We start from the raw sequence: 54150 nt of genomic DNA on the forward strand, positions 1-54150 counted from the left end.
GGTGCATGCATCTAGCGCGCGTCGGTGGCGGACGCGGCGCTCCTTGCTGAGCGACGGCCATCTGCGCGAGATAGGGCTCGACCGCCGACATGATGCCTCGCGAGGCGCCGCCCAACCGCTCGACGGTTTCCGCCGCGGCGCGCCCCATCTTGCGCATGCGCGCGGGTTCGGTGAGCAGATAATGCGCGGCCCGCGCCACAGAGGCGGCGTCGGTCACGCGCGCGGCTGCTTTCGCAGCGGCAAGCTCGCCGTAGACTTCGGTGAAGTTCTCGACATGCGGGCCGTGGAGAATGGCGCAGCCGAGCTTCGCCGGTTCGATGGGATTTTGGCCTCCGCCGGGCAGCAGCGATTTGCCCATCAGGACCACCCCCACGCTTCTGAAAACGAGTCCGAGTTCGCCGATGCTGTCGACGACATAGACGTCGACGTCGCGTCGCGGCTCGCTCTCCTGCGAACGCAAGGCGGCGGTCAGTCCTCTGGCGCGCGCGGCTTCGACGATCTCGACGGCGCGCTCCCAATGGCGCGGCGCGATGATGGTCAGCAGCGTCGGCGATTGCGCGGCGATTTGGAGATGCGCGTCGAGCACGATCTCCTCTTCGCCGGGATGGGTGGAGACCGCCGCCCACGCCGGCCGCGCGCCGATCGCGCCGTTGAACTCCGCGAGCTTCGCGGAATCGACTGGCGGCGGCGGCACGTCAAATTTGAGATTGCCGGCGATGCGCACGCATCGCGCGCCGAGCGCCAGGAAGCGGGCGGCGTTGTCCGAATCCTGCGCGAGGCAGAGATCGATGGCGCCGAAGACGGATTTGGCCGCGCCGGGGATCGCGCGCCAGCGCTCGGCCGATCTGCGCGAAATGCGGGCGTTGGCCAGAACGAGCGGCGCGCCGCGCGCGCGCACTGCGGCGACGATGTTTGGCCATAGCTCCGACTCGGCGAAGACCGCGATGTCGGGCCGCCAATGATCGAGGAATCGTTCGACGAATCTGGGCGCGTCGAGCGGCGCATATTGATGGAGCGCGCCTGCGGGCAAGCGCGCGCTGAGAACATGCGCGGAAGAGACCGTGCCGCTCGTCACCAGCACGTTGAGGCCGCGCTGAACGAAACGGTCGATGAGCGGCAGCAGGGAAAGGCTTTCCCCGAGGCTCGCGCCATGCAGCCAGACCAGCCGTCCGCGCGGGCGTGGGCGATGCGATTCGCCCATACGCTCAGCCAGTCGTACGGGGTCTTCCTTGCCAAGTCGTGCGCGCCATTCGAGCAGAGCGCCGGCGAAGGGCGTCGCCGCAATCGTCGCCAGCCGGTACAATTTCAAGAGCGACATGGTTCCCGTCTATCAAGGGTCCGGTCCGAAGCGGCCATCTGACTGCGCTCTTCTCCGCGCGGTCGATTCGACCGGACAGAAATTCTTTCCTTGTAAAACCGGCAAATTTTGGAAGCGGCTATAGCTCCTCCACGTCCGGATCGAGCAGCCGATACAGGTGCACGACGAAATAACGCATGTGCGCATTGTCCACGGTCGACTGCGCCTTCGCCTTCCAGGCGGCAAGCGCGCTGTCATTGTCCGGATAGATGCCGACGATGTCGAGCTTGCTCGGATCCCGGAACGACACGCCGTCGAGCGTCTCGAGCTCGCCGCCAAAGACAAGATGCAACAGCTGTTTTTCCTTTTTCGCCGAAGGCGCCTGCGTCGTCTTGTTCATAATTTCCCTTCCAGGACCTCGCGCGCCAGCGCGAGGCTTTCGTCGAACAGCGAATGCGGAGCCGCGATGAGCATGTCGCGGGCGAGCGAAGCGCGGTTATAGGTGAGCGCAACCCCCTCTGGCTCGCTCAACATGGCGCCCGCTTCGGCGAGGAGGACGTCCGCGGCGGCGATGTCCCAGTCGCGTGAATTGGGCGCGGCGACGACAATATCATGCCGGCCCGAGGCAATGTCGGCAAGGCGAAGCGCCAGAGAGGGCGTCCGCGGCGCCATCACGAATTCCTGCGGACAGGCCGCCAGCCGGTCCTGCATTGCGCGCGGCGCGACGAGAGCGGCGCCGGCGATCCCGGCGCGCTGCGGCGCGACAAGCGGGGAGCCGTTCAGAAAGGCGCCGAGCCCGCGAGCGCCCACATAGGTCTCGCCCAGCGCCGGCGCGTGGATGACGCCGGCGACCGGCCGGCCGCGAACGACGAGCGCGATGGAGACCGACCAACGTGCGTCGCCACGCGAGAACGCCTGCGTTCCATCGATCGGGTCGACGATGATCAGGGCGTCGCGCGTCAACCGGTCGGCGGTGTCGGCGCTTTCCTCGGAAAGCCAGGCCGCGCCCGGCGCGATCCGCGCCATCTCCGTGAACAGGAAGCGATCAACGGCGAAATCCGCCTCGGTGACCGGCGAGCCGCCGCCCTTATAAGACACTGCGGCCGTCGTCCGCTGCCCGGCGCGGAAGTAGGCCATGGCGATGTCGCCGGCCCTGCGCGTGACGCTTTCGAGTTCTGGGAGGAAAACGGCGAGGTCTGCCTGTGTGGCCATCATCAGGAGGAGTAGGTGAGCCGTCGCCGGGCCGCAAGCCGGCGCTTTGCGCAGAATAGGAACAATTTGAACGAATCCCTTTTCGCGGATTTCACCCTCGCTGCCGAAACCATACGTAAAAGCAACGATTTACGAGCTGTTCACCGAGCTTTTTAGCGCCTTCGCGGGGAGCCTGCGGCAAGATGGGCGTCGAGATGAAATTCAAGCCCTAAGGAGCGAATCGATGGTTCAGGCCGATATTGCGCGCAGGATCGAGGACAGCATCTACGTTCAACGCGATCGGCGCGCCGACGGCGGCGCCCGCCGCATCCGGATGACCCGGGAAGATGTGCTGATCGCCCGTCGCATGAGCGGCGTCGCCATGGTGATTTCGGTGCCCGTCAGCGCCTATTGTGGCGTCGCCCTCGACGTGCAGCCCGCCGACGATGGATCGCCGCGCTACGTCCTCTCGCTGGCGCACAGCGACCCCGACCTCGACATTCTCCTTGGCGAAACCCAGGACGGCGGCGCCGTCGCGTCCGACTGGCGGCATTGGGCGACTTGGCTTGGACTGCCCCGCGTCACCGAAGAGGACGGCGAATTGCGCGCCCTCGAAGGCGGGGAAGAGATCAACGCCGCGCCTGCGCGCCGGCGCGCCGACGCCAATGTGCGCAAGCGCCGCCCCCGATTTCTCATTCGCCGCAAGGCCGGCGAGCCGAGCCGCACGAAGATGGTCTACGCCGAAGAACGGGAGATCGTCTGCTATGAGTGACGCGTCTCCGGCTATGCGGACCCGCCGAGAACGATCTTTTCGAAGCCCTCGCGGATGTCCTGCTCCTTCAGCTTCCTGCCGATGAAGACGAGGCGCGACTCGCGCTTCTCGTTTTCCTTCCATTCCCGCTGCAGGTCGCCGTCGAGGATCTGATGAACGCCTTGAAACACGAACCGGCGCGGCTCGTTGGTGAAGGCGATAATTCCCTTGCTGCGCAGGATGTCCGGCCCTTCGCGCTGGATGAGGTCGTTCAGCCAGGGAACGAAGCGCTCCGGATCGACGGCGCCTTCGTGGCGAATGGAGATGGAATGCATTTCATCGTCGTGGAAATGCTTGATCCCGCCGTGAGGCGCATGACGCTCCTCATGGCCGCGATGTTCATGGCCGTGATCATGGCCATGGCCGTGATGTTCGTGGCCGTGATGTTCATGGCCGCAATTGGGCCCGCATTCATGGTCGTGATCGTGGCCGTCGTCCTCGGCTTCGAGGAACGCCGGTTCGATTTCGAGAATCCGATCAAGGTCGAAGGCGTTGCGCTCCAGGACCGCCTGCAGGGGCACGTCAGATCTCACCGTTCTATGCAGCGCAGCATAAGGATTGATCGCGCGGATGCGGCCTTCGACCTCCGCGAGTTCGTCGTCTGAAACGAGATCGGTCTTGTTGAGAACGATCACGTCGGCGAAGGCGATCTGACTCTTCGCCTCGGGCGCGTCCTTGAGCCGTTCGCCCAGCCATTTGGCGTCGGCGACCGTCACCACCGCATCAAGCCGCGCCGACTCCTTGACGTCGGCGTCCATGAAGAAGGTCTGCGCGACGGGCGCGGGATTGGCGAGGCCGGTCGTCTCGACGACGATCGCGTCGAACTTGCCCCGACGGCGCATCAGCCCTTCGATAATGCGGATCAGATCGCCGCGCACGGTGCAGCAGATGCAGCCGTTGTTCATCTCGAAGACTTCTTCGTCGGCGCCGACGACGAGGTCGTTGTCGATGCCGATTTCGCCGAATTCATTGACGATGACGGCGTAGCGTCGCCCATGCTGCTCGGTGAGTATGCGGTTGAGAAGCGTCGTCTTGCCGGCGCCGAGATAGCCGGTGATCACGGTTACGGGGATTTTATCGGTCAAGTTCCACTCCTGCGGCGAACGGCAGTGGGAAGGCGGCTTTCGGCGGCCACGTCCGGAAGCTCGAACGGCGACCGCCCAAACCCGCCGCCGCTCTCATTGCGCTAAAGCTTTGGCCAATTCTCTTACATTATGGCGCATCATGTCGATATAGGTTGCGCCATCGCCTTTTGCGTCGGACAGGGCGTCGGAATAGAGCACGCCGCCCATCTTGGCGCCGGTCTCGCTGGCGATCCGTCTGGCGAGGCGCGGATCGGCGATGTTCTCGATAAAGACCGCCCCGACCTTATGCGCTCTTACCGCATCGATGATTTTCGCGACGTCGCGCGCGCTGACTTCAGCTTCGGTCGACACGCCCTGCGGCGCGATGAATTCGACGCCGTAGCGGGCGGCGAAATAGCCGAAGGCGTCATGTGTGGACACGACGCGGCGACGCTCTTTCGGAACGGCGGCGATCGCCTGCTGGATCTCGGCGTCGAGGGCGTCGAGCTTTGCCAGATAGGCGTCGGCGTTCGCCTTGTAGGTCTCGGCGCCCTCCGGGTCCGCGGCCGTCAGCGCGTCCCGGATCTCCCGGACATAGATCTTGGCGTTGGCGACGTCCTGCCAGGCGTGAGGATCCTGCCCCTCTTCGTCGTTGCGGGCCGCGACGCCCTTGCCCAAGGTGACGACCTCGCCCTTGCTCTTGGCCGATCTGATCAGACGGTCGAGCCAGCCTTCGAAGCCGAGGCCGTTGACGAAGATGAGCCGCGCCTGCGCGATGCGGCGGCCGTCGGCGGGACTGGGCTGATAGACATGGGCGTCGCCGTCCGGGCCGACGATCGTCGTGACCGAAACCCGATCGCCCCCGACCTGACGCACGAAATCGCCGATGATCGAAAAACTGGCGACGACCGGCATTTTCTTTGCCTGAGCCGTCGCCGGCGTGACGACGGCGGCGAGGAAAAGCGCGAGCGCATTGCGGCGTGTGAGCATGCTCTATCCTTCGAGATGCCGGCGCGGTCGTTTCAGACGCAACACGCCGCCGGCGCGGCCAAAAATCATCGAGCCGAAATAGACGACGCCCGCCGCGAGGATGATGGCGGGTCCCGTCGGAGCGCTGGTCTCGTTCGAAAAGACGAGACCGCCGTAACAGCACAGAACGCCGATCGCCGCGGCGAGCGGCAAGGCGATGGCGAGATCGCGCGTCCACAGCCGCGCCGCGGCGGCGGGGAGCATCATCACGCCAACGGCCATCAATGTGCCGAGCGCGTGGAATCCCGCGACGAGATTGAGCACCACAAGCGCCAGGAAGAGGAAAGGCGTGAATTCGCCGAACGGGCTCGTCTGGCGCAGAAACAGCGGATCGAGCGTGTCCATCACCAGCGCCCGGTAGAAGACCGCCAGCAAGACAAGCGTGAGCGTCGAGACGCCGACCAGCATCAGCAGCGCAGCGTCGTCGAGGCCGACGACCGAGCCAAACAGCACGTGGAGGAGATCGACATTCGAGCCGCGCAGCGACACCAGCGTCACGCCCAGCGCCAGCGAGACAAGATAGAAGGCCGCGAGCGACGCGTCCTCGCGCAGCGTCGTGAATCTCGAGGCCGCGCCAGCGGCGAGCGCGACGACGAGGCCGGCGACAAGACCGCCAAAGGTCATCGCCGGCAAGGAGAGGCCGGCGACCAGATAGCCGACGGCGGCGCCGGGCAGGATGGCGTGGGACAGCGCGTCGCCGGCGAGCGACATGCGCCGAAGGATCAGGAACACGCCGAGCGGGGCGCCGGACAGGGCGAGCGCCAGGGAGCCGACGAGGGCACGTCGCATGAATTCATATTCGGCGAACGGCGTGACAAAGACGTCAGTGAACATGGAGCTTATCTTCGGCGCCAAACTCATCGCGGAGACAATCCCGCGCGCGCTCGTCGAAGGCTTCCGACATGGCGCGGGCGCGGGCGAGATTCTTTTCGCAAAGAGCGCTGTGCGTGTAACCCCAAAATATGCAGTCGCGGGCGAGCAGCAGCGTGCGCGGGAAGGCGCGGCGGACAATGTCCAGTTCGTGCAGAACGGCGACGACGGTGCGCCCTTCGGCGCGCCAGCGCGCGATCAGCGCAAGCAGATCGTCGATCGTCGCCTGATCGATCGCGCCAAACGGCTCGTCGAGAAGAATGATCGGCTGATCCTGAACAATGAGCCGCGCGAACAGCGCCCGCTGCATCTGTCCGCCGGACAGCGTGTCGAGCGTTCGCGACTCGAAGCCGACGAGCCCGACCGTTTCGATCGCAGCGGCGACCCGGGCGCGCTCGATCGCGTTCAGCGCCCCGAAGAGGCCGATGCGCGCCAGGGCGCCCATGCCGACGAAGTCGCGCACATTGATCGGAAATGCGCGATCGACTTCGACGACCTGCGGCAGATAGGCCGCCGCGCGCGGCGACAGGCCGCCGAAATCGACGCAGCCGCTCAGCGGCGCCAGCAGTCCGGCCAGTCCCTTGAGCAGCGTGGACTTGCCGGCGCCGTTCGGACCGCAGACGGCGAGGCCGTCGCCAGGCGCGATTTCGCCATCGAGGTGATGAACTGCGGGGCGACGGTCATAGCCGAGGGTCAGATTGACGAGCCGGATCGCCGGCGCCTGGACGGCCGCCGTCAATGCAGCGCCCAATAGGCGGCGGCCCATAGAGTAACGAGAAGCAGCGCCGCGACGCTCAGCCGGGCGCCGGCCGAGGCGCCGAGCGCCGAGGGCCGCGGCTCTTGAGCGTCGGCGTTCGAGGCGTCGGCGCGCGCCTGACGGGGCAGGGCGCGTTCCTGCGTGATCATATCGGACATCGCCAATCTAATAGCATGGCCAATGTTATATTGTAACGGCGAGACCGAACAAGTCGCCCGTGGAGGGGCTCTCCGACCGGCGGGCGCATCGCAGTGCCGGGCCGAAGCAGAGTTCCAGCAAAGTTCAAGCGCGTTGCGCCAATTGGCCGTGGACAGTCAAGGGCGACTCTGTTATCTGCTGCCGCACGGGTCAGGCGCTCCGTCAGCGCCCGAAGACCTATTCCCGATTCCGGCTGCTGACCGACGGCGACGTCGCAGCGAGCCCCAAACACAGGATGGATACGTGCAAGTTCTCGTTCGCGACAACAATGTCGATCAGGCGCTCAAGGCTCTGAAAAAGAAGATGCAGCGCGAAGGCATCTTCCGCGAAATGAAACTGCGCGGTCACTATGAAAAGCCCTCCGAAAAGCGCGCGCGCGAAAAGGCCGAGGCGGTCCGTCGCGCCCGCAAGCTGGCGCGCAAGAAGCTCCAGCGCGAAGGCCTGCTCCCGGTGAAGGCCAAGTCGACCGGGCGCTGAACGGCTGAGACGTCGAATTCTCGCCGGATTGCGGGCGCTTTTTAGAATTTGCGCATAGAGATACACCGGAACGACATATTGCCGCTGGGGAGGAGATGAAGCATGGGCTTTTGCCGTGCGGGGCGCCGAGCTTCACCCCTATCGCGCGAGGCCCTGGAGCGCGGCGTCGCTGCGCTCGCCATCCTCGCCTTGGCGGGCTGCGAAACCGCGAGCGGCATCCGCCCGCCGGGGCGCGGCATCGCCGAGATCTCTGACACCGATCCCAGATCCGCTTCGGCGAATATTGATTCGCTCAGCGAAGTGATTCGGCGCAATCCGTCGAGCGCCGGCGCCTACAACACGCGCGGCGTCGCATACGCGCGTGTCGGGCGGTTTCAGGAGGCGGTGGGCGACTTTACGCAGGCCGTCAAACTCGAGCCGAATAATGCGCCGGCCTACACCAACCGGGCGCTTGCGCTCCGTCAAATGGGCCAGAGCGAGGCCGCCCGCGCCGACTTCGACCGCGCCATCGAGGCCGACCCCAAACATGCGCCGGCCTATCTCGGCCGGGCCAATCTGCTGCGCGCGCACGACAATCTCGACCAGGCGCTCTCGGACCTCGACCAGGCCATCCGCATCAATCCCGAGAGCGCGCAAGCGTTCCACGCGCGGGGACTCATTCACCAGCGACGCGGCGACAATGCGCGCGCGGTGACGGATTTCGATAATGCGATCGATCGCGATCCCTTTGCGGCGGCGCCTTATCTGGCGCGCGGCGAAAGCCTCGTTGCGCTCGGCAAATACGACAAGGCCGTCGAGGACTTTAACGCGGCTCTCAACGTCGACAGCAAGAGCGCGCTCGCCTGGGCCTGGCTCGGAGTCGCCTATGACAAGAGCGGCAACAGATCGAAGGCGCAGGAATCCTACCAGCGCGCGCTCACGCTCGACCCGCAGCAGCCGATCGCCAAACAGGGCATGGGACGCGGTTAGCGTTTAGACGCTCTGGTCTTCGCGCCACTGTCGGTAGACCGCAATGGCCAGAGCCACCGCGAGGACGAGCCCGGCGCCGCCGATCGAAAGCCCAAATTCGAGCGCGCTGTAATCCATGACATGAACAAAGGTCGGCAGGGCAGGGTCGGCCGCGGCCATCTCGCCCGCGACCCATCCGAGAAGGCCTGCGCCCGCCCACACTAGCGCGGGAAACCTCTCCAACACCTTCAACAGCGCGCCAGCGCCGAACATCACGATCGGCACCGAAACAAGAAGGCCGAAGACAATAAGCTCAGTCGAACCGCGCGCCGCCGCGGCGATGGCGATCACATTGTCGAGCGACATCACCGCGTCCGCCATAATGATTGCGCCGACCGCGCTCCATAGATTTGGCTTCGCCTTGACGTCGGAATGCTCGGTCTCGTCGATGAGCAGTTTGATCGCGATGATCAGGAGCAGAGCGGCGCCCGTAACTTTGAGAAACGGAATCGCCATGAGCTGAACGATGACGAGCGTGAAGGCGATGCGCAGAATGACGCCGCCGAGGGCGCCAAGAAACACGCCCCAGCGCCGTTGATGCACCGGCAGCTGTCGGCACGCCAGCGCGATCAGGATCGCATTGTCGCCCGAGAGCAGCAGATTGATCCAGATGATCTCGAAGACTTCCCAGCCGATGGCGAATTCCGATGACATGCGCGTTTACCTGGCGGGCGAAGCCCATTGATGCGTGCTCGGGTGAGCGGAGCCGTTGCGTCAGCCCGCCGACACGGTCTTCCGCTCCGTATAAGGCGGGCGACTGTGGCGGCTCCAAGACTGAAGCTTTTCATCTGAAGCTTTTCATCTGACGCTATTCGGCCATGCGCCGGATTAGCGGCATTTCACGGAAGAAGAAAGACATCCTTAAGCTTGCGAGCAGCGTTTTTTCTTATCGATTTAGGAACAACGGGCTTCACTCGGTGTTCATTTCACACAGCGCGGCATGTTCGACAACGGGTCGGGCCGGCGCGCGCGGCAGGAGGCGACTATGGGCATGGCGCAGCCAAACGCCAACCTTATCTCGAGCGACAAGGTCGAAGGCACGGGTGTGTTTAATTCGTCCGGCGACAAGATCGGCGAGATCGACCATCTGATGATTGATCGCGTATCCGGCGTCGTTCGATACGCCATCATGACGTTTGGCGGTTTTCTGGGCATCGGGGAAGGCGAACATCCGCTTCCCTGGAAGTCGTTCCATTACGACACCAATATCGGCGGCTATGTCGCCGATGTGACGGAAGAGCAGTTGCAGAACGCGCCCGAATACGCCGGCGAGGAAAACTGGTCGGATCGCGACTGGGAAACGCGGCTGAACAAGAACTACGGGACTGCCCCCTATTGGGATGATGCGACCCCATCGGCGATGCGGTGACGTTACTGAGATCGCCATGAAAGGGCGGAGCCATCGGCTTCGCCCTTTTTGTTAGGCTATAATGCAACTCCATATCGAGATGATCGAGGGCTCGGACTCGATGCGCAGGACTGTCGCCGCATTCATCGCATGCTGGGCGCTGAGCTTCGGCGCCGCGGCGCAATCCGTCGATCAGAATCGCGCTTCGGCCGAAATCGACTCCATACTCAAACGCATCAAATTGCCGAAAGGCTTCTCGATTTCGCTGTATGCGATGGCCCCTGGCGCCCGCACGCTCGCCGTCGGCCGAGAGGGGAAAGCCATTTTCGTCGGCACGTCGGAGAAAAGCGTCTATGTCGTAACGCCCGGCGAGGAGAAGGCGGCTGCGGTCGAACGCTTCGCGCCGACGGGCATCACGTTCAGGATGCCGCACGGCCTCTGCTTTTCGAAGGACGGCGCGCTTTTTCTGGTCGAACGCAACCGCGTCTTGCGATTCGACGACGCTGAAAACGCCTGGCGCGACGCCGCCGCGAACGCGAAAGTCATCGTAAAGGCGGGCGATCTCATTCCGCGCAACGAGGAGAGCCGCGACCATACGTCCCGCGTCTGCCGCATCGGGCCTGATGACAAGCTCTACATTTCGCTTGGACAGCCCCACAATGTCGCGCCGCGCGACAAACTTCCGCTTTACGAGAAGACCGGCATCGGCGGGATCATCCGCATGAATCTCGACGGGTCGGGACGCGAGGTCTTCGCGACGGGCGTTCGGAATTCGGTCGGCATGACCTTCGACACGGACGGGTCGCTCTGGTTCACGGACAATCAGGTCGACTCGATGGGCGACGATCGGCCGCCCGGAGAAATCAATCGCGCCGACAAGGCCGGATTGAATTTCGGCTTTCCCTGGTATGGCGGCGGCCATGTGCGCACCAGGGAGTACGACGGAGTCGAACCGCCGAAGGACGTCGTGTTTCCTGTCGTCGAGACCGCGCCCCACGCCGCGGATCTCGGGGTCGCCTTCTATCGCGGCGACATGTTCCCGAGCAAATATCGCGGGGCGTTGTTTTACGCGCAGCACGGATCATGGGACCGCAGCGTCCCGATTGGCGCGCGCGTGATGATGACGCCCGCCGGAACGACCGAGAGCCTGCCGTTCGCCGAAGGCTGGAACGTTGGCGACGAAGCCTATCTTGGGCGGCCGGCGGACGTTGCGGAGCTTGCCGACGGTTCGCTGCTCGTCACCGACGACAAGAATGGCGCGATCTACCGGATCACTTATCGGGAGCCGTGACGCGCGTCGTCAGCGCGCGGCCGTCGTGGCCTGTGCACAGCGCATCGATCATCAGACCCGCCTCGACGCCCGGCGTGCGCGCCAGCGTGAAATCGGCGGCGCGCGCGGTGTCCCCGCGCTCGGTCAACAGCCGCAGCGTTCGGCCGGTCTGCGCGTCGAGATGACGTCGCAGAGCTTCGTCGCCCTTTTCACGCAATCGCGCCGCGCGCGCCTTCGCGATCTGTGGCGCGACCTGCGGCATGCGCGCCGCCGGCGTTCCCGGACGCGCCGAAAACGGAAAGACGTGAAGATGCGTGAGTCCGCAGGCGTCGACGAGATCGAGCGTCGCCGCGAACATCTCTTCGGTTTCGGTCGGAAAGCCGACGATGAAGTCGGCGCCGAAGACGATGTCGGGCCGGGCGTTGCGCAGCGCGCTGCACAGCCTGATCGCGTCCGCGCGCGCGTGACGACGCTTCATCCGCTTCAGAATCACATCGTCGCCGGACTGCAGCGACAGATGAAGATGCGGACAGAGTCGCGAGTCTTCCGCGCAAGCGGCGATCAGATCGTCGTCGATCTCGATGCAATCGACGGATGAGAGACGCAGGCGTTCGAGCTCTGGAAGTTGGCGCAGCAACTGGCGCACGAGACGTCCAAGCGTCCAGGCGTCGCCAAGATCGACGCCATAGCTCGTGAGATCGACGCCGGTCAGCACGATCTCCTTCTTGCCGCTGGCGACGAGCGCGCGGGCTTGCGCAAGAACCTCGTGCGGCGACGCCGAGCGCGCGGCGCCGCGCCCGAAGGGAATGATGCAGAAGGTGCAGCGATGATTGCAGCCGTTCTGGACGGCGAGCAGTCCGCGCGTGCCCTCGACGCTCGTCAGCGCGCGGTTTGGCGCATGTTCCGCGAGAACGCGCGTGACGCCGTCGATCTTCGCGAAGCCTTGCGGGTCGAGTCGCGCCGCGCAGCCGCCAACGACGATTTCGGCCTCGGGCCGCTCACGATGCAGGCGGCGGATCGCCTGACGCGCTTGCCGCGTCGCCTCGCCGGTGACGGCGCAGGTGTTGACGACGATCGTTTCGCGCGCGCTGGCGTGCGCTTTGGCGAGCTCCTGCGATTCAACCGCGTTGAGCCGGCAGCCGAAACTCACGATCTCGGCGGTGCGCAGCGGCGCGTTCACGCGGCGACGCCCTGGAAGATCCGGGGATCGAGCGCGGTTTCGAATTCGAATTCGACCGGCCCGGTCATCAGCACGTGATCATCGGCGCGCCATTCGATCTGGAGATCGCCGCCCGGCAGGCGCAGACGCGCGGCGCGCGCGCCAATCCCGGCGCGCGCGGCGGCGACGAGCGTCGCGCATGCGGCTGAGCCGCACGCCTTGGTGGCGCCGGTCCCGCGCTCCCAGACGCGCAGCAGGATGTCGTCGCGCGAAAGCATTTGCGCGAACGAGACATTGGCGCGTTCTGGAAACAGCGGATGGCGTTCGATGCGCGGGCCGAGAGTCTCGAGTTCGATCCGCGCCGCGTCGTCGACGAAGAACACCGCATGCGGATTGCCCATGCTCACCGCGGAAAAGCGCGCCGGCGCGCCGGCGACGGGCGGATCGAGCGCAACCTCGCGCGTATCCTCAACCGCGCGGGCGAGCGGAATGTCGCGCCAGCCCAAACGCGGTCGGCCCATGTCGACGGTGAAGACCGTATCCGCCTCGCGGCGGGTCTCGATGCAGCCGGCGTCGGTCTCCAATTGCAGCGCGTGCTTGCCCTCGCGCGCCAGCGCATAGGCCACGCAGCGCGTGCCATTGCCGCAGGCGGCGGACAGCGAGCCATCGATATTATAGATGCGCATGAATGCGTCATGGCCCGCCTGATGCGGCCTGTAGAGAGTCATCAGCTGGTCGAAACGCAGGCCCGGCGCGCTGGCGATGGCGCGCGCTTCCTGCGGCGCGAGCTCATGCGCGCTCCGGCGCAAATCGAGAATGAGAATCTCGTTCCCCGCGCCATTCATGCGCAGAATGGGAAGATGGTCGAGCGGATGCGCCATGGGGCAGCTTTTCGCCTGTTCTCCGGGAGACGCGCTCGTATATAGAGAAGGCTGCGCCGAAGCGCCACTGCGGGCTCCCGCCGGATGCGCGTCGCATTTGCGTGCGAAAAGGCCAGGATGGCCGTTTAGGGACGCTCGACGATGGAAGACGAACCGGGCTTATTGGAAAGCCTGCGGCGCTATTGGCGCCCGCTGGCGATCGTTACTGTTCTTGTCGCGGTCGCCGCGATTTACTCCGAACGCGCGCTGATTCCGGGCGGAGGCGTCGAGGACGCGGAAAAATCCGCTCCGCAGGAAACGGCTGCGCCGCCGAACGCCGCGCCCCAGAGCAAACCCGGCGAGACCGCCGACGCCCAGTCGAGCGAGGCGACACCCGCCGAGGCCAATCCCACAGACGCCAGTCCCGCTGACCCCGCCAAGCCGGGCGAGGCGACCCCGCCAACCGTCCATGACGAAGCGGCGCAGGCCGTGATGAGCCAGACCGTCACCGTCGAGGCCCGACCCGCCGCCGTGCTCAAAGGACAGGGCAAGTGGGAGGACGCGACGAAGACGATCAGCGAGGCGCTCGCCAAGCTGAACGACGCCGTCCGAACGTCCGGACTGACGCCCAATGGCCGCCCGATCGCCGTTTTCACCAAGACCGACGACACAGGCTTCTTCTTCGAGGCGATGGCGCCGATCGCTGCGGCGCCGGAAGGCAAGCCCAAACTGCCCGAGGGCGTCGTGATCGGCGCGTCGCCCGCCGGCAAGGCGCTCAAATTCCAGCATCGCGACGCCTATGACGAGATCGAATCGACCTATGAAGCGATCGCCGCCTACCTCGACGAGAAGGGCATCGACGCCAAGGATCTCATCGTCGAGGAATATCTCACCGATTTTAAGGGCGACGATTCGACCGTCGACGTCGACATCTATGTGTTTCTGAAGTGACGGCTGGCTAGCCGCGCGCGTCCGGGCGCGGTTGCGGCGACAGATCGGAGACGAAGCGTCGCCAGAGCTGCTGCGGGGCCGCGCCGAATGCGGCCTCGAATGAGATGTTGAAGGCCTGGCCGGCTTCGAGCGCGCGCAGCAGGCTCATGAACGCGTCGTGGTCGCGCTTGCGCAGCCAGCCGACGAACATGCCGGCTTGCCGGTAGGCGAGCCGCTGGCGCTGGGTGAGGGCGTCCTTTTTCGGATCGCGCGGCGGTTCGCGTTCGAAGCCAAGCGCCGCGAAGTCGATCCATCGCCGCCCGTCGAGCACGACGCGATAGCCGTCGCGGATCGCCTGCGCCGCTTCGTCTTCGCTGACGCCTTCGGCGCCGCCGCCGTTCGAGGCCATCACCGCAAGCCCTTCCGTGAACCATTGTGGCGGGCGCGGCGCGCCCAGCGGTCGCCAGCCCGAGAGATGCACATGTGACAATTCATGCGTGAGGACGCCTTCGAGACGATCGCGCTCCTTCCCGCAGAGAGTGGGAGACAGGAGCGCCGCGCCGGCGCGCGTTACGGCGGCGATGCCGGGATCGCCCATGGCGTTGGCGCGCGCGTAATTCTCGAAGGAGGCGTAGACGCCGACCACTGGGGGTTGGGCGAAGGGGCGTCCGTGCGCGGACTCGATCCGCGCGACGGCGCGCGGCGCCAGATCGGCCACGGCTTCGGCGCAGGCGATCGCCTCGGGTTCGTAATGGATGCGCGTATCATCCGCGAGAGCAGGAAGCAGGCGCGGATCGTTCCAGGCGACGCGGGCGGCGAGGCGAAGCTCTGGCCGCAGGGCCAGAGTCAATGCGGCCGCAGCGATGAACGCAAGCCCAAAACCCCAGGTGTTGGCCACAATGCGCGGCATGGTCTCTCGCGCTTTGTTATGCAGATTTATCGTCCGGCCGATATTCGAGAATATCGCCCGGCTGACATTGGAGAATTTCGCAGATCTTTTCGAGAGTGTCGAAGCGCACGCCCTTCACCTTGCCGGATTTCAAAAGGCTCACATTCTGCTCGGCGATTCCGATCTGCTGCGCGAGATCGCGCGATCGCATTTTGCGCTTCGCCAGCATCACGTCGAGGTTGACGATGATCGGCATCAGACGATCTGCGAATGTTCGTCGGCAATGTCGGCCGCCTTCTTCTGGATCTGGGCGAGCGCGAGAAGCGTCGCGAGAAGCATGAGCGTCGAAAGATCCTCGGGTCGCAAATAGACCGAAATCATATGCGCGCCCGCCGCCTTATGTGCGGTGAGAATCAGCGACGTCAGCGGTCGTGCGGCGATATCGACGAGGGAGGCGATGAGGCCCATTAGCGCGAGCGAACGTAGCCATCCCGCAGCGTCGGGCGTGAAGATACGCCCCTCGAGATAGCCCGAAAAAAGTCTCCAACCAGCGTAGCAGGCGGCGACGAGAAGGGACCAGATTACGAAACTGAGGCCGAAGGCGGCAAGGCGTTGAAAAGCGGACATGCTTTCGACATCGACCTTGAGCGACGCAAATCGCGAGACGACCCGGGTCTCGTCGCTCCAGAACGTCGCGATGGTGACGAACGTCCAGAGGCAATAGTCGACGAGCGCGAAGCGCAGCGTCTGGCAGAGCCAGCCGATACGGCGGCGGAGCGAATCGAGGCGGCGGTCGTCAAAGGAAAGGGCAGGGAAGTCGGTCATGGCGGTCTCCTTGTGTCGCTTACGTTGACACAAGAAATATTTAATGTCAAACATTAAAAACTATTAGTTAGACATGAGGCGTTCTATGTCGCGCATTATTCATCGTCTGTCGGCCTTGGCGCCGGTCATGGCGTTCGCCGCCTGCAGCCATGTGCCGGTCTCGACCATGTGGGCGTTGCGCAATTTCGACGCCGCTACGGTCGATCCGTCCGCCCTGCGCGCGGCGGTGCGCCTGCCTGAAAGTTTCGAACCGCAGAGAGGCGGCGTGACGTTGAAAATCGGCTGGTGGCGCGATGGCGAGGAGAAGGCGAAGCATGAGATGACCTTCGCGCTCAAGGAAACCACCGCGCCAGAAGACGTCGCGCCGCTTTCCGGCGAGAAGAAGGAAGGAACGCGCATTTACGCCTATCGCGTCAATCCGGCCGATTATGCGGCGATCCGCGCGCGTCAAAAGGAGTTTCTCGAAGAGAAGGCCCGCAATCCCGGTACGACGCATGGCTCCTTCGGCGTCGGCGCCGACGCCTGCCGGCGCGGCGACTTCCCAGAAGGTCCGCTGCTGACGACGACCTTTTTGCGGACGCAGCCTTCTGGCGCCTATCTCACGGTGGTCAAAAATCTCGACATGCGCGAGGCGGCGACGAAGGAAAAGCCACTCGATGAACTCGTGCCGCGCTGCGAGAAATTCGCGAACACAGCCGAACCGCTGTCGATCGCGCGGTGATCGGAGCGTGCGCTTACCGCCGTGTCTGCGAGCCGGAACCCTTGCGGTCCAGGCGCGTCACCTATCGAAAACAGATTTCAGCCAGGCGGGCGCAAAGCCGGCTGCAACTGGGCCCAGAGCGATGGGAGTAGCACAAGAGACAGATAGAGGCGTCTGCGCTGAGTTGGCGTTTGCGACCGCGCCAAGTCGGGTCTGCCCGCCGGATAGAAGACTTCGACGATCGCATCTTTGGGAAGCCACGGCATGTTGTGATGCATCCCATCGATGAAGATGTGATCGTGACCCGTTTCATCGGCGAATTCGATGATCATGCGATAGGTGTCGCCGGTTTCGCCGCCTTGAGCCTTGTGACCGCGCACTTCGCCGAGCGCCGAGCGGATCGGCGCGCGAAACCAAGGCAGATCTTGAATGAGCAGAGCGACGAGAACAAGCGCAACGAAGAACGCCGTGGCGGCGGCCGTCGTCACGCCGCCTTCGCCTTCTCCATCATCTCGACGAAACGCCTGAACAGATAATGGCTGTCCTGCGGGCCGGGCGACGCCTCGGGATGGTGCTGCACCGAAAACGCCGGGCGGTCGGTGAGCGCGATGCCGCAATTCGAGCCGTCGAACAGCGACCGATGAGTCTCGACCGCATTTGCCGGCAGGCTGTCGCGATCGACCGCGAAACCGTGATTCATCGACACGATCTCGACCTTGCCGGTCGTGAAATCCTTGACCGGATGATTGGCGCCGTGATGGCCCTGCGGCATTTTCTTGGTCTTCGCGCCGACCGCCAGCGCCATCATCTGATGGCCGAGGCATATGCCGAAGGTGGGGACCTTGGCGTCGAGCAGCTCGCGGATCACCGGCGCGGCGTATTTGCCGGTCTCGGCCGGATCGCCCGGCCCGTTCGAGAGGAAGACGCCGTCGGGTTTGAGCGCCAGGATCTCCTGGCTCGTCGCGGTGGCGGGCGCGACCATCACCTCGCATTCCTGTTGCGCCAAAAGCCGCAGGATGTTGCGCTTCACGCCATAGTCGATCGCCACCACGCGATATTTGGGGGCGCCGTTGCGCGCGCCATAGCCGCCGCCAAGCCGCCAGGTCGTCTCGCGCCAGTCGTAGCGCTGCTTCGAGCCGACGCTCGGCACGAGGTCCATGCCGTCGACGCCCGGCCAGGCGGCCGCCTTGGCCTTCAGCTCCGCAATATCGAAGCGGCCATCCGGCGCATGGGCGATCACGGCGTTCTGCATGCCGCGCTCGCGAATGAGCGTCGTGAGGGCGCGGGTGTCGACGCCGCAGAGCCCGATGACGCCGCGCGAGGCGAGCCAGTCGGCGAGCGGTTTCTGGGCCCGGAAATTCGAAGGGTCGGTGGCCGGCGCGCCGAAGATGGCGCCCACCGCGCCGGCGCTCTTGTCGAGATCGACGGTCTCGACGTCCTCTTCATTCGTCCCGACATTGCCGATGTGCGGAAAGGTGAAGGTGACGATCTGCGCGGCGTAGGACGGGTCGGTGAGGATTTCCTGATAGCCGGTCATGGCGGTGTTGAAGCAGACTTCGCCGACCGCTTCGCCGACGGCGCCCAGTCCATAGCCCTCGATCGCCTCGCCGCTGGCGAGGATCAGCACGCCGGTGTGGATGGGTTTCTTCCAGCCGTTATCTTGATTAAAGGTCATAAGGATCTCAGCGCTCTGGCGCGCCGCTGGCTTGACAGCGCTTTCGCCGCGCGTCATGGCCGGATCCGATCCGGCCATCCACGGCGGCGGGGCTGCGTGAATGTCCGCGATAAGCGCGGGCAGGGCGCGGCTGGCTGTGGATGTAATCCATCCGCGCCAGAAATGGAAACCCCCAAGGACACAACATGCGCGAGAAGATAGCGGCGGACCTGAAGGCGGCGATGAAGGCGGGCGAGCGCGCCAAGGTCGACGCGCTGCGGCTCATCAACGCCGCGCTGAAGGACAAGGACATCGAGGCGCGCGGCGCGGGCAAGACGCTCGGCGAAGACGACGTGCTCGCGCTTTTGCAGAAAATGATCAAAAGCCGGCAGGAGTCCGTGGAAATATACGAAAAGGCCGGGCGCACGGATCTCGCGGACAAGGAAAAGGGCGAGATCGCTGTCATTTCCGCCTATCTGCCGCAGCAGCTGTCTGAAGCCGAAGTCGCCGAGGCGGTCAAAGCCGCGATCGCCGAGATCGGCGCCACCTCGATCAAGGACATGGGCAAAGTCGTCGCCGCGCTGAAGGCGAAATACACGGGCCGCATGGATTTCGGCAAAGCCAGCGCGGCGGTGAAGGCGGCGCTGTCGGGGTAGAAGTCCGGCAAGTAGCGGACTCGAGGAAGCGCGCAATCTGCCCCCTCTCCCGCGAAGCGGGGGAGGGCTGGGGAGGGGGCGCTTCGCTATTTTCCGCCTTCGGCCCAAGCAAGAATGGTCTCGTACACGCCATCGAGATGACGATACACGTCCTCGTTCGTCACTCGAAGGACACGATAGCCTTTCGCGGCGAACCAAGCGTCCCTTCGCCTGTCGTGGGTGACTTCTTCATCGCTCGAATGGGTCGCGCCGTCGACCTCCACAACGAGCCGCGCCTCGGCGCAGAAGAAGTCGGCGATGAAGGGTCCGCAGGGCGCCTGACGGCGAAAAGACAGGCCCGCCAAACGATGCGTCCGCAACGCCTGCCAAAGTTTGCGTTCTGCGTCGGTCGGCTCGCGTCGCAAATGTCGGGCGCGTTCCGTCATGATGCGTGTCTGCCGCATCTTGGCCCCCTTCCGGCGCTTCGCGCCACCTTCCCCCGCTGAAGCGGGAGAAGGGGAGCGGCGCCGCTGCGCCTTTCACCAATTCTATCTGGCCAACCGAATAATCACGCGTATAGAGAAAGCGCGCAATCTGCTCCCTCTCCCGCGAAGCGGGGGAGGACTGGAGAGGGGGCTCAACGCCACAGCGCATAAAAATGATGCGGCGGGCCGCGGCCCTCGCCGAGGCGCAACGTGTCGCCGGCTTCGAGCGCGCCTTCCAGCCAGACTTTCGCCGCCGCGATCGCGTCGATCAGCGGCGCGCCCTTGGCGAGTTCGCAGGCGATGGCCGTGGACAGGGCGCAGCCCGTTCCATGCGTATGGCGCGTCGGAATGCGCCGCCCGCTGAACATGCGCCGCTCGCCATCTGCGAAGAGGATGTCGATCGGCGCGCCCTCGAGATCGCCGCCCGTGACCAGGACGGCGTGCGCGCCGGCTTCGCAGAGACGCCGCGCCTGCGCCGCCATCTCATCGGCGCCTCTCGCGAGGGGCGTTTGCGTCAGCGCGCTCGCCTCATGGAGGTTCGGCGTCACGAGACGCGCCATGGGCATCAGGGTCGTGACGACCGCCGTCTCCAGCCCAGACGCGGCGAGGCTGACCCCCTGCGTAGGAACCAGAACCGGATCGAGCACGATATCACGCGGTTCGCAGCGCGCCAGAGTCTCCGCGACCGCTCGAGCGATATCGGGCGTCGCCAGCATGCCGATCTTGATCGCGTCGGGAGCAATGTCTGACAGCACGGCCTCGATCTGCGCCGCGACGATATCCGGCTCGACGGGATAGGCGGCTGTGACGCCGCGCGTGTTCTGCGCGGTCAGCGCCGTGATCGCCGCCATGCCGTAACAGCCGAAGGCGGAAAAGGTTTTCAGATCCGCCTGAACGCCGGCGCCGCCGGACGGATCGGAGCCGGCGATGGACAGCAGGCGGGGGATACGCGTCATCCCGATAAATTAGCGCGGCGCGACAGTCTCCGTCACGCGCGCTCGGGGCCGACCCAGGCCAGCGCGCCGCGCACAAATTCTCTAGCGTTGGCGCACGGCCACTCGCCATGCGCGACCACGGCCTGTTTGACCGGCCAGCCGAGGATCTTGTCGCGGGCGGCGCGCGCAGGGCCGCGGTCGAGGAAAGAAAGGCGCCATTCGAGCGGCGCATGCGGAGAAGCGAGGGTGATCCCGTCGAGCCGCGCGAGCCATCGCCGCCACCAGTTCCAATGTGCGCAGAGGAATTCGTCACTGAAGGCTTCGATCAAATCAGCGAAAATCACAACGCCCGACGGGCGATGAAAAAAGACAATCTCATCCATCATGAAGGAGCCGCGAAACCAAGCCTGATCGATGTCGCCATCCCATTCGGGCGGCGAGATATCTTGAAGCGGCGGTTCGAAGGCGAGTTTGGGACGGCGTTTAATGGTTGAAAGCGGCCCCCAAAGCTTCGCGTCGGGATAGGCTTCCTTCCACTCGCATAGATAGAGATGGTGGAGCTTGTTGGGACTGACGAGATGCGCCACTCGGCCGAGCGCGTCGACCTCGGCGCGCAGGTCGGTCGAAAGTTTCACCGGCGACCATATCCAGAGCGCGTTATCGGCCAGCCGCGCGATCAGCATGCGTGTGGGATAGGGGAAGCTAAAGAAGTCGACAATGTCGCCCTCGGCGAGCCAGAGCGAGTCGCCGATTTGTCGGAGACCCATCGGTCCCTCCCGGTTCGCTCGAAACCACAATGCTTTTTTATGCCGGATGTCTGATACCGGCTAAATGCGACGCAAACCCGCCTCCTTTGGCCATTCACCCCTTCGGCAGCATCAGCACGCCCGCGTCGCCGCTCTCCGCGCCGAAGGCGAGCCGCGCTCCCTTTTCGTCCCAGGCGAGGGCGCTGATCCGCGCGCGCGCGTCGTCCTGCGCCGGCCGGCGGACGAGAATTTCCGATCCGTCAGAAAGGCGCGCCAGCATGACGAGGCCGTCGTCATAGCCCATCGCCAGGACGAGCGCCGCAGGATGGAACGCGACGCGCGTCACGACCGCGGAATGAACGCCGCATTCCCGCGGCGCCTGGCCCATGGGGCCGTCCTTGCCGGAAAACGACCAGACGATGCAGGCGTCGGCGCCCGAGGTGGCCAGCCATTTTCCGTCATGCGACCACGAGAAGCTGCGCGTTTTTCCCGGATATCCGGCCATGCGCATGTGCTTGCCGTCGGCGATCCGCCAGCCGTGCAGCGCATTCTCCTGCATCGAGGTGACGAGGAAGCGCCCGTCTGGAGAGATGGTGGCGTCGAGATGCGAGCCGGACCAGGCGAGCGGCTCCGGCTTGCCGGCGTTCGGAAACCATAATATCGCCCCGCCGTAATGGGCGATCGCCAGCCGGTAGCCCTTCGGGAAGAAGGCGAGGCCGCGCGAGGTCGAGGGCAGATCGAGCGTCTTCGTCTCGCCCTTGGCGGAGCGGGCGCGCGCCGTTTTTCCCGCGGTCCAGGCGACCGCGCCGCCATGCGCGGCGACGGCGTCGATCCATTTGCCGTTTTCGTCGCCGAGGATTGCGACGGATCCGTTGGCGTCGGTCGCGACGACGCGGCCGTCGTCGCCGCCGGTGACGAGCCGGTCGCCGTCCCGCGCGGCGACGAGTATGGCGGCGTCCTGATGCGCTGGGACGCGGCGCCCGCTGGCGCCGTCTCCGAAATGGAGCGTTCCGTCGGCGAGCGCGAAGACCGGCGCGCCGTCGAGGAACGCCGCGGCGACGACGGGCTCTCCAAGCCCGATCGTGTCGACATTGTCGGTGAGCGTGGGAGACAGCGCCACGGCTATGCGCGATCCTCGGCAGGCGCGCCCCAGCCGATCGGCAGACGCGGACGACGTTTGCGGAACTGCCCGCGCATGACCAGAGCGAAGGCGATGGCGTCGAGTCCGGCGAGCGTCAGCCACCATAGCTGCTCGGCGGCCGGCCCGAAAAGACAAATTGCGAAGCCCGCGCCGAGGCCGCCCAGAAGAAAGGGCGCGAGCGCCGGTCGCGACTGGCCGACGAACAGGCTGGCGCGGGCGGCGACGAGCGCCGCCGCCGCGGCGCCGAGCGCGCCGAGATCGAACCAGATCTTGAAGATCAGGCTGCGCGGCGTGGCTGGCGTCAGATAGCCGCCGAGCACGCCCCAGGTGGCGGCCCCGAATCCATGTCCGATCAGCGTGCGCCAACCGTCGGCGGCGATCATCTGGCCCCAGAAGGCGAGATGTCTGAAGAAGCCGGGCGGGCGCTCAGGCCAGATCAGATGCGCCGCATAGGCGGTCAGCGGCGCGAGCAGCACGATCGCCGCCATCAGCGCCGCAAGGGCGATGGACATCAGCCGGGCGCGTCCGAAGCTGGCCGCGAACACAGCCGCGCCCGCCGCGAGCGCCGGCATGCCATTTGGCGCGCCGGAGAGGTGGCAGGCGAGCGCCGTCGTAATGGCCAGCCCCCCGGCCGAATACCACCGTCCGCGCACCGCGAGGGCGCCCATCGCCGGCCACACCAGCAGCGCCAGTCCGAGTCCGGCGCGGCCGAGCGGTCCGACGTCGAGAATGTCGTCGAGCGAATATTTCGGCTTCAGCAGCAAGGTGACGGCGGCGAGCGCGATCGTCGCCGCAGCGACGCCAATCGGCAAAAGGTTGAGATTGGACGTCTTTGTGCGCAGCGGCAGGAATCCGGTGGCGAGCGCGACGAGCGCGAGCGTCGCCGTAATCTTGGCGAAGCGCTCGGCCGGTCCCTCGAAAGGCGTCCAGAGCAGCGAAAGCGCTGTCCAGGCGGTGAGAAGCAGGGCGGCGAGAAACGGGGGCGACAGCAGGATCGCGCGCATCGAGCGCGCCGACCCCTCTTCCGGGGTCAGCGTCGCGGCGGCGAGCAGCAGCGCCGCGCCGATCGGCAGCAGCACATAGACCGTCTGACGCGCCAATATCGGCGCGATGAGCGAGACCACGAACAGCAGAAACACGCCGATCCGCAGCAGAAGACGGGAGGCCTCCTCTGCGGGTTCTTCGTTGTTGCGGCGCGAAAGGACGGACATGGTCGGGCGTGGCTCAATCAAGATGAGAGATTAGACCGAAATCGCCGGCGCGTGGCCTGCCGCAGCGCAGTAAAGCCGGGAAAGCGCGCAGATTTTTGCCGACTGTTGCGCTTTTGCCCAGCGCCTAGGCTGTTTGGCGCCACTCTTGACGGACGGCCTCGTCGGTTTCATTCGCCAGTTGCTCGCGACGAAGCTCGGACAGGCGCGGCGGCGCCAGCCTGCCGAGCGCCCAGACTGCGGCGCCCCGCACGACGGCGGCGGCGTCCCCGACCAATCGCTCGGCGTCGGCGGCAAGCTCGCCCCGCCCGGAATTGCCGATCGCGATCAGCACATTGCGCAAAAAGCGGTCGCGTCCGACGCGCTTGATCGGCGAGCCGGCGAACCGCGCCCGAAACCCCGCGTCATCGAGCCGCGCCAGTCGCGCGAGAGGCGCGGATTCGAATTCTGAGCGGGCGGCGAGCTTCGACTCGCGCCCGGCGCGCGCATATTTGTTCCAAGGGCAGACGGCGAGACAATCGTCGCAGCCATAGATGCGATTGCCGATCTTCTCGCGAAATTCGAGCGGGATAGGGCCCTTGTGCTCGATCGTGAGGTAGGAGACGCAACGGCGCGCATCCAGTTGATAGGGCGCCGGGAACGCTGCCGTCGGACAGACGTCGAGGCATTTGCGGCATGAGCCGCAATGGTCGGATTCCGGCGGATCGGGATCGAGACGAAGATCCGTGAAGATCGCGCCCAGGAAGAGCCACGAGCCGAAATCGCGCGAGACAAGATTCGTGTGTTTGCCCTGCCAGCCGACTCCGGCCGTCTGGGCAAGCGGCTTCTCCATGACCGGCGCGGTGTCGACGAAGACCTTGGCGTCGCCCGCGCCGGCGCGGGCCAGCATGAATCCGGCGAGTTGCTTCAGCCGACCCTTGATGACGTCGTGATAATCGCGGTTGCGCGCGTAGACGGAGATCGTCGCGCAATCGGACTTCGCGAGAGAGGCCAGGGGATCGCCATCCGGCCCATAGTTCAGGCCGAGCATGACGAGAGTCGCCGTTTCCGGCCAAAGCGCGCGCGGCGCGGCGCGGCGCGCGGCGGTCTCGCGCATCCAGCTCATGTCGCCGTGAGCGCCCTGCTGAAGCCACATGCGCAACCGCTCGCCGTGCAGAGGCGTCACATCCGCATGCGCGAAGCGGCAGACGTCGATGCCAAGCTCGAACGCGCGCGCGCGGATCTCATCTTCGAGCTTTGGCGTCGCGCCAGCGACTCGCTGCCGGTTGTCGCGGCTCGGCGGGGGCGCCGTCGATACATTCGAGAAAGGCCCATGCATGTCAGACAGCGGCTTGCAGTGGGATCGAGACGATGAACTCCGTGCCTGGATTGTGACCTTTCATTTCGATCGTCGCGTCGAGTTGGCGCGTGAACGAGGCGATGATCCGCATGCCGAGCCCTTTGTGGTCGCGCGGATCGAAATCTTCGGGCATTCCGGCGCCCTCGTCGCGCACCGACACGACGAAGTTTTTGTCGCCGCCGCGCGCGACCTTCACCGAGATCTTTCCCGACCGGCAATGGTAAGCGTATTTTGCGGCGTTGGCGATGAGCTCGTTCACAATGAGCGCGGTCGAAACCGCCCGATCGGTTGCGATGACGATCCCTTCCTCGATCTCGGTCCGCACGTCGCATTGCGCGACGCTTTCATCCAGATCCTGACACAGCGCTTCAATGTATTTTCCAATGTCCATGCGCTCGATGTCCGAGCCGCGAGACAGCTGGTCATGCGCCTTTGCGATCGCGTCGACGCGGTGCGACGCTTCGCTGAGAAGCCCGGACAGCTGTTCATCGTCGACGTCGCCGGCCTGCAACCGAAGCATGCCGCCGACGATCGCGAGACTATTCTTCACGCGATGATTCATCTCTTTCAGCAGCGCTTCGTTGCGCGCGATCGCCGCTTTGAGCTTGCGCTCTTCGCGTTCCCGTTCGATCGCCATGCCGAGAATATTCGCCGCGCCCTGCAGAAATGCGATGTCCTGCTCCCTGAAGTCGGACGGCGAGCGGCTGTCCACTTCAAGCACGCCATAGGGTTTTCCGTCGCCCTGCAGGATCACGTTCATTGCGCGGCGCACGCCATGCTGACGCAGGATCTCAGGCGTGTTGAAACGCGTCTCCTTTGCGAGATGGTTGGAGATGACGGGTCTGCCGGTGCGCAGCGCATATCCGGCGGGAGAGTCGAGTTCGGCGCCAATTTTGGCGACGCCGACGACGCCGGGACTCCATCCCACGCCGGCGCGCACAAGGAACTTTCTCTCGGAAGGAAGCAACTCCAGCACTTTGCAGAAATCCGCATCCAGCCCTTGCGCGGTCAGTCGCACCGTGTCCGCCAACAGCTGATCGAACGAAGCCCCCTGCAAAGCGGAAACGCCGAGCGCGGCCAATATCTCCTGCTGCTGGATGCGCTGCCGCAATCCCTGCGCCGGATCGTCGCCTTGTGCGGGCGTCGACTGAAGGTTCTCGCTTTTGCGCTCGTCAGGTCCGCTCATACGCTGGTCCCACGGTGGGGTTTACTTGCCGCACTCCATCGATTTGTTGTCAAGCGGGGCCGCACAGACGGAAGCTGGACGGCGGCGCTCCGGTTTTCGGCGCGGAGCTGGGAAGGATTAGAAATCCAGCTCCGCATAAAAGCGCCCAGGCGTCAGGCCTGGCGCTCGATAGGATAGCAGAGGACGAAACGCCGGACGCGATTTGATGCGCTGATACCAGTGTTTCGCCGCTTCATCCTCGTCCCAAGGCGCGTCGCCGAGATAATCGGCGCAGGAGATGTGTGCGGCCGCAGCGAAATCGGCATAGGTCAAGCGGTCGCCTGCGAGCCAGTTGCGCTCGGTGGTAAGATAGCCGATGTAGCGCATATGATGGCGAATATTGGCGCGCGCCACGCGCAACACGTCCATATCGGGCGCGCCGCCGGGCGGCGCGAAGCGCTTGTAGACCTTCTCCGTCATCAGCCAGTTCGTGACCTCATCGAAAAATTTGAGGTTGAACCAGTCGACGAGCCGACGGGTCTCTATGCGCGCCATCATTTCTTGCGGCAGCAGTCGTTGCGCGCCGCGATCGGCGCCATAGGTCTCGTCGATATATTCGGCGATCAGATTCGCGCCGGGCGCAACGACGCCATTGTCGTCGACGAGCACTGGCGTGCGGCCGGCCGGATCAAGCGCGAGAAATTCGGGTCTGCGGTCGCTCACGCGCTCCTCGACGAGAGTCGCGTCGATTCCGTATTCGGACAGGATAAGCCGGATAAAGCGCGAATGAGGGCAGAGCGGGTGATGGTAAAGCGTGGGCATGAGGCCTTTTCGAGAGCAGCGGAGCGACGATCGCCCCGCGCTTCTGTATGCTGTTCAGGTTAGCGCCGCTAGCCGGCGGATTTGCGGCTTTGATAAGCTCATTGGCGCGCAGCTTTTGTTAGGATATGCCATGATTCGTTCGCTCTTCGCATTTTCGCTCGGCCTGACGCTGCTCGCGGCCGCTGGACACGCCGAGACGGCGAAGGACAGCGTTCCAAATCTGTCAGTGATTGGCGAGGCTTACGAGGATGTCGCGCCTGACGTGGCGATTCTGCGCTTCGGCGTCGTCACCGAACGGCCGTCGGCCGCCGACGCCGCGGCCGAAAACGCGCGTGCGGTGAAGGCTGTTCTTGCGCAACTCGAGAAATTGGGCGTGCCCGAGGCCGACGTGCAGACTCAAAGCATGACGCTCGCGCCGGTCGAGGTCGAACAACGAGATCCGAAGACCGGCAAGTCCAAGACATCGCAAAAGATTTTCCGCGCCCGAAACGACCTCCGCGCCCGCGTGACGCAGATCGACAAGGTCGGCGAAATCGCCGGCGCTTTGATCGACCAGGGAGTCAACAGCTTCGAAGGAATCGATTTCGAAGTGGCGCATCCCGAGCAAAAGCTCGACGCTTTACGGCGCGAGGCGGTCAAGGATGCGGAGCGGCAGGCGAAAATCTACGCCGAGGCCGCCGGGCTCAGGCTGTCCCGCGTGCTGGAAATGCGCCCCCTGGAGAATGTCGGGATGCGTCCGCGCGCCTATGCGGCGACGGCCGCCGGAGCGCCCCCTGTCGGGGAAATTCCCTTACGCTCCGGCCTTGAGCGCCTCTCGGCGCGCGTGAATATCGTCTGGGGACTCTCTCGTTAGGCGTATCTGCCCGTCGAAGCGGCGAAACGTCCCGGCGCTGCTCGCAATTTGATCTGTTTGGTCTGTTTCGCAATGCACAATTGCGCGCTAAGCTACGGTCTGCGACTGGCGTGTCGGGATCAGAAGAGGTCGCGAATGGCTCATGTCATCTTCTATGAAAAACCGGGCTGCGCTGGCAACGCGCTGCAGAAAGACCTCTTGCGCGCCTCGGGACATGAGGTGGATGTGAGGGACATTCTGACCGAGGCGTGGAGTTCGTCGAGTCTGCGGCCTTATTTCGGCGCCAAGCCGGTGCGGGAATGGTTCAACGTCTCGTCGCCGCGCATCAAGTCGGGGGAGATCGATCCCGACAAGGTCACACCGCAGCAGGCGCTGGTGATGATGATCGTCGATCCGCTGCTCATTCGGCGGCCGCTGATGCGCATCGGCGATCATTGCGAAGCGGGTTTCGATACGGACACCATCGACCGCTGGATCGGGCTGAAGCGCACCACTGGGGTCGTCAGCGACGTGTGCGTGCGGTCCATCGCCAACGACGCCTTCTAGCCTGACTGACGAAGCGCCGCTGCTGCAACGCCGGCGCTGCAAATCTCGTCATCATCACCATATCATGAGGAATAACGGCGGCTTGGCCGCGACGGACCCGCGTCGATTGGCGTGACCGCCCGTCGCGCTCGGAGAGCCGCGGAGCAAAGGACGCCCATGCAGCCAACGGCCGAGGCCAATCACTATTGGGCGATTGACGCAGACGTCGCGCTCGACCGCCTGGGTGCGACCCGCCTGGGGTTGAGCCAGGCTGAGGCCGAAAGACGACTTTCCACTTACGGCCCCAATCGTCTTCCGGCCGGCAGACGGCGCAGCGCGCTCCTGCGCTTCGCGCTGCAATTCCATAATGTATTGATCTATGTGCTGCTGGCGTCCGCCGTCGTCACCGCGCTCATGCGGCATTGGATCGACACCGCGGTCATCGTCGCGGTCGTCGTCATCAACGCCATCATCGGCTTCATTCAGGAAGGCAAGGCGGAAAGGGCCATGGAGGCCGTCCGCAACATGCTCTCTTCGCAAGCCACCGTCGTACGCGACGGTCGCCGCGTCGTCATTGACGCGACCGATGTCGCGCCCGGCGACGTCGTCTACGTCCAGTCGGGCGACAGAATTCCGGCCGACATTCGTTTGATCCGAGTCAAGTCCCTGAAAGTGCAGGAATCGGCGCTGACCGGCGAGTCGCTGCCCGTCGACAAGGACCCTGCGCCGGTCGCGGCCGATGCGGCGCTCGGCGATCGTCTCTCGATGGCCTATTCGGGAACCGTCGTGACCTACGGTCAGGCGTCCGGCGTCGTCGTCGCCACGGGCGCGGCGACCGAGATCGGGCGCATCAACGCCATGCTCTCCGAGGTGGAGACGCTTTCGACGCCGCTGTTGCAGCGGATGGACGAATTCGCGCGCTGGCTCACGGTCGTGATCCTGGCCATATGCGCCGCCGTCTTTGCGTTTGGCGCGCTCGTTTGGAATTTTGACGCCGGTGAGATGTTCATGGCGGCCGTCGGCCTCGCCGTTTCGGCGATACCCGAAGGCCTGCCGGCGATCATCACCATCACGCTGGCGATCGGCGTCGAGCGCATGGCGCGGCGCAAGGCGATCATTCGGCAGTTGCCGGCGGTCGAGACGCTCGGCGCGGTCAGCACGATCTGCTCCGACAAAACCGGCACGCTGACGCTCAACGAACTCATCGTGCGCTCGATCGTCACCGCCGGCGGGGCCTATGAGACGACGGGCTCAGGCTATGATCCGCATGGCGGCTTCCTGCACGACGGCAAGGACGTCGTCGTCGGCGACGACGTTCGCCTGGCTGCGGCTTTGCGCCCGGTCGCGCTCTGCAACGACGCCGTGCTCCGGGAGAAGGAAGGCGTCTGGAGGATCGAGGGCGATCCCACCGAAGGCGCTTTGCTCGCCGCCGCGGCGAAAGGCGGCGTCAATCTGGAGGAGTTGGCGCTTGAGCTGCCGCGCACGGATGAAATTCCGTTCGAATCGCAGCACCGCTTCATGGCGACGCTGCATCACGACCATGACGGCGTCGGCTACATCTTCGTCAAAGGCGCGCCCGAACGGCTGCTCGAAATGTGCTTCTGGGAGCAGGGCGCAACAGGAGAGCAGCGCCCGCTCGATTGCGCGTGCTGGCTCGAGCACATCGTCCAAATGGCCACGCGCGGTCAGCGCGTTCTGGCGGTCGCCTCCAAGAAAGCCGGGGAGGGGCAGCAGCAACTGGCGTTCGGCGACGTCGAAAGCGGCCTCGTCTTTGTCGGACTCATCGGTCTGATCGATCCGCCGCGTCCCGAGGCGATCGAAGCCATCCGCAACTGTGCGACCGCCGGCATGTCGGTGAAGATGATCACGGGCGATCACGCCGCGACGGCGACGGCGATCGCCCGCGAACTCGGCCTGCAACGGCCGGAATCAGTGCTCACCGGCCGCGATCTCGACGAGATCGGCGACGAGGATCTCGGCGATGCGGTGAGCGCCACGACCGTGTTCGCGCGCACGAGTCCCGAGCATAAGCTGCGACTCGTCCAGTCGTTGCAGAAGCGCGGCGAGATCGTCGCCATGACCGGCGACGGCGTGAATGACGCGCCCGCATTGAAGCGCGCCGACATCGGCATCGCGATGGGCGTCAAAGGCACCGAAGCGGCCAAAGAGGCGGCGGAAATGGTGCTCGCCGACGATAATTTCGCTTCGATCGTGCATGCGGTGCATGAGGGCCGCGTCGTCTATGAGAATCTGAAGAAGACGATTCTCTACATTCTGCCGACGAACGGCGGCGAAGGCCTCACGGTCATCGCCGCCATCGCCATGGGCGAGACCCTGCCGGTGACGCCGGTGCAGATCCTGTGGATCAATCTCATCACCGCCGTCACTCTGGGTCTTGCGCTCGCGTTCGAGCCGCCGACCAAGGGCGTGATGCTGCGCCCGCCGCGTTCGTCGAGCGAGCCGATCCTGTCGCGCTACTTCATTTGGCGCATCGTTTTTGTGTCGTTGCTGATGCTGATCGCGACCTTCGGCCTCTATGAGTTGGAGAAGGCGCGCGGCATGGGGCTCGACAGCGCGCGAACGGTCGCGGTCAACACGCTCGTGGCCTGCGAAATCGCCTATCTCTTCAACGCGCGTTTTCTTTCCGAATCGTCGCTGTCGCTGAAGGGGCTGTTCGGCAGCCGCGCGGTGCTGATATCCGTCGCCATTGTGATCGCGCTGCAGGCGATGTTCACATATGCGCCGTTCATGCAGACGCTGTTCAACACCGTGCCGCTCGATCCCGAGATCTGGTGGCATATCGCGGGCGCGAGCGTCGTGCTGTTTCTGCTCGTCGAGGTCGAAAAGGCCATATTCCGATCTCCGGCGAGAGCCCCTGCGCCGCGCGGCGCGCCCGCGCCGCAAGCGCCTGCCGCCGCGGCCGTCGTCGCGCCCGGCGACTGGATTCGACCTGTCTTCGCGGGTCTGTTGGGATTGCTGCTGATCGTCGCAAGCGGCGCGTATTATCTTCACACGCGCGCTACGCTAACGCGTGAGGAAACGCCGATCGCGCGCGCGCCGGCCGCCCGGACCGTCGTCGTCAGCGGCGTGATCGCTTCGGCGTCGCAGAGCGAGGTCTTAGCTCCTGCGGCAGGCGTGATCGCGACTCTGGCTTGCGACGTCGGCACCAGAGTGGACAAGGGCGAGACCTGCGCGACGCTCGATCCGCAACCCTTCGACGCGGCGCTGGCGCGCGAGAACGACGCGCTGGCGGCCGCCGAGAAGCAATTGGCGCAGCGCCAAAGCGCCGAGGCGAGGGCGCAGGCGAATCTCGAAAGGCGAAAGGCGCGTTCGGGACGCCGCGCCGCACGGCGCAAGGCGCTGAGAACGGCGCAACGCGTCCTTGCCCGGGCGCAGGCGCGAGTCGAACGCGCCAAGGCCGACGTCGCGCAGCGCAAAGAGGCGGTCGCCAGGGCGCAGACGGACCGCGAACGCGCCACGATCGTCGCGCCGATCACAGGCGTCGTTCTCGAGCGAAAGGCTGCCGTCGGCTCCAGCGTCGACGTCGGCGCGCCGCTCTTCATTGTCGGCGACGCCAAGACCGTCCGCCTTCGCGCCAAGACGGCGGACGAGGCGGCTCGCGCCATCGCGCCGGGCGCGGCCGCCGCGGTGACGAGCGAAGCCCTGCCTGAGCGAAGATTTTCTGGAAAAGTGGTCGAGACGCGTCGGTCGGAGACGGCGAAAGCGGGCGAGTCCGTCGACGTGGTGATCGAGATCGAAAATTCCGGCTTCGATCTTCGGCCGGGGATGCCGGCATCGGCGCAAATCGAAATCGACGAGCGCGAAGCGGGGTTGTCGGGCGAAGAGAGTCGGGAGGGGGATCGTTTCGCACGAAAGGCGAGGGCGCAATAAGGATTGGCGCCTCGCCTCCGTATTCTGCGTTCCGGTTTTTTCGCTGCGCGTTGCGCGCTCATCATCGCGAAAACCGACGCCGGGATCAGTTCGTCGTCAGCAGACCCAGATCCAGCCGCCGGGCGTCCAACGCCAGCACCGGCCTACGCCGTAGGGATACCAGCGGCCGCCCCAGTAGCGCCCACGTCCCCAGCCGCCGCCTCGATGCCAACCGCCGCCGCCGCGATGCCAGCCGCCGCCGCCGCCATGATGCCATCCGCCGCCGCCATGACGCCAGCCGCCGCCGCCGCCGTGACGTCCGCCGCCTCCGCCTCCGCCATGTCCGCCCCCGTGGTGGCCTCCGCCGCCATGTCCACCGCCGCCATGTCCACCGCCGCCGCGTCCTGCGAGAACAGTCGATGGAAGCGCCAGGGCGCCGAGCAATGCAAGAAATATCGCTGCTTTTCGAAGCATATCTTCCTACCTTTCGAATCGTGAGCGCAGCGCAGCGCGCTGCTGGTTCGCGGTCGGGTGGAAAAAGGGTACCTACGTCACTTGGCCTGGACGGCAATGACCCAATGCCTTTTTTATTTCAATCGGATCCGTTTGCGGCGCCAAAAATCTGCGCCGTAAGTCTCGATAAAAGGAGGCTTTGCTGGTGGGCCGGGCAGGACTCGAACCTGCAACCAGACCGTTATGAGCGGCCGGCTCTAACCATTGAGCTACCGGCCCCGAGACGGGGAGGCCCCTCCTATACCGCAACCCGAGCACGCGCAATATCGCGCGCTGCGCCATGCGCTTGTCATGCGCCGCGTCGCCCTTGTAAGCCTTCTCCATGAACGAGCATGAGGCGCGCGCGGCGATCGTCGAGGCCGCGCAGGAGATGGAGCGGCTGGGTCTCAACCATGGCTCGGCGGGCAATCTGTCGGCGCGGGTCGGCGACCAGGCGCTCGTCACGCCGAGCGGCGTTCCAAGCCGCGAGCTCTCGCCTGAGGCGATCGCGCGGATGCCGCTTGCGGGCGATGGCGCCTTCGACGGCCCGCTGCCGCCTTCGAGCGAATGGCGATTCCATCTCGACATCTATCGCGCCCGTCCGGATGTGAACGCCGTCGCCCATATGCATTCGCCCTATGCGACGACGCTCGCCACCCTGCGGCGCGACATTCCGGCCGTTCATTACATGATCGCGGCGTTCGGCGGCCCAAATGTGCGTTGCGTCGATTATGCGCCCTATGGCACGGCGGAATTGTCGCGGCTCGTCGTCGCCGGCCTCAAAGATCGCGACGGCGTGCTCCTCGCCAATCACGGCGCCATCGTCACTGGCGCAACGATGCGCAGAACCATGTGGCGGGCCGTCGAGCTCGAAGCGCTTGCGCAGGTCTTCTATCTGGGCGCGCTCGCCGGCCAACCTGTCGTGCTGTCCGACGACGAGATCATGCGAACGGTGGAGCGCTTCAAGACTTACGGCACGCGCGAGACGGCGTGAGTTCGCCATCCGAGCCGAAGCCGAAGCAGCCAAACTCCGACACGCGATATCTGGATTGCTTCGTCGCTGCGCGCCTCGCAATGACGGCGCTCAGTTCGCCGGTAACGACATTTAGCTAGCAAGCTCCGGGAACAGTCCCTTCAGCCCGTCTTCCGTGGCGGCGCAGACGCCGCGCTCGGTGATCAGACCGGTGACGAAGCGCGCCGGCGTTACGTCGAAGGCGAAATTGCGCGCCGGCGAACCATTCGGCGTCAGCTGAATTTCGATCGGCGCGCCGTCAGCGTTGCGTCCGTTGATATGAGTCACTTCGCGCGCGCTGCGCTCTTCAATCGGAATGTCACGAACGCCGTCCGCGATGCGCCAGTCGACGGTGGAGGAGGGGAGCGCGACATAGAACGGCACGTCATTGTCATGCGCGGCCAGCGCCTTGAGATAAGTGCCGATCTTATTGCATACGTCGCCGGCGCGCGTGGTGCGATCGCTGCCGACGATGACGAGATCGACGAGCCCATGCTGCATCAGATGGCCGCCGGCGTTGTCGGCGACGACCGTATGCGGAATCTCTTCGCCGAGCAGTTCGAAGGCCGTGAGGCTCGCCCCCTGGTTTCGCGGGCGCGTCTCGTCGACCCAGACATGAATCGGCGCGCCCTCGCGCGCCGCCGCGTAGATCGGCGCCAGCGCCGTGCCCCAATCGACGGTGGCGAGCCAGCCGGCGTTGCAATGGGTGAGAATGTTGATCGGGCCGTCGCCGCGCCGCGCGCGATGGATGAGTTCGGCCCCGGAGCGTCCGATCGCCTCGCATGCGGCGACGTCTTCTTCCGCGATCGTCGCGGCCTCCGCATAGGCGCGGTCGGCGCGTTCCGCGACCGGCGTCGCGAGAAGCAGCATGCGCATCCGATCGAGCGCCCAGCGCAGATTGACCGCCGTCGGCCGCGTCGCGAGGAGCAGGGCATAGGCGCTTTCGATCGCCGCGTCGCCAGGATCGCGCCAAACGGCGAGCGCCATGCCATAGGCGCCGGTCACGCCGATCAGCGGCGCGCCGCGCACCGTCATGTCGCGGATCGCCGCAGCGGCGTCTTCGCAACGCGCGAGCGTTTTCGTCTCGAAGCGATGCGGCAGGCCGGTCTGATCGATGACATGGACTCGCCTTCCATCGGAGTCGCGCCAGATCGTTCGATAACTGCGGCCGTTGATTTTCATGTTGCTCGATTCTTGCTTGCAGAAAGGTCGCGCTTGGATGACGTCGCGGTTCGCGCCATGTTAGAGGGCGTCGCGACGCCATGCTAGAAGGCTCGAAAACGCGGCGACTCCGCTGGACACATGGCGCAAAGTTTTTCGGTTCGATACGCCGAATCGCTCGAATCCGTCGAGGCTGACGCCTGGGACGCCTGCGCGAATCCGCCTGACGCGTCGGACTCGGTCGGCGAGCGACACAATCCGTTCGTGGCGCACGCCTTCCTGCGCGCGCTTGAAGCGTCGAAATCGGTCGGCGCGCGCGCCGGCTGGTCGCCGGCGCATACGCTCGTCGAGGATTCGCGCGGGCGTCTCGTCGCCTGTGCGCCGGCCTATATCAAGACGCATAGTCTCGGCGAATATGTGTTCGATCAAAACTGGGCGCAGGCCTATGAGCTGGCGGGCGGCCGCTACTATCCGAAGATCCAGGTCGCGGCGCCCTTCACGCCGGTGACGGGCCGTCGCCTGCTGGTCGCGCAGGATGCGCCGGAAGGCGCGCGCGACGCGCTGATCCTCGGCTTGCAGGGATTGCGCAAGGCGAGCGGCGCGTCCTCCATTCACGTCACCTTCTGCACCGAGGAGGAAAGCGTCGCGCTGAGCGACGCGGGGTTCATCTCTCGCGCCGGAGAACAATTTCACTTCGTGAATGAGGGCTATGCCGACTTCGACGATTTTCTGTCGCGACTCACGGCGCGCAAGCGCAAGTCGATCAAGCGCGAGCGGCGCGAAGCGCTCGGCGATGATCTCAAGATCGATCTGCTCACGGGAAGCGACATTCGTCCCGCGCACTGGGACTCGTTCTTCGAGTTCTACATGGACACAGGCGCGCGCAAATGGGGCCATCCTTATCTGACCCGCGCCTTCTTCGACGAGGTCGGCGCGCGGATGGCGGATCGCATCCTGCTGGTGATGGCGCGCCGCGGCGCCCGGCACATCGCCGGGGCGATCAATTTTCTCGGCGACGACGCGATCTACGGACGCAATTGGGGCGCTTTGGAGCCGCTGCCGTTTCTCCATTTCGAAGTCTGCTACTACCAGGCGATCGAATTTGCGATCCGCCGCGGCTACAAGCGGGTCGAGGCCGGGGCGCAGGGCGAGCACAAGATCGCGCGCGGCTATCGGCCGACGATCACCCATTCGGCCCACCACTTCGCCGACGCGCGTCTCGGCCAGGCGGTTTCGGACTTTTTGACGCGCGAACGCGCGGCGGTGGCGGAATGGGCCTCCGAACATGCGGCGGAGCTGCCCTACAAGACCGAGCCGGGGGGCTGAATTTATCGCGCCTGTGTCTCCGCCGCACTTGTGCCCTGGCCTGAAACTTGTAAGTCCAGAGCCGTTTGGCGCGAACCGGCTGCGGGATCAGATGACCTATTGTTGCGGCATTCTCGTGCGCGATGGACTGGTGATGATCGCCGACACGCGCACGAACGCCGGGCTCGACAACATTTCGACCTTCCGCAAGCTGTATCTGTACGAGCGGCCGGGCGAGCGCGTGCTGATGCTCGCCGCCTCGGGCAATCTTTCGGTGACCCAAAGCGTCGTCAATCTGGTCACCGACGGGATCGAGGATCACGAGAGCGGGGTCTTCGAAAGCGTCATGAACGCGCCCAATATGCTGCACGCGGCGCAGCTTGTCGGGCGCGCGGTGCGGATTTCGCGCGCGCAGGTGGGCAGCGCCGAGGGCGAGCCCGCGGCGCAGGGCGTCAACTTCGACGTGTCCCTGCTGCTCGGCGGCCAGATCGCCGGCGGGCCGCTCCGTCTCTTCATGATCTACACCGCCGGCAACAGCATCGAATGCACGCCGGACACCAATTATCTGCAGATCGGCGAACATAAATACGGCAAGCCGATCCTCGACCGCGCCGTGAACTTTGACACCGACATCTACGACGCGCTGAAGATCGGGCTCATCTCGATGGATTCGACCATCCGCTCGAATCTGTCGGTCGGCATGCCGATCGATATCGCGCTCCTGCGGCGCGACGCGTTGCAGATCGAAGTCGCGACGCGGATCGGCGTGAACGACCACTATTTCAACGACCTGCGGGAAAGCTGGTCGCAGGCGCTGCGCGAGGCGCATATGGCGATCCCCAAGCCGCCCTACACCGGCCGCGACGCGTGACGACCGTTGCGCCGGCCGACGCCGCGGCGATCGCAAGCGCCGCGGCGATCCTGCGCGAGGGCGGGCTGGTCGCTTTCCCGACCGAGACGGTCTATGGGCTGGGCGCCGACGCGACGCAGGCATGGGCCGTCGCCCGCATTTACGACGCCAAGGACCGCCCGTCCTTTAATCCGCTGATCGCGCATGTCGCCGATCTCGACGCCGCGCGCCGCGAGGCGGCGCTCCCCGACGCCGCGCTGCGCCTTGCCGTGGCGTTCTGGCCCGGGCCGCTGACGATCGTCGCGCCCGCCGCGTCGGGCGGATCGGTCTGCGATCTCGCCCGCGCCGGCCTGCCGAGCGTCGCCGTTCGGGCGCCCGCGCACCCTGTCGCGCAGGCGCTGCTCGCGGCGCTCGGCCGGCCGATCGCCGCGCCCTCCGCCAATCGTTCAGGCCATGTGAGCCCGGTGACGGCCGCGCATGTCGCCGAAGACCTCTCGGGCAGGGTCGACATGATTTTGGACGGCGGACGCACCCCTGCCGGACTGGAGTCGACGATCGTGTCCTTCTGCGACGCCGCGCCGGTTCTGCTGCGCCCCGGCGCGGTCGCGCGGGATGCGATCGAGAACATTCTCGGCGCAAGGCTTGCCGCGCCTGCGCAGGCGGAGATTCTCGCGCCAGGCATGACGCCCTCGCATTACGCGCCCGCCGCGCGGCTGCGGCTGGAGGCGCATGAACTCGAGGAAGGGGAAGCGGCGCTCGATTTCGGGGGTCGGCTCGCCGCGCGCGCCAGGCCGGGCGCTTTCGTGCTGGACCTTTCGCCGTCCGGCGATCTCGTCGAGGCGGCGGCCAATCTTTTCGCGCATTTGCGGGAATTCGACGCGCGCCGCATCGCCAATGTCGCCGTGGCGCATGTGCCGGAGCGGGGGTTGGGCGAGGCGATCAACGACCGGCTGCGGCGCGCCAGCGCGCCGAGGTTCGATTAGGCCGCGAGCGCCGTCGGCGTCGCCGCCCGCAGGCAGAAGTCCTGCGTCACCGGCGCCGGCTGACCCTTGACATAGGGACACTCGTAGCCGCGCGCGGCGAAGTCGCCCGCGCCGACCGAGCACATTTCCACCGCGAGGCGCGTCAGCCGGTTCAGCACCGGCTCGCGCACCCAGGAAAAGCGCGGCGCATCGGGCGCGACGGCCTGCATCGCCGCTTTGCGAGCGATGTTGTTCTCATAGCTCATGCGCGCCTGCCAGCCGGCCTGCGGCTCCTGCCAGTCGTTGACGACGATCACCGGCCCGCGCAGCACGCGCGCGTCGCGCTCGGTGCGTTCGATCAGCGCCATCTCGCCGCGCCTGACGCCGGCAAGGGTGAAGAGCGTCGGTCGGGCCAGCGGCGCGCTGGCGATGCAATCGACCGCCTCTTCGAAATCGGCGCAATTTTCAAAGGCGTAACGCAGCAGATGGTCCGGCGGCCAGCCGCCTTCGGTGGCGAAGGCGTCGCGCAGATTGAGCGCGGCGTCATAGGCGAAACCGATCGCGCCCTGCGTGCGCCGCTTCATCGGCGCCTGATTGATCGCGGCGCAGAAACGCCCCGGCGCCATGGCGCTGAGCACGCCGACCGCGCCGGGCCAGGTAGCGTTGTAGAACTCCCCGGCAGGCCCGGACTGCCAGGCGATTTCGACGCCCTTGCCCAGGCCCTGAAACGGCCAGTCGAGCGTCCGGCGCAGGCGCGGCATCCCATGTTCGTCCTCATAGGCCTGGGTCGTGCAGGCGAAGAGATAGGACATGTTCAGCGTCATTGCCCCGGGAAAGCCGAGAATGGCGACGATGCGCTCAAGCTCCGCCCGATAGGCGGAAGCTGAGCGTTTGAGCCAGTTTGACGCGATCCGATCGATCGGCGGGAGGCACACGCGGCCCATTGGCGCGACCACGCCCAGGCAGGCCTTGCGCAGCGCGGCCGCGGCGTCGATCCGCGCCTGCGCATGGGCGATCGGGCCGCCGTCGCGCACATCGAGGAAAGGAATCGCGTTCATCGTCGTCCTGCTGTCAGAAAAGCGTCATGCAACAGATATGGATTTCACATCCGACTGTCACAATACAGTAAAAATTTAGGGGCGCGCGCCGCATCGTAAAGATGGCGGGCGGCCGCGCCGCCGAATCGGGTAAAACGCGCTGAGGACACTGCTTGCTGGTCGGGAAACGCATGTCGGACGCTGTCGCCGTCGCTTTTGGCGCATTGAAGTTTCACGCGGCCGCTTTGGCGCGAACGCGAACGCTCGATCTCTTTGCCGAGGATGCGGCGCGCTTCGAGAATTTCAGCGTCAAGCTTGACGAGCTTCTCTTCGACTTTTCGAAGCATAAAGTGACGCGCGAGACGATCGCGCTGCTCGTTTCCCTGGCGCAGGCGCGCGACCTCGAAGCGCGGCGCGTGGCGCTCTTCTCCGGCGACCCCGTCAACAACACCGAGAGGCGCGCGGCCATGCATATGGCGCTGCGCGATCTCTCCAGTCGCCCGCTTCTTGTCGGCGGCGAAAATATGCGGCCGCTGATCGAAGCTGAGCGCGAGAAGGTTTTCGCCTTCGCGCGCGCCATTCGCTCAGGCGATGCGCGCGGCGCAACCGGCGCGCCCTTCAGCGACGTCGTCAACATCGGGATCGGCGGTTCCGACCTCGGTCCGGCGATGGCGTCGCGCGCGCTCTCGCCCTATCGCGGCGAGGGGCCGCATATGCATTTCGTCGCCAATGTCGACGGCGCCGATCTCGCGGACACGCTGCGCAATCTCGACTTGGCGCGCACGCTGTTCATCATCTCGTCGAAGACGTTCACGACGCAGGAGACGATGGCGAACGCAAGAAGCGCGCGCGCGCGCGTCGTCGCTAGCCTCGGCGAAACGGCGGTCAAGGCGCATTTCGCCGCCGTCTCGACGCGGCTCGACAAGGTCGCCGAATTCGGCGTCGATCCCGCGCGCGTCTTCGGGTTCTGGGATTGGGTCGGCGGCCGCTATTCGCTGTGGTCGTCGATCGGCCTGGCGCTCGCCATCGCCGTGGGGCCGGAGCATTTCCTGCGGTTTCTGCAGGGCGGCCACGACGTCGACAGGCATTTCTGCGACGCGCCGCTCGAACGAAACATCCCGGCGCTGATGGGACTGCTCGGCGTCTGGCACCGGAACGTCATGGGCTGCGGCGCGCATGCGGTCATCCCCTATGATCAACGGCTCGCACGGTTTCCCGCCTATCTGCAGCAGCTCGACATGGAGTCGAACGGCAAGTCGGTGACGCGCGCCGGCGCGCCGGTCGATTACGAAACCGGTCCGGTGATCTTCGGCGAGCCGGGCACCAACGGGCAGCACGCGTTCTTTCAGCTTCTGCATCAGGGAACGGATGTCGTTCCGATCGACTTCCTGGTTGCGGCGGAGCCAACCGCCGCCGACGAACGTCATCACGAGTTGTTGTTCGCCAATTGCCTGGCGCAGGCCGAAGCCTTCATGCGCGGTCGAACGCTAGAAGAAGCGAAAGCGCAATTGCGCGGGCAGGGGCTGAGCGAAGCAGAGGTGGAGCGGCTTGCGCCGCATAAGACCTTTTCCGGCGATCGCCCGTCGAGCGTGCTGCTCTATCGCCAACTCAATCCGCGCACGCTCGGACGCCTCGTCGCGCTCTATGAGCACAAGGTCTTCGTTCAGTCGGTGATCTGGGACATCAATCCTTTCGACCAATGGGGCGTGGAGCTCGGCAAGGAGCTGGCGAACCGGCTGGCGCCGATCGTCGAGAACAAGGACGAATCGACGCAGGGACTGGACGGCTCGACCGCGGGCCTGATCGCGTGGCGACGGGCGCACTAAGCAGGCTTCGTTCCGCGATGTGGGGCAACTCGCTCGGGCCCCTTTTCTGAATTGCCGATCAGGCCTTCGGCCCACCCAGAATGAGATCGCGGCCGTTGACCGTGCGAGGGTGTCATTCCCAATGCGCGCGACGCGCGCGATCGGGGATCCAGATCGCAGGCATCAGACCGCCTGCGCGACGAGAATGCTCGCAAGAGCGGGCAATGGATTGCGCGCGAGTCGGAATTTGCCGAATCCCGCGTCGCGCAGCAACGCCTCGATCTCTTCAACGCGGCGCGGCTCGCCGCGCCCCATCGCCAGCGTGTAGAAGCCGTAATAGGCGTCGAGCGGTTCGGCGCCTTTGACGCCGGACATGCCTTCGATGATCAGCAGCGTCGCGCCGGGCGCCAGCGCCTTGCGCACATTGCGCAGCAGCTTGAGCGCGGACGCGTCGTCATGGTCATGCACGATGCGGATCAGCGTCGCGATGTCCGCGCCTTCCGGAAGCGGATCATTGAGGAAGTCGCCGCCGTAAATGTCGGTTCGCGCAAGCAGGCCCGCCGCGTCGAGCCGTTCTCTTGCGCGCGCGGCCACGGCGGGAAGATCGAACAAGGCAAGCCGCAGCTGCGGCGCGCGGTCTGCGGCGGCAGCGAGAAACACGCCTTCGCCGCCGCCGACGTCGAGGAGGCGGCGGCCGCGCGACAGGTCGTAGGCGTCGAGCGCCTGCTGCGCGACCATCGGCTGAGTCGCGGCCATGAACGCGCTATAGGGGCCGACCTGTTGCGCCGAAAGCGTTTTCGGCGAATCGCCGTCCGAATAGGGCCAATAGTCGGCGAGCGCGCCGCGTTTTTCCTGGCGCAGCAGCGCGACCGGATCGATGAGATCGGCGTAAAGCAGCGGCTGATGTTCGACGACCCTGAGCGCCTGAGGATTGCCGGCGAAGGCGGCGCCGAGCAGGCCCAGCCCGTATCTGCCGCCGCTGCGCCGCTCGGCGAGGTCGAGCGAAGACGCCGCGTCCAGCAGGCGCCGCGTCGCGGGTTCGGACAGCGAGAGCTTCGTCGCGAGCGCGTCGACGGGTAGCGGTCCCCCGCGCAACAGGTCGAAGAGCTTCAGTTGCGCGCAGGCGACGAGAACCTGCGAATAGACGAAGCCGGCGGCGAGATCGAGCCCGGCGCGCGCGCCGCGACGCGCCAAGGGGCGCGTGACGGGGTTGTTCAGCGCCCAGCGCTGAAATCGGGGGTCGGCGACGAGCCTGTCGCGCACATTGCGCCAGCGCTCGCGCCAGCGGTCGAGAAAGGTCAAGGGGGCCTCACGGGTGCGGCCCTCGCCATAACACGCGGCCGCGACATTCGTCGCATGGCGGGAGCAGCGTTGCAGGAGGAGCGTTGCGGGGCGGCGGCCCTTCCTGTAGAAAAGCTGCGCGCCTGCGCCCGTAGCTCAGCTGGATAGAGCGTTGCCCTCCGAAGGCAAAGGTCACATGTTCGAATCATGTCGGGCGCGCCATGTCGCACTAACACGAAAATCCCGCCGTTTGGGCGAGAAATTGCTGCGCGTCCTCGCAGCTCATTGGCGCCAGCAAGATCAAAAGGCTTCTTTCAAGCGCTCGAAACTGGCTTTCGCCGGCGCCGAGCCACGAGGGACCCTTTGCATGCGCTTCAGCGCCTGCTGAGATGCCTGCCCGTCGGGCTCGTGGCTGGGAATGACTTGGAATCTCGAAAGAAGAATTTTCGTGCCGCCGAGAATTGAAGAGCTGCCGAGTGCTCAAACGCAAAAGTCTGTTTCCTTTGCTGACCAAGATCCGGGTTTCACGTTTATTGGCAGCTTGGCGGCCGCCGTAAGCCAACTTTCGCTCGGCGTAGGCCGATTCTGGCTTCTGTCGAAGCTGCGCCGCTATTTGTGGTCAAATACCAAAATTCTCGGCGATCCGCTGGTCTATGACGGCGACGCGCGGGTGGCGCTACTGCAATTCGCCGCCGGCGCCGTCCCGTTGGCGGGAATTGGTTTCGTATTTTCTCGACTTGAGTCGGCTTTTGTGGGCGAATACGCGGACTACTTCGTTTTGACGGCAGCAATATTCGCGTTTGCCTATTGGCGTGCGATGAAATTCGCCGATTGGCGCTATCGCTTGAACCACACGCTCTGGCGTGGCCGCCGCTTCAGCGCGGACGGGTCGGTTGTCGCGTATTTCCTGCGCGCTCTTGCGTGGGGAGCTGCGAGCGCTGTCTCGCTTGGGCTCGGCTGGCCGTCGGCGCAGGCCGCGCTCACTCGATATATGCTGAGGCATACTTTTTACGGTTCGCAGGGTTTCGATTTCGATGGGAGCAGCACCGTCCTGGTGGGCCGTGGAATTCTATTGTTGCCCGCGTGGCTTTGGTCCAGAATTCTGTTGATTGTTAGCATTCCGGGAATTTGGGTGTGCAACAGATATTTGAATGAAAACATGCAGAACATGATTGCTGACGAATCAACAGGGAGCGCCGCCGACTCTGCTGGGCGTTCTATGATGGCTTACAGTCTCATTGTTATTGTCTTGCTCCCCGTCGTCGCCTTCGCCTATCCGAGATTCGTAGCGCTCACCTGGAAATGGCGGCTCGAGGGGGTTCGGTTTGGCGACGCCTATGTGACGTCGAGCCTTGAACGATCGTCGTTCATGGGAATCTATTTCGTCTTCTACGCGTTCGTCGCCGTTTTCGTTTTATTGACGCTTCTAACGCTGTCGAGTTTGGAATGGCAGTTCGCGGACGAACCGATTCATATCGTCGCGGTCTCTTATTATTGCGCAATCGGCGCGGATGCCGTCTGGAATTGGTTGTTCGAACCGCGCTTCTGGGCGGTCATCGTCGGCTCACTAACATTGCACGATTCGACTGCGCTGATTTCGAATATGGCCGAAATTCACGTCGGCTCAGAAATCGAAGTGAAGTTAATGACAGCTCCTGAGTTCGACGTGTCTGTTTGAAATCTCAGGTCAAAGATGACAACGCCACGAAGCTTGCAATTTCGGGCATAAGCGCTAACTGATACCTATCGAATTTCGGCCGAACGATCTTGCTTGCGCTGCCTTGGCGCGTCGGCTTCTGACTTCCTCTCCAGAACTTCGATCCACAGGCGCTTTGCAATCGTGCACAGCGCAGTCAGCTTGTTCTCGAAAGGACATGTGATGCAGACCGGCACTGTAAAATGGTTCAACGGCCAAAAAGGGTTCGGCTTCATTCAGCCGGAGTCCGGCGGCCCGGACGTCTTCGTCCACATCAGCGCGGTTGAGCGCGCCGGGCTGCTCGGCCTCGCTGAAGGCCAGAGGCTGACCTACGAAATCGCGGTCGATCGGCGCAGCGGCAAGTCGTCGGCCGACAAGCTGCAAATCGCCGACTAAGGGTCGCCGACGAATCAACCTTTCGCCCCTGACGATCCTCCGCGTTTGCGATCGATGCGTCAGGGGCGGGACGCTCTCTCCGGAGGAGCAAGACAGCGCGGCATCAGACGTCGGACGCGATTCACGCAGAACGTTCGCCCGACAGCCCTGGGAGAAGGACGATGAACGCGAAGGACTATAGAACCGAAGCGGTCCTCTTTTTCTGCAAGGCGACGCATTCGAAATATAAGTCGCTAAGTTTTCGCCGCTTTCCGAACGCCTCGCAGGCGATTCGCTACGCGGTCGAAGAGCTTTCCCCCAAAGCCCTGGCCAGTTGCTCGCTGGAAGTCGATGAGCAGCATTTTTTTGGCCGGGAGATTCGTCCCCTCTATGACAGCGCCGATTACCCGTTACGACGCAGGTCCGAACAAGGCCGCGTCCGTCGCGCGTCAAGGACAGGCTGAAGCATCCGACTGACTGCAGCGGGGCGATTCAGCGCGGTTGCGCCGCGTTCAGATCGCGCCATTCGGTCAAACGGCAAAATTTTCGGTGATCCGCTGATCGGCGCGCCTCGCTCCTGCGCAGAGAACGCCCTATCTGGGGCCTTTTAGGGCGCGATCAGGCGAAAAGCCTGAGCGCAAGCGAGGATCTGGAAATGGCCAGGAGAGGAAGAACGGCCAGGACTCACGCCAGGACGTCTGACGGACTCGTCCGCTCTACGGCGTCCATCGCCTTCGCCGGCGTCGGCGCGGCGCTTACGGCGGGTCTGGGCGTCGCCGCGGCGGGGCTTTCCGTGGGTTTCACATGCGCCCTCGCAGGCGCTATCGGCGGCGCGCTGTTGGGCGCGTGGATGGATCGCCGCTAGGCGATCCTCGGCCTTGGACATTGGCGCCGTGCGTTTCTCTCCCGGGGATGAGCCATTGCGTGAATGCGGGCCGCGCCGCTCGGGCGCGGTCGGCGTGTGCGCCAATGCACATTCGTCTGTCGGCGTCAGCGGTAACGTCTCCTTAACGAACACAGGAGGACGTCATGTCGAAATTCACCAGCGCCATCGTCGGAGCGATCGTCGGGTCAGCCATTTTCTTCGGAGTCGGCATCGGCTTGGCGCATGCCCATACGACGCCGCAACAGACGCAGTCTGTCTTCTATGTCGAAGAGCCGTGATCTGCCGCGTCAGGCGTTGGCGCGCAAGCGCGCGCCGAAGTCTTCCGCTTACCGGACGGCGGTCTCACGCTCCGGCGACCAACGCCGGAACAGCAGACGGTCGATGGAGATCGCGCCGGCCCCCCGGGCGATCAGCACGATGAGAATCGCCGCCCAATAGGCGTGAACCGTCCACCATGCATCGGGATAGACGAAGATCTGAATGACGAGAGTCATCATCAGAAGCCCAAACGCCGACAGGCGTGTGAAAAGCCCGATCAACAGCAGCGCCGGCAGTACGAATTCGAGCGCGCTCGCCACATAGGCGGCGACCGTCGGCGAAATGAGCGGAACCTTATATTCATCGGCGAACAGCGCGAATGTCGCGCTGCGCACCGCGGTCGGAATTTGAAACGTCAGATCGACGCCGAGGAATTCGCCGCCGATGGTCGGCCCGTCGATCTTGGTCTGACCGGAGACGAAGAACGGATGCGCCGCGACGATCCGCAGAAACAGCGCGATCAAAGAATAAGGGATCGCTTCTGCCCAGGCCGTCATCATTCTTACGATGTTCATAACGGTTCAAGCTCCACCAATGATTGTCGCGGCGCAAATATTCCTGCGCGTTTAACGCGCGGCGCTGACGGTCACGAAGGCTTCCGATACAATAAGCTCGCGCAGGCAGCCGGTCAGGTCGAAATCCGCGGCGATTCCCGTCGCCACAGCCATCGCCGCGCCGAACGTCTTTCCTTCCTGAAGCGCACTGACGAAAGCCGATCCGCCGGCGGGCAGAATCGTCACTCTGATCTCCAGCGCGGGACGGACGACGAGCGCCTCCTCGCCGTCGTCCAGATTCAGCGGGTTCCTCTCGTCGTCCGACAGATGCGCTTTCCAGATCGAAATGATCGGATATCGCGATGCAAGGACATAGGCGGACGGATGCAGCGTCGCGGTCGCGCGCGCGAGTCGCTCAGGCTGAAGCGCCCGGAGTTTTTCCATGGGCAGCGGCGCGGCGTCAGCGGCGTGAAAGGACTGGCCGACGGCATATTCGAGCCGTGCGACGTCGCCAAGATAGGGAAGCTGGCGCGCGGGCTCAAAGGTCGAGACGAATGTGGCAAACTCGTCGCCATATTCGAAAAGGATCGGCGAGCACGGCAGGAATCTGCGCACATAGTGTCTGGCCATGGCGCGGAAGAATTCGTCTCCGACCAATTGCCGGCAAACTGGAAAGCGTTCCGCCAGCGCATCGACCAGTCCGACGCAGATATTGTTGCGATAGACGGCGAAGCGTCGCGCCGGCGAAACGCCGTCACGCCCTTCAAGATCGTCCGGCGGCGGCGACTCGGGATCGAGCAGCGCCCGGACGAACGCGCCTGAATCGAAGTCAGCCGAGGTCGGCATGAAGCGCCTCTGATGTAGGCCTCTCTATACGGGCGCGCGAAGTCGCCGCGAGAAATGACGCGGCGCGCGCGGCCTGCGCCAAAAGCTGCGGCCAGCGCGGAACGTCATTGTCCCATTCGATCAGGGTCGCGACCGGCCCGCGCCGCGCCAGGGCGCGTTCATAGAGGCGCCAGATCGAGTCCTGGACGGGCGCGCAATGCGCGTCGATCAGCAGTGGATCGCCGACCTTGTCGACGTCTTCGGCATATCCGGCGAGGTGAATCTCTTCGACATATGACATCGGAAATGCGTCAATGTAATCGCTGGGGGAGAAGCCGAGGTTCGTCGCGCTGACAAACACATTGGTCACGTCGAGCAGCAGGCGGCAGTCCGTGCGGCGGACGATCTCGCGCAAGAATGCGATCTCCGAATAATCCGAGGATCGGAATCGAAGATAGGCTGCGGGATTTTCAAGAAGGATTGGCCTGCCAAGCGCGTCCTGGACCTCGTTCACATGGTCCACGACATGCGCCAAGGTCGTCGCATTGTAGGGCAGGGGCAGCAGGTCGTTGAAAAATCTTCCCTCCTGCGTCGACCAGGCGAGATGCTCCGAGAAGGCCGCCGGGGCGTAGCGTTCGACAAGCGTCGTCACGCGGCGCAGATGCTCGCGATCGAGCGGCGCGGCGCCGCCGATCGAAAGCCCGACGCCATGGATCGACAGAGGAAAATCCCGGCGCAACCGGCTGAGCTGCGCGTGTTGCGGGCCCCCCGCGACCATGAAATTTTCAGCGTGAATCTCAAAGAAGCCGACGTCGGGCGCCGAGGTCTCGATGTCGGCGAAATGCGCGCTCTTAAACCCGACCCCCGCGCGAGAAGGCAGCGAGGACGCGGCGCGTCCGCAGCTTTGCGGGAGGGAGGCGCCCGGTCCCATGTCGCGATCAGTGGGAGATCGGTTCGAGGCTGCCCTTGCCCTTGGGCGTCACGATGGACGTGCATGTGCCCTTCGGAACATATTTCCATGCGTCGCCTTGATAGTCCGCCTTCGACGTTCCCGCGCAGCTCGTTCCCGGTCCCGCCGCGCAATCATTCTTGCCTTTCAAGGAGACGCCGAAGCATTTCTCCAGATCGGCTGCGGCTTTCGCGGTTTCCGCCAGCGTCATGGCCGTCGCGAAAGCGCCGGCGATTGCGAAAGCGGCGCAAAGCTTCTTGTCTGACATTTTGGTCTCCCTCTGCTTCGGTCCGATTTAAAAATCTGCGATTGGGCGGATGCCGGACGGGAGCGCCTGTCGAGGCTCGCCGTCTCACGTTCAATTTCGTTGCGGCGGCGTCAAAGGTTACAGTCCAAGCGTTCGGAGGCCGAGGGGCGCGTTCGGCGGATGGCGCGCCGACCCGCGATCGATTAGAACTGGCGCAGTGAGATTGCGCCGATTGGGCGAAGAGTCGGCTTCAGCTCGGGGAGCGGCGCGGCCAAGCCACGCGGATTCGCAGCGGACATGGGCGAATTGAGCGACAGGTCGAACGATCGGGAAGGCCGCTGGCGCGCGCTGATGGCGTCGGCCCAGGACGGCGACCACGCCGCCTATGGCGCGCTATTGACCGATCTCTTTCCCGTCCTGCGCCGCTTCGTCCAGCGAAGATGGCCAAATGCGCAGGATACGGAAGACGTGGTTCAGGAAATCTTGGCGTCGATTCACACCGTGCGCCAGACCTATGATCGTCGGCGTCCGTTCACGCCCTGGCTGATGACCATCGCCGCGCGCCGAGTCGCGGATGCGCAGCGGAGTCGTTACGCGCGCGGCGCCAATGAAACGACGGTCGACGTATTGCCTGAAACTTTTGACGGCGACGGCGCGAAATCCGAACAGGAGGCGAGGGATGATCAGGAGGCGCTTCGCAGAGCGATGGCGATCCTGCCGCATGGTCAGCGTCAGGCGATTGAACTGATTAAGATCCAGGGTCTTACGCTGGACGAAGCGTCCCAGGTCACAGGGAAGAGCGTCGGTTCGCTCAAAGTCGGAATTCATAGAGCCATAAAGGCGATGCGGCAGGCGCTGGAGCGGAATGGCTAGGCGAATGTTGAACGAAGATCTGATCCGGGCGTTGACCGAGAATTGCGCGCCGATACGGCCGCTCGCGCATCCTGCGTTGCGGGCGCTCGGCTGGTTTGCGGTTTCGCTGTGCTACGTCGCGGCCGTGGTGGCGATGATGGGGCTCAGACCCGACATTCTCGCCAAGATCGCCGACCCGCGATTTGCGACTGAGGTCGGCGCAGCGTTTCTGACGAGCTTGGTGGCGGCGGCGGGCGCGTTCAGCGCTGGGTGTCCGGCGCGCCCGATCTGGGAACGTTTCGCCGCCGGATTGTTCTGTTTGATCTGGGCGGGCGCGCTTGTGGTGGGCTGTTGGCGCGACATCGCCGCCTTTGGCCTGTCCGGCCTGCTGTCGCATTCGGACGTCTACTGCCTGCCGACGATCCTCGCCATGAGCATACCAGCGGCGATCCTTATTCTTTCCATGGTCAAGCGCGGCGCGCCCATCGCGCCTTTCGTGACCATCGGTCTTGCGGCGCTCGCGTCGACGGCCCTGGCGGCCGCGGCGCTGCGTCTCTCCTTCAGACAGGACGCGGCCGTCTCCGTCTGTATCTGGCAGTTCGGCTCGGTCGTCCTGCTGACCGGACTCGCATCGCTTTTCGGGCGGGTCCTGCTGCACTGGACGCTCCGCGATGAATTGATCGCGTCTTTTCAAGGCCATCGTCGCTAAGCGTCGCTTGACGTCGTGGCTCACGAGAACGCGCGGCGCGGACGGACGGAGACAACGCGTCCGCCCGCGCCGCTTGACTCACATGTCCGTGACCGTGCCGCCCTTCGCCTCGCAAGCCTTCGCCGATTTTGCGGGCGTCCACCCCTGACCCTTGCAGGAGTTCATGCCTTTACAGGCGTTGTTCGCCGTCTTGCACGCGCTTGTGCCCTTGCATGAATTGATTCCGCTGCAATGAACCGACTTGCTCATTTTCTTGGCGAGCGCCGGCGACGTCGTCCCGCCGCTCAGCGCCAAGGCGATCGCCGCAGCGGCAATCGAAGCGCCCGAAACGATTTTGACATTCATTTTCATCTCCTTGCAATTCCGCTCGCATGCCGAGCGGTCCGGGCTCCTGGAGAGCCTGCGGACCCTATTCGCGGCGGTGGCCAACAAGGTTACAGCGCCATCCCTGGGCATGGATGCGCGGTGGCGTCCGCCACGCGCCGACGCTAGGCCTCGTCGCAGGCGCGCATTCGGAAGCGCTGTGCGCCCGCCGTCAAAAAAATAGTCGCCAAAAAACTCTGTTGCGCTGCGGACTTGTTCGATTGAGGTCACGCATGAACAAACGGGCAATAAAGAAGAAGAAAGACAGGCATATACTTTGCTGCGACAACTGATCAAAATCCAAGAGCGGCTTTGATCGCGGAGTTCGTGAATTTGGAGACGACGTTCGTCCCACCGCTGACCGACTTTTTGCGCCGCTGCCATGACGAGTTCGTTCGCGACGATTCAGGCGCGGTCGCCGATTACATTCCGGAGTTGACCCGGGTAGACCCGAGATTTTTCGGCGTCAGCCTCGCAACGATCGACGGCTATGTCTATGAAGTCGGCGACAGCGGAGCGCCGTTCACGATCCAGTCGATTTCCAAGGCGTTTGTATTCGCTCTCGCCCTGGAGACGCTCGGCCACGAGCGCGTCGAGTCGATCATTGGCGTCGAGCCCAGTGGCGAGGCGTTCAATTCGATCCGATTGACGGGCGACAACAAGCCGTTCAATCCCATGGTCAACGCTGGCGCGATCGCCTGTTCAGGCTTGATCCGCCACCACGCAGGCGACGGCGCTTTCGACCTTATTCATCGCATGCTGGGGCGCTTCGCCGGACGCGAACTGGATATCGACGAGGCGGTCTTCGCCTCGGAGCGCGCGACGGGCGACAGGAATCGCGCGATCGCCTGGCTGCTGCGCAATTATTCGGTGCTTCGGGACGACGTCGATGCGGTTCTCGACGTCTATTTTCGACAATGCGCCGTTCTCGTCACGGCGCGCGATCTCGCCGTGATGTCGGCGACGCTCGCCAACAGCGGACGCAATCCGCTCACGGGCGAGCAGATCATTTCCCCTTATGTCGTCGCACGCACGCTTTCGGTCATGACGAGCTCGGGCATGTACGACTATGCGGGCGAGTGGATTTATCGCGTTGGAATTCCGGCGAAGAGCGGAGTCGGAGGCGGAATCATCGCCTCTCTGCCGGCGCAATTGGGACTCGGCACCTTTTCTCCCCGGCTCGACAGTCACGGCAACAGCGTGCGCGGGTTAAAGGTCTGCGAGGCGCTGTCGGCGCATTTCGGTTTGCATGTGCTGAACCGCAGCGACGACGTGCGCAGCTGCGTCATCAGCGACTACAACGCCGGCGGCGTTTCTTCGCGGCGTAACCGACGGAACTTCGAGCTCAAAATTCTTCAAGAGCATGCGAGCGACATTCGCATTCTTGAGCTCGTCGGCGCGCTCTCATTCGCCGCGATGGACTATGTCTCGCGCAGGTTGGCTGGTGAAGGACGTCCGGCCGAACTGTTGATCTTGGATTTTCGACGCGTTCCAGGCATGACCACCGCTGCTGCGCGACTCCTCCGCGACGCGTTCGCAGGCCTCGCCGACAGCGGCAAGAAAATCATCGTCGCCGGATTTGAAAAGGGCTCGCCGCTGGGTGAGGCGATCCTGGCGGAGACTGTGGCGTCGCCGAAGCTCCATCATTTCCCGCTGCTCGACGATGCGATCGAATGGGCCGAAGACCAGGTGATCTATCGTTTCGGCGGCTTCGAGGGCCTCGCCAAGACGACCCATCTCAGCGAGCAAGCGTTGCTTGCGGGGCTGAGCCCGGATGAGGTCGACCACATTGCGGCGATTGGGTTCGCGCGGTCGTTTAAGACGGGCGAGCGGATCATCGCCGCCGGCGATCCGGCCGCCTCGTTGTTCTTTCTGCTCAGCGGCATGGTCAGCGTCAAGCTGCGCAGCGGCGCGCGCCTTGCATCCTTCTCGCCCGGAATGGCGTTCGGCGAGATGGCGCTCATCGAACGCGAGCGCAGCGCAGATGTCTGGGCCGACACGGCGGTCCAATGCCTCGAACTGCCGCTGGCCGCCTATGCGACATTCCGCACGAGCCATCCGGAAAGCGGAGAGCTCATCATGAGAAATCTTGCAACGCTATTGGCGAAACGTCTGGTGCTTGCGAACGCCAAAGTGGATTTGCTCAGCGCCTATTGACTGTTTTGGCGCAGCGACTGTCACGAAGTGGGCGATGAGGCGAATCCGGCAGACAATGCCGCGTTCCTGGGCGCCGTGCGCTCGAGCGCCACGGTGGCGGCGTCATGCGCTGCGAATACGCAAAGCCGTCATATTCCGGGCCGGAGCGCGTCGTATAGAATAAAGGCGGCCGCAGACGCGCTTGAGAAGCTGCGGCGCGGTCGTGTGGCGCTTCGACGAATGTCGCCCATGCCGCGGGGGAATAAGCAAAAGCGGCAGGCCTAGGCGTTTCAAGGCGTCATTTGCGTTCTCACGACGCAGCCCTTACGTCGTGCTCAGTTGATGCGCCGGTCAAGAACGCCAGGCGGATGCGAATGTCGAAACCGGAGGAGAGATGACGCTGTTGGCTTGTGTGGCGGCGCGCGGCGGCGCAGGTCACGGGAAGGTAAGCGCTCTGTTCAAGACATTCGCGGCGTTGCTTTTTTTGGCGCAGGTCGCTGATGCGCACGCGCAGGGTCCGGCGCCCGAAGTGGTGGTCTCCCGTCCGCTCGCCAAGACGATTCCGCGATGGGACGAATATACCGGGCGTTTCGAGGCCTTGAAGCAAGTCGAGGTGCGCGCCCGCGTCTCCGGCGCTCTCGAGAAGATCAATTTCACCGACGGCCAGTTCGTCAAAGCCGGCGACGTTCTCTTCGTGATCGATCAGCGGCCGTATCAGATCGCGGTCGACAGCGCGCGGGCCGAACTCACCCGCGCGCAGGCGCAGGCCACGGTGTCAAACCGCGATTACGCGCGCGCCCAGGAGATGACCCAGGGACGCACGATCACTGCGCGCGACGTCGACCAGCGCAGAGCGAACAATGAGATCGCGAAAGCTCAGGTCCTGAGCGCCGAAGCCGCGCTTCGCAACGCCGAGCTCAACCTGGAATGGACCCAAGTCCGCGCGCCGATCTCGGGGCGCGTGTCGGACCGTCGCGTCGATCCGGGCAATCTCGTTCAGGGCGGACAGGCCGACGCGACTCTGCTGACGACGATCGTGACGCTCGATCCGATCCACTTCGTTTTCGACGCCTCGGAAGCGGATTACATCCGCTATGCGCGCGCCTCGGAGAGTCAGAAGAAACTCGCGCGAGAGTTCAAGAATCCTGTTTCGGTGCGGCTGGCCGACGAGACGGAATGGACGCGCAACGGCGTCATGGACTTCCTCGACAATCAAATCAATCGGCGGTCGGGCACGATCCGCGGCCGAGCCGTTTTTGACAACAAGGACTACTTCCTGACGCCGGGCACTTTCGGGCGCCTGCGCCTGTTCGGCGGCGACATCGCCGCGCTGCTCATTCCCGACGCCGCCGTCGTCTCGGACCAGACCAGCAAGACCGTGTTTGTCGTGGGAAACGACAACAAGGTCGCCGCCAAATCCGTGACTCTCGGCCCCATCCACAGCGGCCTGCGGGTGATTGAGTCCGGCCTCGACGCGAAAGATCGCATTGTCATCGGGGGGCTTGCGAACCCGATGGTGCGGCCCGGCGCGAGCGTGCAGCCGAAGGACGGCGAGATCAAGGAAGCGCCCGTCGCGGCCGGCGACCGTTAGACTCCGAGATCGGGAACGCCATGCGCATTTCGCATTTCTTCATCGAGCGGCCGATCTTCGCGACGGTGCTGTCCGTGCTCCTGATGCTTGCCGGCGCGATCGCGCAGGGCGCGCTTCCGGTTTCGGAATATCCGGAAATCGCGCCGCCGACGGTCAACATCAGCGCGACCTATCCCGGCGCTTCGGCGGATGTGATCGCCGAGACCGTCGCCTCGCCGATCGAGCAGGAGGTCAATGGCGTCGACGACATGCTCTATATTACGTCGCAATCGACGGGCGACGGGCATGTGTCGATCGACGTGGTGTTTAAGCCGGGCGTCAATATTGATCTCGCGCAGGTGCTGGTTCAGAACCGCGTCGCGATCGCCAATCCGCGATTGCCGGAGGAGGTGACGCGTTTCGGCGTCGTGGTGAAGAAAGCCTCGCCGGATCTGATGATGGTCGTCCATCTGCTGTCGCCGGACGGCTCGCGCGACCAGCAGTATATTTCAAACTACGCGACTCTCTACGTGAAGGACGCCATCGCTCGAATCGACGGTGTCGGCGACGCCCGCCTGTTCGGCGCGAGAGACTATTCGATGCGGGTCTGGCTCGATCCGGCGAAAGTCGAGGCCCGCGACCTCACGCCGGGCGACGTCGTCGCCGCCCTGCGCGCCGCAAATCTGCAAGTCGCCGCCGGCGCGGTCAATCAGCCGCCCGCCGCTTCGGCCGGCGCCTTCCAGCTCTCGGTGCAAACCCTCGGG

The 54150-nt window shown here is 64.7% G+C and carries 58 protein-coding genes, 2 tRNA genes and 1 pseudogene (1 of these 61 only partly in view); 27 read left to right on the forward strand and 34 right to left on the reverse strand.

Annotated elements, in window-relative coordinates:
- The 3 genes from AB7F41_RS03375 to AB7F41_RS03385 form a co-directional block, all read right to left on the reverse strand.
- Positions 1-1318, reverse strand: a 1318-nt coding sequence (locus AB7F41_RS03375) for a 3-deoxy-D-manno-octulosonic acid transferase (protein WP_428406440.1), incomplete at its 3' end; no start/stop codon positions are given.
- Between the two features lie 118 nt (positions 1319-1436).
- Positions 1437-1697 (reverse strand): DUF4170 domain-containing protein, encoded by a 261-nt coding sequence (locus tag AB7F41_RS03380; protein ID WP_428381561.1) that lies wholly within the window; start codon positions 1695-1697, stop codon positions 1437-1439.
- Complete coding sequence (locus tag AB7F41_RS03385; RefSeq protein ID WP_428406441.1) at positions 1694-2512, reverse strand: 3'(2'),5'-bisphosphate nucleotidase CysQ; 819 nt, start codon at positions 2510-2512, stop codon at positions 1694-1696. The genes AB7F41_RS03380 and AB7F41_RS03385 overlap by 4 nt, the downstream gene beginning before the upstream one ends.
- A gap of 220 nt (positions 2513-2732) precedes the next feature.
- Between AB7F41_RS03385 and AB7F41_RS03390 the strand changes: the two genes are divergently transcribed.
- On the forward strand, positions 2733-3260 hold the full coding sequence (locus AB7F41_RS03390) for a DUF6101 family protein (protein WP_428381565.1): 528 nt from the start codon (positions 2733-2735) through the stop codon (positions 3258-3260).
- 11 nt (positions 3261-3271) lie between these two features.
- Here AB7F41_RS03390 and AB7F41_RS03395 read toward each other — a convergent pair whose 3' ends face one another.
- The 5 genes from AB7F41_RS03395 to AB7F41_RS03415 form a co-directional block, all read right to left on the reverse strand.
- The gene (locus AB7F41_RS03395) at positions 3272-4384 is read right to left on the reverse strand and encodes a CobW family GTP-binding protein (RefSeq protein WP_428381567.1); all 1113 of its coding nucleotides are present in this window, start codon (positions 4382-4384) and stop codon (positions 3272-3274) included.
- Between the two features lie 93 nt (positions 4385-4477).
- Positions 4478-5353 (reverse strand): metal ABC transporter substrate-binding protein, encoded by an 876-nt coding sequence (locus tag AB7F41_RS03400; RefSeq protein WP_428381569.1) that lies wholly within the window; start codon positions 5351-5353, stop codon positions 4478-4480.
- A 3-nt stretch (positions 5354-5356) separates the two neighbouring features.
- The gene (locus AB7F41_RS03405; RefSeq protein WP_428381571.1) at positions 5357-6226 is read right to left on the reverse strand and encodes a metal ABC transporter permease; all 870 of its coding nucleotides are present in this window, start codon (positions 6224-6226) and stop codon (positions 5357-5359) included.
- Positions 6216-7028 (reverse strand): metal ABC transporter ATP-binding protein, encoded by an 813-nt coding sequence (locus tag AB7F41_RS03410; RefSeq protein ID WP_428381573.1) that lies wholly within the window; start codon positions 7026-7028, stop codon positions 6216-6218. The genes AB7F41_RS03405 and AB7F41_RS03410 overlap by 11 nt, the downstream gene beginning before the upstream one ends.
- The gene (locus tag AB7F41_RS03415) at positions 6998-7177 is read right to left on the reverse strand and encodes a hypothetical protein (protein WP_428381575.1); all 180 of its coding nucleotides are present in this window, start codon (positions 7175-7177) and stop codon (positions 6998-7000) included. The genes AB7F41_RS03410 and AB7F41_RS03415 overlap by 31 nt, the downstream gene beginning before the upstream one ends.
- Before the next feature lie 283 nt (positions 7178-7460).
- On the opposite strand from AB7F41_RS03415, the pseudogene rpsU reads away from it, so the two are divergent.
- Together rpsU and AB7F41_RS03425 are read left to right on the forward strand one after the other, a co-directional pair.
- Positions 7461-7679: pseudogene (rpsU, locus tag AB7F41_RS03420) on the forward strand (30S ribosomal protein S21); the annotation flags it as partial.
- Positions 7680-7796: 117 nt separating this feature from the next.
- Positions 7797-8663: a tetratricopeptide repeat protein gene (locus AB7F41_RS03425; RefSeq protein ID WP_428381577.1), complete on the forward strand. Its 867-nt coding sequence runs from the start codon at positions 7797-7799 to the stop codon at positions 8661-8663.
- Between the two features lie 3 nt (positions 8664-8666).
- Here AB7F41_RS03425 and AB7F41_RS03430 read toward each other — a convergent pair whose 3' ends face one another.
- Entirely contained in the window at positions 8667-9356 is a 690-nt protein-coding gene (locus AB7F41_RS03430; protein WP_428381579.1) for a TerC family protein, read from the reverse strand.
- Between the two features lie 331 nt (positions 9357-9687).
- Here AB7F41_RS03430 and AB7F41_RS03435 point away from each other — a divergent pair, with 331 nt between their 5' ends.
- Both AB7F41_RS03435 and AB7F41_RS03440 read left to right on the forward strand, forming a co-directional pair.
- Entirely contained in the window at positions 9688-10071 is a 384-nt protein-coding gene (locus tag AB7F41_RS03435; protein WP_428381581.1) for a PRC-barrel domain-containing protein, read from the forward strand.
- Between the two features lie 61 nt (positions 10072-10132).
- A complete protein-coding gene (locus tag AB7F41_RS03440) occupies positions 10133-11341 on the forward strand; it encodes a PQQ-dependent sugar dehydrogenase (RefSeq protein WP_428381583.1) in 1209 nt (402 codons plus the stop codon).
- Here the strand turns inward: AB7F41_RS03440 and AB7F41_RS03445 are convergent.
- Together AB7F41_RS03445 and dapF are read right to left on the reverse strand one after the other, a co-directional pair.
- Positions 11322-12500, reverse strand: a complete 1179-nt coding sequence (locus AB7F41_RS03445) for a MiaB/RimO family radical SAM methylthiotransferase (RefSeq protein WP_428381585.1) — start codon at positions 12498-12500, stop codon at positions 11322-11324. The two genes, AB7F41_RS03440 and AB7F41_RS03445, sit on opposite strands and share 20 nt — an antisense overlap.
- On the reverse strand, positions 12497-13360 hold the full coding sequence (dapF, locus tag AB7F41_RS03450; RefSeq protein WP_428381587.1) for a diaminopimelate epimerase: 864 nt from the start codon (positions 13358-13360) through the stop codon (positions 12497-12499). Before dapF ends, AB7F41_RS03445 begins: the two co-directional genes overlap by 4 nt.
- A gap of 141 nt (positions 13361-13501) precedes the next feature.
- On the opposite strand from dapF, the gene AB7F41_RS03455 reads away from it, so the two are divergent.
- Positions 13502-14290 (forward strand): GyrI-like domain-containing protein, encoded by a 789-nt coding sequence (locus AB7F41_RS03455; protein ID WP_428381589.1) that lies wholly within the window; start codon positions 13502-13504, stop codon positions 14288-14290.
- Positions 14291-14297: 7 nt separating this feature from the next.
- Here AB7F41_RS03455 and AB7F41_RS03460 read toward each other — a convergent pair whose 3' ends face one another.
- The 3 genes from AB7F41_RS03460 to AB7F41_RS03470 are packed head-to-tail and all read right to left on the reverse strand — an operon-like array spanning position 14298 to position 15983.
- Positions 14298-15179, reverse strand: coding sequence for a hypothetical protein (locus tag AB7F41_RS03460; protein WP_428381591.1), 882 nt, complete (start codon positions 15177-15179; stop codon positions 14298-14300).
- Between the two features lie 16 nt (positions 15180-15195).
- Positions 15196-15414 (reverse strand): helix-turn-helix domain-containing protein, encoded by a 219-nt coding sequence (locus AB7F41_RS03465; RefSeq protein ID WP_428381593.1) that lies wholly within the window; start codon positions 15412-15414, stop codon positions 15196-15198.
- A complete protein-coding gene (locus AB7F41_RS03470) occupies positions 15414-15983 on the reverse strand; it encodes a DUF2975 domain-containing protein (RefSeq protein ID WP_428381595.1) in 570 nt (189 codons plus the stop codon). Before AB7F41_RS03470 ends, AB7F41_RS03465 begins: the two co-directional genes overlap by 1 nt.
- An 85-nt stretch (positions 15984-16068) precedes the next feature.
- On the opposite strand from AB7F41_RS03470, the gene AB7F41_RS03475 reads away from it, so the two are divergent.
- Positions 16069-16704: a hypothetical protein gene (locus tag AB7F41_RS03475; protein WP_428381597.1), complete on the forward strand. Its 636-nt coding sequence runs from the start codon at positions 16069-16071 to the stop codon at positions 16702-16704.
- A gap of 77 nt (positions 16705-16781) precedes the next feature.
- Here the strand turns inward: AB7F41_RS03475 and AB7F41_RS03480 are convergent, their stop codons facing one another.
- Both AB7F41_RS03480 and carA read right to left on the reverse strand, forming a co-directional pair.
- Positions 16782-17171 carry a hypothetical protein gene (locus AB7F41_RS03480; RefSeq protein WP_428381599.1) on the reverse strand — a complete coding sequence of 130 codons (390 nt, stop codon included), beginning with the start codon at positions 17169-17171 and terminating at the stop codon, positions 16782-16784.
- Positions 17168-18358 carry a glutamine-hydrolyzing carbamoyl-phosphate synthase small subunit gene (carA, locus tag AB7F41_RS03485; protein ID WP_428381601.1) on the reverse strand — a complete coding sequence of 397 codons (1191 nt, stop codon included), beginning with the start codon at positions 18356-18358 and terminating at the stop codon, positions 17168-17170. Before carA ends, AB7F41_RS03480 begins: the two co-directional genes overlap by 4 nt.
- A 185-nt stretch (positions 18359-18543) precedes the next feature.
- Here carA and AB7F41_RS03490 point away from each other — a divergent pair, with 185 nt between their 5' ends.
- On the forward strand, positions 18544-18993 hold the full coding sequence (locus tag AB7F41_RS03490) for a GatB/YqeY domain-containing protein (RefSeq protein ID WP_428381603.1): 450 nt from the start codon (positions 18544-18546) through the stop codon (positions 18991-18993).
- Between the two features lie 86 nt (positions 18994-19079).
- Here AB7F41_RS03490 and AB7F41_RS03495 read toward each other — a convergent pair whose 3' ends face one another.
- The 8 genes from AB7F41_RS03495 to AB7F41_RS03530 all read right to left on the reverse strand — a co-directional run bounded on the left by AB7F41_RS03495 (position 19080) and on the right by AB7F41_RS03530 (position 26813).
- Complete coding sequence (locus tag AB7F41_RS03495; RefSeq protein ID WP_428381604.1) at positions 19080-19436, reverse strand: endonuclease domain-containing protein; 357 nt, start codon at positions 19434-19436, stop codon at positions 19080-19082.
- Positions 19437-19609: 173 nt separating this feature from the next.
- Positions 19610-20413: a bifunctional hydroxymethylpyrimidine kinase/phosphomethylpyrimidine kinase gene (gene thiD / locus AB7F41_RS03500; RefSeq protein ID WP_428381606.1), complete on the reverse strand. Its 804-nt coding sequence runs from the start codon at positions 20411-20413 to the stop codon at positions 19610-19612.
- A 32-nt stretch (positions 20414-20445) separates the two neighbouring features.
- On the reverse strand, positions 20446-21159 hold the full coding sequence (locus AB7F41_RS03505) for a DUF4336 domain-containing protein (RefSeq protein WP_428381608.1): 714 nt from the start codon (positions 21157-21159) through the stop codon (positions 20446-20448).
- A 94-nt stretch (positions 21160-21253) separates the two neighbouring features.
- Positions 21254-22258: a WD40 repeat domain-containing protein gene (locus AB7F41_RS03510; protein ID WP_428381609.1), complete on the reverse strand. Its 1005-nt coding sequence runs from the start codon at positions 22256-22258 to the stop codon at positions 21254-21256.
- Positions 22259-22260: 2 nt separating this feature from the next.
- On the reverse strand, positions 22261-23490 hold the full coding sequence (locus AB7F41_RS03515) for a hypothetical protein (protein WP_428381611.1): 1230 nt from the start codon (positions 23488-23490) through the stop codon (positions 22261-22263).
- A 124-nt stretch (positions 23491-23614) separates the two neighbouring features.
- Positions 23615-24805, reverse strand: coding sequence for a tRNA epoxyqueuosine(34) reductase QueG (queG, locus tag AB7F41_RS03520; protein ID WP_428381612.1), 1191 nt, complete (start codon positions 24803-24805; stop codon positions 23615-23617).
- 1 nt (position 24806) lies between these two features.
- Positions 24807-26012 carry a sensor histidine kinase gene (locus AB7F41_RS03525; RefSeq protein WP_428381614.1) on the reverse strand — a complete coding sequence of 402 codons (1206 nt, stop codon included), beginning with the start codon at positions 26010-26012 and terminating at the stop codon, positions 24807-24809.
- A gap of 117 nt (positions 26013-26129) precedes the next feature.
- Complete coding sequence (locus AB7F41_RS03530) at positions 26130-26813, reverse strand: glutathione S-transferase family protein (protein ID WP_428381616.1); 684 nt, start codon at positions 26811-26813, stop codon at positions 26130-26132.
- A 130-nt stretch (positions 26814-26943) separates the two neighbouring features.
- Here AB7F41_RS03530 and AB7F41_RS03535 point away from each other — a divergent pair, with 130 nt between their 5' ends.
- From AB7F41_RS03535 to AB7F41_RS03545, 3 genes are all read left to right on the forward strand, one after another.
- Complete coding sequence (locus tag AB7F41_RS03535) at positions 26944-27666, forward strand: SIMPL domain-containing protein (RefSeq protein ID WP_428381618.1); 723 nt, start codon at positions 26944-26946, stop codon at positions 27664-27666.
- A gap of 135 nt (positions 27667-27801) precedes the next feature.
- On the forward strand, positions 27802-28212 hold the full coding sequence (locus AB7F41_RS03540) for an ArsC/Spx/MgsR family protein (RefSeq protein WP_428381620.1): 411 nt from the start codon (positions 27802-27804) through the stop codon (positions 28210-28212).
- A 156-nt stretch (positions 28213-28368) separates the two neighbouring features.
- Positions 28369-32082, forward strand: coding sequence for an HAD-IC family P-type ATPase (locus AB7F41_RS03545; protein WP_428381621.1), 3714 nt, complete (start codon positions 28369-28371; stop codon positions 32080-32082).
- 96 nt (positions 32083-32178) lie between these two features.
- Here the strand turns inward: AB7F41_RS03545 and AB7F41_RS03550 are convergent, their stop codons facing one another.
- Together AB7F41_RS03550 and AB7F41_RS03555 are read right to left on the reverse strand one after the other, a co-directional pair.
- Positions 32179-32535 (reverse strand): hypothetical protein, encoded by a 357-nt coding sequence (locus AB7F41_RS03550; protein WP_428381622.1) that lies wholly within the window; start codon positions 32533-32535, stop codon positions 32179-32181.
- A gap of 182 nt (positions 32536-32717) precedes the next feature.
- Positions 32718-32793, reverse strand: a tRNA-Ile gene (locus tag AB7F41_RS03555).
- Between the two features lie 103 nt (positions 32794-32896).
- Here AB7F41_RS03555 and AB7F41_RS03560 point away from each other — a divergent pair.
- Positions 32897-33547, forward strand: a complete 651-nt coding sequence (locus AB7F41_RS03560) for a class II aldolase/adducin family protein (protein WP_428381624.1) — start codon at positions 32897-32899, stop codon at positions 33545-33547.
- Between the two features lie 111 nt (positions 33548-33658).
- Here AB7F41_RS03560 and mtnA read toward each other — a convergent pair whose 3' ends face one another.
- Positions 33659-34747, reverse strand: a complete 1089-nt coding sequence (gene mtnA / locus AB7F41_RS03565) for an S-methyl-5-thioribose-1-phosphate isomerase (RefSeq protein WP_428381626.1) — start codon at positions 34745-34747, stop codon at positions 33659-33661.
- 120 nt (positions 34748-34867) lie between these two features.
- Between mtnA and AB7F41_RS03570 the strand changes: the two genes are divergently transcribed.
- From AB7F41_RS03570 to AB7F41_RS03580, 3 genes are all read left to right on the forward strand, one after another.
- Positions 34868-36052, forward strand: a complete 1185-nt coding sequence (locus AB7F41_RS03570) for a GNAT family N-acetyltransferase (RefSeq protein WP_428381628.1) — start codon at positions 34868-34870, stop codon at positions 36050-36052.
- 91 nt (positions 36053-36143) lie between these two features.
- Positions 36144-36902 (forward strand): peptidase, encoded by a 759-nt coding sequence (locus AB7F41_RS03575; RefSeq protein WP_428381630.1) that lies wholly within the window; start codon positions 36144-36146, stop codon positions 36900-36902.
- Entirely contained in the window at positions 36899-37864 is a 966-nt protein-coding gene (locus AB7F41_RS03580; RefSeq protein ID WP_428381632.1) for an L-threonylcarbamoyladenylate synthase, read from the forward strand. The genes AB7F41_RS03575 and AB7F41_RS03580 overlap by 4 nt, the downstream gene beginning before the upstream one ends.
- Here AB7F41_RS03580 and AB7F41_RS03585 read toward each other — a convergent pair.
- Positions 37861-38901: a hypothetical protein gene (locus AB7F41_RS03585; RefSeq protein ID WP_428381634.1), complete on the reverse strand. Its 1041-nt coding sequence runs from the start codon at positions 38899-38901 to the stop codon at positions 37861-37863. The genes AB7F41_RS03580 and AB7F41_RS03585 overlap by 4 nt on opposite strands.
- 170 nt (positions 38902-39071) lie before the next feature.
- On the opposite strand from AB7F41_RS03585, the gene pgi reads away from it, so the two are divergent.
- Positions 39072-40706, forward strand: a complete 1635-nt coding sequence (gene pgi / locus AB7F41_RS03590; RefSeq protein ID WP_428381635.1) for a glucose-6-phosphate isomerase — start codon at positions 39072-39074, stop codon at positions 40704-40706.
- Positions 40707-40868: 162 nt separating this feature from the next.
- Here pgi and AB7F41_RS03595 read toward each other — a convergent pair whose 3' ends face one another.
- Positions 40869-41987 carry a methyltransferase gene (locus tag AB7F41_RS03595; protein WP_428381637.1) on the reverse strand — a complete coding sequence of 373 codons (1119 nt, stop codon included), beginning with the start codon at positions 41985-41987 and terminating at the stop codon, positions 40869-40871.
- Positions 41988-42111: 124 nt separating this feature from the next.
- Here AB7F41_RS03595 and AB7F41_RS03600 point away from each other — a divergent pair.
- From AB7F41_RS03600 to AB7F41_RS03625, 6 genes are all read left to right on the forward strand, one after another.
- Positions 42112-42188 (forward strand) — tRNA-Arg (locus AB7F41_RS03600).
- A 196-nt stretch (positions 42189-42384) separates the two neighbouring features.
- The gene (locus AB7F41_RS03605; protein ID WP_428381639.1) at positions 42385-43644 is read left to right on the forward strand and encodes a DUF898 family protein; all 1260 of its coding nucleotides are present in this window, start codon (positions 42385-42387) and stop codon (positions 43642-43644) included.
- A gap of 201 nt (positions 43645-43845) precedes the next feature.
- Positions 43846-44058: a cold-shock protein gene (locus AB7F41_RS03610; protein WP_428381641.1), complete on the forward strand. Its 213-nt coding sequence runs from the start codon at positions 43846-43848 to the stop codon at positions 44056-44058.
- Positions 44059-44219: 161 nt separating this feature from the next.
- The gene (locus tag AB7F41_RS03615) at positions 44220-44501 is read left to right on the forward strand and encodes a hypothetical protein (protein WP_428381642.1); all 282 of its coding nucleotides are present in this window, start codon (positions 44220-44222) and stop codon (positions 44499-44501) included.
- Between the two features lie 191 nt (positions 44502-44692).
- The gene (locus AB7F41_RS03620) at positions 44693-44902 is read left to right on the forward strand and encodes a hypothetical protein (RefSeq protein ID WP_428381643.1); all 210 of its coding nucleotides are present in this window, start codon (positions 44693-44695) and stop codon (positions 44900-44902) included.
- A gap of 164 nt (positions 44903-45066) precedes the next feature.
- Positions 45067-45201, forward strand: coding sequence for a hypothetical protein (locus AB7F41_RS03625; protein ID WP_428381645.1), 135 nt, complete (start codon positions 45067-45069; stop codon positions 45199-45201).
- A gap of 48 nt (positions 45202-45249) precedes the next feature.
- On the opposite strand, the gene AB7F41_RS03630 is transcribed toward AB7F41_RS03625, so the two are convergent.
- From AB7F41_RS03630 to AB7F41_RS03645, 4 genes are read right to left on the reverse strand one after another with little or no spacing between them, the layout of a single operon-like run.
- Positions 45250-45756, reverse strand: a complete 507-nt coding sequence (locus tag AB7F41_RS03630; RefSeq protein WP_428381647.1) for a DoxX family protein — start codon at positions 45754-45756, stop codon at positions 45250-45252.
- Positions 45757-45807: 51 nt separating this feature from the next.
- Positions 45808-46581: a DNA-binding domain-containing protein gene (locus tag AB7F41_RS03635; protein WP_428381649.1), complete on the reverse strand. Its 774-nt coding sequence runs from the start codon at positions 46579-46581 to the stop codon at positions 45808-45810.
- A complete protein-coding gene (locus AB7F41_RS03640) occupies positions 46565-47491 on the reverse strand; it encodes a DUF692 domain-containing protein (RefSeq protein WP_428381651.1) in 927 nt (308 codons plus the stop codon). The genes AB7F41_RS03635 and AB7F41_RS03640 overlap by 17 nt, the downstream gene beginning before the upstream one ends.
- A 7-nt stretch (positions 47492-47498) precedes the next feature.
- The gene (locus AB7F41_RS03645) at positions 47499-47777 is read right to left on the reverse strand and encodes a DUF2282 domain-containing protein (RefSeq protein WP_428381653.1); all 279 of its coding nucleotides are present in this window, start codon (positions 47775-47777) and stop codon (positions 47499-47501) included.
- A 276-nt stretch (positions 47778-48053) separates the two neighbouring features.
- Here AB7F41_RS03645 and AB7F41_RS03650 point away from each other — a divergent pair, with 276 nt between their 5' ends.
- Positions 48054-48629 (forward strand): RNA polymerase sigma factor, encoded by a 576-nt coding sequence (locus AB7F41_RS03650; RefSeq protein ID WP_428381655.1) that lies wholly within the window; start codon positions 48054-48056, stop codon positions 48627-48629.
- A 4-nt stretch (positions 48630-48633) separates the two neighbouring features.
- Complete coding sequence (locus AB7F41_RS03655) at positions 48634-49317, forward strand: NrsF family protein (RefSeq protein ID WP_428381656.1); 684 nt, start codon at positions 48634-48636, stop codon at positions 49315-49317.
- 78 nt (positions 49318-49395) lie between these two features.
- Here AB7F41_RS03655 and AB7F41_RS03660 read toward each other — a convergent pair whose 3' ends face one another.
- Positions 49396-49662, reverse strand: coding sequence for a hypothetical protein (locus AB7F41_RS03660; RefSeq protein ID WP_428381658.1), 267 nt, complete (start codon positions 49660-49662; stop codon positions 49396-49398).
- A gap of 330 nt (positions 49663-49992) precedes the next feature.
- Between AB7F41_RS03660 and glsA the strand changes: the two genes are divergently transcribed.
- The 3 genes from glsA to AB7F41_RS03675 all read left to right on the forward strand — a co-directional run.
- On the forward strand, positions 49993-51837 hold the full coding sequence (glsA, locus tag AB7F41_RS03665) for a glutaminase A (protein ID WP_428381660.1): 1845 nt from the start codon (positions 49993-49995) through the stop codon (positions 51835-51837).
- A 373-nt stretch (positions 51838-52210) separates the two neighbouring features.
- Positions 52211-53407, forward strand: coding sequence for an efflux RND transporter periplasmic adaptor subunit (locus AB7F41_RS03670; RefSeq protein ID WP_428381661.1), 1197 nt, complete (start codon positions 52211-52213; stop codon positions 53405-53407).
- A gap of 20 nt (positions 53408-53427) precedes the next feature.
- On the forward strand, positions 53428-54150 hold the beginning of the coding sequence (locus AB7F41_RS03675) for an efflux RND transporter permease subunit (protein ID WP_428381663.1). It continues 2571 nt past the right edge of the window; the window shows 723 of its 3294 coding nt (coding positions 1-723); it begins with the start codon at positions 53428-53430; the stop codon falls past the right edge of the window.

It is taken from the genome of Methylocystis sp. (assembly GCF_050251305.1).
Taxonomy (GTDB): Bacteria; Pseudomonadota; Alphaproteobacteria; order Rhizobiales; family Beijerinckiaceae; genus Methylocystis.

Excerpts from the sequence above, each read along its gene's own strand:
- AB7F41_RS03620 (WP_428381643.1), top strand. The coding sequence starts at position 44,693 with ATGGCCAGGAGAGGAAGAACGGCCAGGACTCACGCCAGGACGTCTGAC.
- AB7F41_RS03390 (WP_428381565.1), top strand. The coding sequence starts at position 2,733 with ATGGTTCAGGCCGATATTGCGCGCAGGATCGAGGACAGCATCTACGTT.
- AB7F41_RS03470 (WP_428381595.1), bottom strand. The coding sequence starts at position 15,983 with ATGACCGACTTCCCTGCCCTTTCCTTTGACGACCGCCGCCTCGATTCG.
- thiD (WP_428381606.1), bottom strand. The coding sequence starts at position 20,413 with ATGACGCGTATCCCCCGCCTGCTGTCCATCGCCGGCTCCGATCCGTCC.
- AB7F41_RS03610 (WP_428381641.1), top strand. The coding sequence starts at position 43,846 with ATGCAGACCGGCACTGTAAAATGGTTCAACGGCCAAAAAGGGTTCGGC.
- AB7F41_RS03615 (WP_428381642.1), top strand. The coding sequence starts at position 44,220 with ATGAACGCGAAGGACTATAGAACCGAAGCGGTCCTCTTTTTCTGCAAG.
- pgi (WP_428381635.1), top strand. The coding sequence starts at position 39,072 with ATGTCGGACGCTGTCGCCGTCGCTTTTGGCGCATTGAAGTTTCACGCG.
- AB7F41_RS03475 (WP_428381597.1), top strand. The coding sequence starts at position 16,069 with ATGTCGCGCATTATTCATCGTCTGTCGGCCTTGGCGCCGGTCATGGCG.
- AB7F41_RS03670 (WP_428381661.1), top strand. The coding sequence starts at position 52,211 with ATGACGCTGTTGGCTTGTGTGGCGGCGCGCGGCGGCGCAGGTCACGGG.
- AB7F41_RS03465 (WP_428381593.1), bottom strand. The coding sequence starts at position 15,414 with ATGCCGATCATCGTCAACCTCGACGTGATGCTGGCGAAGCGCAAAATG.
- AB7F41_RS03530 (WP_428381616.1), bottom strand. The coding sequence starts at position 26,813 with ATGCCCACGCTTTACCATCACCCGCTCTGCCCTCATTCGCGCTTTATC.
- carA (WP_428381601.1), bottom strand. The coding sequence starts at position 18,358 with ATGACCTTTAATCAAGATAACGGCTGGAAGAAACCCATCCACACCGGC.
- AB7F41_RS03435 (WP_428381581.1), top strand. The coding sequence starts at position 9,688 with ATGGGCATGGCGCAGCCAAACGCCAACCTTATCTCGAGCGACAAGGTC.
- AB7F41_RS03515 (WP_428381611.1), bottom strand. The coding sequence starts at position 23,490 with ATGTCCGTCCTTTCGCGCCGCAACAACGAAGAACCCGCAGAGGAGGCC.
- AB7F41_RS03545 (WP_428381621.1), top strand. The coding sequence starts at position 28,369 with ATGCAGCCAACGGCCGAGGCCAATCACTATTGGGCGATTGACGCAGAC.
- AB7F41_RS03655 (WP_428381656.1), top strand. The coding sequence starts at position 48,634 with ATGTTGAACGAAGATCTGATCCGGGCGTTGACCGAGAATTGCGCGCCG.
- AB7F41_RS03495 (WP_428381604.1), bottom strand. The coding sequence starts at position 19,436 with ATGCGGCAGACACGCATCATGACGGAACGCGCCCGACATTTGCGACGC.
- AB7F41_RS03605 (WP_428381639.1), top strand. The coding sequence starts at position 42,385 with ATGACTTGGAATCTCGAAAGAAGAATTTTCGTGCCGCCGAGAATTGAA.
- AB7F41_RS03550 (WP_428381622.1), bottom strand. The coding sequence starts at position 32,535 with ATGCTTCGAAAAGCAGCGATATTTCTTGCATTGCTCGGCGCCCTGGCG.
- AB7F41_RS03630 (WP_428381647.1), bottom strand. The coding sequence starts at position 45,756 with ATGAACATCGTAAGAATGATGACGGCCTGGGCAGAAGCGATCCCTTAT.
- AB7F41_RS03570 (WP_428381628.1), top strand. The coding sequence starts at position 34,868 with ATGGCGCAAAGTTTTTCGGTTCGATACGCCGAATCGCTCGAATCCGTC.
- AB7F41_RS03585 (WP_428381634.1), bottom strand. The coding sequence starts at position 38,901 with ATGAACGCGATTCCTTTCCTCGATGTGCGCGACGGCGGCCCGATCGCC.
- AB7F41_RS03575 (WP_428381630.1), top strand. The coding sequence starts at position 36,144 with ATGACCTATTGTTGCGGCATTCTCGTGCGCGATGGACTGGTGATGATC.
- AB7F41_RS03380 (WP_428381561.1), bottom strand. The coding sequence starts at position 1,697 with ATGAACAAGACGACGCAGGCGCCTTCGGCGAAAAAGGAAAAACAGCTG.
- AB7F41_RS03525 (WP_428381614.1), bottom strand. The coding sequence starts at position 26,012 with ATGAGCGGACCTGACGAGCGCAAAAGCGAGAACCTTCAGTCGACGCCC.
- AB7F41_RS03560 (WP_428381624.1), top strand. The coding sequence starts at position 32,897 with ATGAACGAGCATGAGGCGCGCGCGGCGATCGTCGAGGCCGCGCAGGAG.
- AB7F41_RS03490 (WP_428381603.1), top strand. The coding sequence starts at position 18,544 with ATGCGCGAGAAGATAGCGGCGGACCTGAAGGCGGCGATGAAGGCGGGC.
- AB7F41_RS03635 (WP_428381649.1), bottom strand. The coding sequence starts at position 46,581 with ATGCCGACCTCGGCTGACTTCGATTCAGGCGCGTTCGTCCGGGCGCTG.
- AB7F41_RS03385 (WP_428406441.1), bottom strand. The coding sequence starts at position 2,512 with ATGATGGCCACACAGGCAGACCTCGCCGTTTTCCTCCCAGAACTCGAA.
- dapF (WP_428381587.1), bottom strand. The coding sequence starts at position 13,360 with ATGGCGCATCCGCTCGACCATCTTCCCATTCTGCGCATGAATGGCGCG.
- AB7F41_RS03440 (WP_428381583.1), top strand. The coding sequence starts at position 10,133 with ATGCAACTCCATATCGAGATGATCGAGGGCTCGGACTCGATGCGCAGG.
- AB7F41_RS03405 (WP_428381571.1), bottom strand. The coding sequence starts at position 6,226 with ATGTTCACTGACGTCTTTGTCACGCCGTTCGCCGAATATGAATTCATG.
- AB7F41_RS03535 (WP_428381618.1), top strand. The coding sequence starts at position 26,944 with ATGATTCGTTCGCTCTTCGCATTTTCGCTCGGCCTGACGCTGCTCGCG.
- mtnA (WP_428381626.1), bottom strand. The coding sequence starts at position 34,747 with ATGAAAATCAACGGCCGCAGTTATCGAACGATCTGGCGCGACTCCGAT.
- AB7F41_RS03410 (WP_428381573.1), bottom strand. The coding sequence starts at position 7,028 with ATGGGCCGCCGCCTATTGGGCGCTGCATTGACGGCGGCCGTCCAGGCG.
- AB7F41_RS03415 (WP_428381575.1), bottom strand. The coding sequence starts at position 7,177 with ATGTCCGATATGATCACGCAGGAACGCGCCCTGCCCCGTCAGGCGCGC.
- AB7F41_RS03625 (WP_428381645.1), top strand. The coding sequence starts at position 45,067 with ATGTCGAAATTCACCAGCGCCATCGTCGGAGCGATCGTCGGGTCAGCC.
- AB7F41_RS03640 (WP_428381651.1), bottom strand. The coding sequence starts at position 47,491 with ATGGGACCGGGCGCCTCCCTCCCGCAAAGCTGCGGACGCGCCGCGTCC.
- AB7F41_RS03650 (WP_428381655.1), top strand. The coding sequence starts at position 48,054 with ATGGGCGAATTGAGCGACAGGTCGAACGATCGGGAAGGCCGCTGGCGC.
- AB7F41_RS03505 (WP_428381608.1), bottom strand. The coding sequence starts at position 21,159 with ATGGGTCTCCGACAAATCGGCGACTCGCTCTGGCTCGCCGAGGGCGAC.
- AB7F41_RS03645 (WP_428381653.1), bottom strand. The coding sequence starts at position 47,777 with ATGTCAGACAAGAAGCTTTGCGCCGCTTTCGCAATCGCCGGCGCTTTC.
- AB7F41_RS03660 (WP_428381658.1), bottom strand. The coding sequence starts at position 49,662 with ATGAATGTCAAAATCGTTTCGGGCGCTTCGATTGCCGCTGCGGCGATC.
- AB7F41_RS03425 (WP_428381577.1), top strand. The coding sequence starts at position 7,797 with ATGGGCTTTTGCCGTGCGGGGCGCCGAGCTTCACCCCTATCGCGCGAG.
- AB7F41_RS03400 (WP_428381569.1), bottom strand. The coding sequence starts at position 5,353 with ATGCTCACACGCCGCAATGCGCTCGCGCTTTTCCTCGCCGCCGTCGTC.
- queG (WP_428381612.1), bottom strand. The coding sequence starts at position 24,805 with ATGCATGGGCCTTTCTCGAATGTATCGACGGCGCCCCCGCCGAGCCGC.
- AB7F41_RS03455 (WP_428381589.1), top strand. The coding sequence starts at position 13,502 with ATGGAAGACGAACCGGGCTTATTGGAAAGCCTGCGGCGCTATTGGCGC.
- AB7F41_RS03460 (WP_428381591.1), bottom strand. The coding sequence starts at position 15,179 with ATGCCGCGCATTGTGGCCAACACCTGGGGTTTTGGGCTTGCGTTCATC.
- AB7F41_RS03540 (WP_428381620.1), top strand. The coding sequence starts at position 27,802 with ATGGCTCATGTCATCTTCTATGAAAAACCGGGCTGCGCTGGCAACGCG.
- AB7F41_RS03430 (WP_428381579.1), bottom strand. The coding sequence starts at position 9,356 with ATGTCATCGGAATTCGCCATCGGCTGGGAAGTCTTCGAGATCATCTGG.